Genomic DNA, 57143 nt, shown 5'->3' on the forward strand with positions numbered 1-57143 from the left:
CAGGCCTGCGTCACGCGCTGGCCGTTCGGGAACGTCCACGCCAAGTCCCAACCGCTCACGGCCGAACCGAGGTTCGTGATCGCCACGTTCGCGGTGAACCCGCCGGGCCACTCGGACGAGACCGTGTACTCGACCTCGCAGCCTTCGTCCGCGTAGGCGATCGAGGGCACGAGTATCCCGAGTCCCGCCGCCAAGACGGCGACCCCCATCACCGCGATGGCGACCCATCTCCTGGTACGACGCTTGACGCCTAGCATGGCACTCCCTAAGTCCGCGTTGCTGCCGGAGGCATTCCTGCCCGGGACTGCGTTGTCGAAAGACACGGAGCCGCGAAGGCTCATCGACAGTCCTCGATGCCACCTTAAGTTGGGTGACCCAACTTTGTCAATCGCTCCCAACCTGGATCTTCGCAGAGGGAGGGAGTGGGAACACCGATCAAGTTGCGCCCCAGGCATTCAGACCTCCGAAGAACGCAAAATGAGGGCGAAACTCACTCGAGCCGCGTCTCACGCGCAACGGACGGCGGCCGGTTCTGGTAGGGCGCTGTCGCGGTCGGCGTGGAGCGGATGCGCGGTCCGCACGAGGGTGGCGGCGAGGCGATCGAGTGCGCTCGTCCGGTTCGCTCCAGGCGCTCTACGACGGGAACGGCCCTTGGCGTTTGGCGGCTCGGCGGCGATGGGCTTTTTCGAGCAGGAGCATCACGGCGACCGCGATCCACAGCGGTGCCACGAGGACGTACACCGGGAACAGGATTTCGAGGTCGTCGGGAACCAGGATGTCTTGCAGGGGCTCGATGAGCACGAAGGTCAGCGACCAGGCGCCGCCGCAGAGCAGGGCGATGTAGGCGTGCCTCGGCGGGTAGTGATCCCGGTAGCGCCGCTGCACTTCGGCGCGGAACTGGGGATCGGAGCGCCAGGCCTCCCAGACGCGGTGTCGGCGGCTCTCGCCTTGGGCGGCGGCGAGGGCGCGGACCTCGTTCGCGGTGGTTTGCTCTCGCAGTGTCGATGCCGCGCGGGGAGGCTCGTCGGGCGAGTCGGCGAGGAGTCCGCGGCGTTCGGCGACCTTGAATTTCAGCTCGTCGAGCGTCACGCCCGGGAGGATGAAGCCGCGGTACATCACCCCGAGGACTCCGGCGAGCCACGCCAGGATGCCGAGGACGATGATCGCGATCTCGATGAAGCCGATGGCGGTCGCGTTCATCCCTGGTCCCGTCGTGAGCGTGCGATGCGCTGCCAAGGTAGCAGGGAGGGCCGCCGGGAACGTGTCCCGGCGGCCCCTCATCGCGTCATCGGATCGGGTTCCAGCCGTCGTTGCCCGCGAGGTAGTCCTGCGGCTCGAAGTTCGCCGCCTCGGAGGAGGACATCTGCGGCCGGTCGCCGTTCGCGCCGGAGCCGGGCCCGGTGTTCTGGTACTCGCTCAGGCGCGCGTCGCGCCAGCTCAGGCCGGACATGTCCGTCCAGGGATCGGCGCGGAAGTGCGCGCCGAGCACGCTCTCGCGGATGAGCACCTGCCCGCGGGCCGTGGTGGAGCCGCCGGCGGGCCAGGGCCTGCCGAGGTACACCGAGCCGTTCGGGGCGTTACTGGTCATCTCGCACTGGTAGATCAGGATCCCGTACGGGTTGGTGATCTCGGTGCTCGCCGCCGTCACGTAGCCGTTGTTCGAACTCGAACCGCGGTTGAGCGAGTGGATGCGGCAGTCGTCGAACACGGCGGTGCCGCGCCCGAAGATGAAGTCCACGTCGCCCTCGACGTAGCAGTCGTGGAAGTACTGCCGCGACACCGTCGCGGCGTTGGGCGTGTCGGTGAGCAGGGTGTCCTGGTTGCCGAGGAAGCGCACGTTGTCGAAGACCATCCGGTCGCCGACCACCTTCACCGCCACGGCCTGGCTGGCGCCGTGCGCCGCCTCGTCGTAGGTGTTCGCGAAGGTGAGGTCCTCGGCGGTGAAGTCGTTGCCCTGCAACAGGACGCTCGCGCTGCCGCTGGTGCCCCAGGTACCGCCGGAGCCGTTGTCGCAGCCGGCGCAGCGGTCGTCGTGGATCACCACGTCGGCCGCGTTGCCGGTGGCCCCGATGAAGGTGAGCCCGGTCTTGTTCGAGGGCACCTGCACGTTGCCCTTGTAGTTCCCGGCCTTGATGAGGATGGTCGCGCCCGGCGCGGCGGCGTTCACGGCCGCCTGCACGGTGGTGTGGTCGCCCGAGCCGTCGGCGGCGACCACGATGTCGGCCTGCACGTCGCCGCCTGCGGGGACGAGCCGCCACTGCTGGTTGGCGCCGCCGGTCGGCGTGTACTGGGAGATCCTGCCGCCCTTGGCGGTCGACCACTCCCAGACGTCGAGGGCCTTGCCCGAGGCGCGGTTGACGAAGGTGGCGTAGCCGCCGCTCTCGGTGATCTGCCACTGCTGGTTGGCGCTGCCGCCGTCGCCCCATTGCTGGACCTTCGCGCCGTCGGCGCCGCTGGCGCCCTCGACGTCGAGGACCATGCCGGAGTGGCGCGCCTCGATCTTGTAGTAGCCGCCGCCGGCGTCGACGAAGCGGAACTGCTGGTCGTACGAGCCGTTGCGGTCCCATTGGACGAGCTCGGCGCCGCTCGCGGTCGAGGCCGCGCGGATGCCGAGCACGAGCCCGGAATGGCGCGACTCGATGTTGAACCAGACGCCGGTCTCGACCGCGTTCGCGCTGGTGGTGGCGATGAGCGAAACGGTCCCGGCGAGGACCGCGCCCAGGATGAGGGACAGGGTCGCCGCGAGGCGACGTCCGAGTCGCGGGCGCCCTGAAGTACTCGATGTCATATCGACTCCATGGTGAAGCACCCGGTCGCTGAGACATGCCGGGAAATTCTCCTCAGCAATCCAGGCATTTACAGTTATCGATAACAATTGTTATCGTTGACACTGTAGCGCAAACCTTCCCGGCAGCCAATCCCCCGAGGCGAGATCGTCCACTGTCCGCTCGCGTTCAAGCGGACCGGACGGCATGATCACCGGGTGCTCCTGACGGTGCCGACCACCGCCCGGCCCGCGACCGATCTGGGCCCAAACCGAACCTGGACCGGCTGTGACGGCGGCGCGAGTACGCCCTCGGTCTCGAAGCGCTGCAACTGGTCACGACGAACGCTCCACTGTGGCGCTTGCACCGGTTCGTGTTCGCGGTCCTGGCGCTGGAGGCCGAACCGGTGGACCCGAGGCTGCGGCGGCGGACGGGGCGGCCCCTTCGGGCCGCCCCGTCCTCGCCGAAGCACCGCGGAGGGTTCAGCCGCGGAGGGTCGCGACCACGATCACGATGGCCAGCAAGGCGTCCAGGACGAAGCAGAACTCGGCGAGCGAGCGGGAGACGACCCGCTCGACCCGGTGGTGGTACACGTCCCAGCCGGCGTGGGCGAGCAGGGCCGCCGCTACCGTGTAGGCGGCGAGGTCGCCGCCCGCGAAGTACGACGCCACCGCGGCGACGCCGCCGATCGCGGCCATCGCCAGCGCCTGGAGCGGCAGGCCCGCGGCCGGGCGGACGGCCCCGCGCACGAGGCCGTAGACGGCGAGCAGGGCGGCGAGGCCGAGCAGGGACCAGTCGGCCGAGAACTCGAAGGGCGCGAACCTGGCGGCGCCGATGATCACGAACGTCAGGAGGAACAGCGGCCATGCCGCGCCGCGGCGGCCGAGTGCGGCGGCGCCGAGGTAGATGAACCCGGCGGCGGTGAGGATGGGCGAGAGGTCGCTTCCGGACGCCAGTCCGTAGGCGAGGAACGCGGCGGCGGCGATGCCGGCGACGGTGGGCCAGCGCCGCAGCGCGGCGCGCGCCGGGTTCTCGGTCCGGTGGGCGTGTTCGGGGGCGGTGGTCGTCATGGCGGTGCTCCTCGTATACCTAGAGGGGGTATCTGACCTCTTCACCTTCCCCTCCCCCGTCGCGGCGGTCAAGCTGCGCGGGCGGTGAGGTCCGAAATCTTGGCTTCATCGTCTTTCGGACCTACGATGGAGGGCATGGACACGCCTCGGGTGCTCGTCGTGGGCTACGACGACGCCGAACTGCTCGACATCGCCTGCGTCACGACCACGCTCGACGCGGTGCGCCACATCGACCCGAGGCTGGGGTACGACCTGACGCTCGCGACGCCCGGCGGGCGAACGATCACGTGCTCGACGGGGCTGGTGCTCAACGCGCAGGCGACGCTGGAGCGGGTGCGCGGTCCGATCGGGACGCTGGTGGTCTCGGGCGGGCTGGGGCATCTGAGCGCGGCGAAGGACGAGCGGCTGGTGGGGCATGTGCGGCGGCTGGCGCGCGAGAGCGAGCGGGTCGCGTCGCTGTGCACGGGCGCGAGCGTGCTCGCGGCGGCGGGCCTGCTCGACGGGCGGCGCGCGACCACGCACTGGCGTTTCGCGCAGGAGCTGGCCGAGGCGTATCCGCGGGTGGAGGTGGATTCGCGGCCGATCTGGGTGCAGGACGGGAACGTGTACACGGCGGCGGGGGTCACGAGCGCTCTGGATCTGGCGCTGTCGTTCATCGAGGCCGATTTCGGGGCGGACATGGCCCGGTGGGTGTCGCGGGCGATGGTGACCTATCTGCACCGGCCGGGGAATCAGGCGCAGATGAGCATGTTCACCGCCGCTCCGGCGGCCGACAACGGGCTGGTGCGGAAGGTCGCCGACCATGTGGCGGAGCGGTTGGACGCGGACTTGTCGACGGCGGCGCTGGCGGCGTTCGCGCGGGTCAGTCCGCGGCATCTGACGCGGTTGTTCCAGGCGGATCTGAAGCAGACGCCGGGCCGGTTCGTGCGGCGGGCGCGGGTGACGGCGGCGGCGCAGTTGCTGACGACCACGGATCTGCCGGTGGCGCGGGTGGCGCCGAAGTGCGGTTTCGCTTCGGCGGAGGCGCTGCGGCAGGCGTTCACGCGCGAGTACGGGATGGCCCCGTCGCGGTACCGGGCGGTGGCGTCCACGGCGGCTTGAGTCGTGTAGTTCGAACTACACGATATTCGTGTAGTCTCGACTACACGAAGGTGTCGCATCGGGTGGCGCCGGTCAGGGGGTGCCCGTGCGCAAGCCTGCTTCGATCGTCGGCCGGGATCTCGAATGGCGGGTCCTCGAACGGTTCTTGAAGGCCGGTGACGACGACTCGCTCAAGATCGGGATCGTCTCCGGCCGCCGCCGCGCGGGCAAGACGCATCTGCTGGCCGCGGCCGCGGAGACGGTCGGCGGGCTCTACCACGTCTGCGTCCAGGAGGAGGGCGACCTCTCGGCGAGGGCGCGTTTCGCGGCGGCGATCGGCGCGCACGGCGGCGTCACCGGCGTGGCGACCGCCGATTGGGAGTCGCTGCTGACCAGCGCACTCGAGGTGGCGGCACGGACGGCCCCGGCGGATCGGGCGCCGCTGCTGGTCATCGACGAGTTCCCGTACGCGATGGCCAAGGCGCCGCAGTTGCCGGGGCTCCTCCAGCTCCTCTACGACCGGGCGCGGCGCGGGGAGGGTCCGGGCGGGCGCGTCATCCTCTGCGGGTCGTCGTTGAGCGTCATGCGCGAGCTGCTGGCGGGGACCAAGCCGCTGCGCGGGCGGGCCGTGGTCGATCTGAAGATCGGGCCGCTGGACTACCGGCAGAGCGCCGAGCTGTGGGGCATCGGCGACGCGGAGACGAATCTGAAGGTCCACGCGTGCGTCGGCGGCTATCCGGGGTACCGGCCCCTCATCGACGCGGCGCCGCAGAGCCCGGACGAGTTCGAGCGGTGGGTGCCCGACACGCTTCTGAGCAAGGGCCTCGGGGTGTTCACGACGGCCGAGGTGGACTACCTGCTGCGCGAGGACCCGCGCATCAGCGACCGCTCGGCCTATTACGACGTGCTGGGCGCGATCGCGCGGGGCTCGACGACGCTGGCGAAGATCGGGACCGAGACCGGGCGCAGCAAGGACGCGGTGCGGCCGCTGCTGGCCACGCTCGAGTCGAGCGGGTACGTCGCGCGCCGCACCGATCTGGTGCGGGGGCGCAGTTCGATCGGCGTGTGCGATCCGATCATCCGCTTCGACCGGCTGATCACCGCGCCGCGGCTCGGGCAGCTCGGGCTGGGTCGGGCCGAGCAGGTCTGGAAGGCCATGCGGGACACGTTCCGCTCGCAGATCCTCGGGCCGCATTTCGAGGAGCTGGCCCGGGAGTGGGTGCACCGGTTCGCGCCCGAGGAGCTCGACCGCCCGGACGGTTTCGGCGAGGTGGGCACCGCGAACGTCCACGACCAGGCGGGGCGGGCCAAGTACGAGGTCGACGTCCTGGGGTTGCAGGGCAAGTCGGTCGCGTTCATCGGGGAGGCGAAGGCGAACGGGCAGCGCCAGGGCGTGGGCGCCCTTTCGCGGCTCCAGGTGATCAGGACGGCGCTCGGCGACCTCGGCTACCGGACCGGTGAGACGGTCCTGGGGGTGTTCTCGCTCAACGGGTTCACGCCGGAGCTGCGGGCGGCCGCGCGCGAGGGCGAGGCGGTCCTGCTGGACCTGGACCGCTTGTACGGCAAGGGTTGAGGACCCGCGGGGCTTCTGGGGCGTTGTCGAGGGCGATCACGGGGCTTGCGAAAGCTCGGGAATCGAGGGTCAGCCCAGGGATTTCCGGAGGGCGAGGACGAGGCGTTCGGCCCGGGTGTCCTCGGCGATCATGCTGCCGTTGACGTAGCCGAAGCCGAGCCGCGCCTCCGCGTCGGCGAACGCGAGCTGGCCGGAGGCGCCGTCATGGCCGAAGGAGGCGTCCGACAGCAGGATCCGGCCGCCGGGGTGGTTGATCTTGAACCCGGTCGAGAAGCGCGAACCGGGGGTGCCGTCCCAGTACCGGCCCTCGGAGCGCACCGTGAGAGCGTCGCGGACCGAGTCCTCGCCGATGAGGCGCACGCCGTCCACAGTGGTGACGGTGGCGGCGAGGATGCGGGCCAGCGCGGAGGCGGTGGCCACCGCGCCGCCGCCGGGGACCTCGATGGCGAGGGCCTCGGGGTCGTTGACGCCGCCGGGTTCGCCGAAGAGGCCGCCGGGGAAGAGCTTCCCGAACCGGATGGCGCGCTCGGCGAAGCGGTCGTCGGGCGAGGCGGGGTCGGGCCCGATCGGGCCGGGCGGCGGTTCGACGCGGGCGAGTCGGTCGCGGTGCTCGGGCGGGAGCCCGATCCAGGCGTCGGCTTCGAGGGGGCCGGCGATCTCGGCGGCGATGAACCGGCCGGGGGTCAGTCCGGTGGCGCGGCGGAGCGGTTCGCCGGCGAGCCAGCCGAAGGTGAGCGGGTGGTAGAGGAAGGCGGTGTCCGGTTCCCACAGGGGCCGCTGGTCCTCGATCGCGCGGATGAACGGGTGCCAGGCGGCGGCGTCGGCGGGGGTGAGGACGGTGTCGAGGAGGGGGAGCCCGGCCCGGTGGGCGAGGATCTGGCGGAGGGTGATCGTGTCCTTGCCGTGCCTGGCGAATTCGGGCCAGTCGCCTGCGACGGGGGCGTCGAAGTCGAGCAGGCCGCGTTCGGCGGCCATGTAGAGGCTGATCGACACGAGCGCTTTGGAGACCGAGAAGACGGTCGGGGCGGAGTCGGATCGCCAGGGGCGGCCGTGTCCGGCGGTGCCGCCCCAGAGGTCGACGACGAGGCGGCCGTCCCGGTGGACCGCGCAGGCGGCGCCGGTCTCGCCGGCTTCGGTGAAGTTGCGGGCGAAGGCGTCGGCGAGCGGGCCGTAGCCCTCGTCGGCGTGGCCGTGGATCGCTGGCGGCATCGGCGCTCTCCGGTCGGTGGTGCGGGCGGCAATGGTATCCCGGTCAGGGCGCGGATCTGACCTTCCGCGCGAGAGGCCGTCGAGGGGTGTGGCGGCGAGGGCGAGGCCGCCGAAGGGCCAGGGGGTCGGCGGCAGGCGGTGGGGTCGGGGAGGGGCGGGGAGCGGGTCGGCGATGGCGGCGGCGAGGGTGCCGGTGCCGACCCCCGACTCCGATGCCGGGAGATTTATCAAACACCTGTTTGAGGTTGCGCTCGTGCCGTGGTTCGGTATGTTGATCTTGAAACATATGTTCGACACGGTACGGGGGTTCTGGTGGCGACGAATGTCGCGGCCGCGTTGGCCGCTGAGCTCGGTCTGCGCACCGCCGCGGACCTGCGTCCCGCCGTCGAACCGCGTCCCGAGGCCGGGCGGCTCGAGACCGTGGAGCAGCCTTTCGCGCGGCCCGCGACGATCGCGCCCGCGAAGGCCATTCTGCCCGTCACCCCCGACATTTCCGCGCTCCTCCCCCACGGCGGACTCGCGACGGTGACCGCGATCACCGCTTCGCGCCATGGGGCCACCTCGCTGCTGTGGCGGCTCCTCGCCGGTCCGACCAGGGCGGGCGCCTGGTGCGCCCTGGTCGGGATGCCGCGGATCTACCCGCTGGCGGCCACGGCGGCCGGGGTCGACCTCGACCGGGTGGCGCTGGTCGATCCCGGGACGCTCGTCGCCGAGGCGGCGGGCACACTCGCCGAGGGCATCGCCGCGCTGGTGCTCCCGAGCGAGGGCCTGGCCCCGACACAGATGCGGCGGCTGACGGCACGGGCCCGCAGGAGTGGCACCGCGATCGTGTGGTGGGAGACCCGGATCGTGGCCGGCGCCGACGCCCGCCTTGATGTGTCCCGGGCTCGTTGGAAGGGCCTGCGCGCGAACACCGGACGCCGCTGGGGCGCCGGACGGCTCGACGCCTGCGAGCTGGAGGTGGCCTCCCGCTGGCGCAGCGGCGGCACCCGCCGGGCCCGGATCTGGCCCTACGGCGGCGACCTCGACGATGCCGGCGGCAACGTCGTGGACCTGCGGTCCCGTCCGGCAGGCGAACGCGAGGTACGGCGCGGCGACCGCACGGGAGCCATGGTCGAGCCCGTGTCGCTCGCGGAGCTGCGGGAGGCGACCGCGAGGCGAGGTGATCCGAGGTGAACACGGATCGTGCAGGCGACCTCGGGCGAAGCCGAGCTGAGACCGTACGCCTCGCAGCGCACCCGGCCGGACGGGGAATGAGCACCCGAGTACGGGACCGGCACGCCTCCGCGTCCCCCGGCCGCGGGTGGTCCGAGATGAGCGCCGACCGCACCGGCAGCCCCGGGCGAAACCGGGGCGAGACCGCCCTCCTCACGGTGCACCCCGCCGGACAGGCGATGAACGCCCCCATGCGAAACCGGGACCGACACGCCTCCGCGTCCCCCGGCCGCGGGTGGTCCGACATGAACGCCGACCGCACCGGCAACCCCGGGCAAAACCGAGCCGCGTCCGCCCTCCTCACGGCGCACCCGGCCGGACAGGCGATGAACGCCCGAGTACGGGACCAGAACCGACACGCCTCCGCCTCCCCGGCCGAGATGAGCACCGATCGTGCAGGCGACCTCGGGCGAAACCGAACCGGGTCCGCCCTCCTCACGGCGCACCCGGCTGGACAGGCGATGAACGCCCGAGTGCGAGACCGGGACCGGCACACCTCCGCGTCCCCCGGCCGCGGGTGGTCCGACATGAACGCCGACCGCACCGGCGACCCCGGGCGAAGCCGAACCGGGTCCAGACGCCTCACGGCGGACCCGGCTAGACAGGCGATGAACGTCCGAGTACGGGACATGGCCCGACGCACCTCGGCGTCCCCGGTCGAGATGAACGCTGACCGCACCGGCGGCCCCAGGCGAAACCGGGCCGAGCCCGCCCGCCTCACAGTGCACCCCGCCGGACAGGCGATGAGCGCCTCAATGCGAGACCAGGACCGGCACGCCTCCGCGTCCCCCGGCCGCAAGTGGTCCGACATGAGCGGCGACCGCACCAGCAGCCCCGGGCGAAGCCGAACCGGGTCCGCACGCTTCACAGCACTCCCGGCCGGACGGGGAATGAGCGCCCGAGTACGGGACACGGCCCGACACGCCTCCGCGTCCTCGTCCGAGGTAAACGCCGACCGCACCGGCAGCCCCGGACGAAACCGGGGCGAGACCGCCCTCCTCACATCGCACCCCGCCGTACAGGCGATGAACGCCCCAATGCGGGACCGGCACCCACACGCCTCCTCCTCCCCGGGCGGGCCGACATGAGTGCCCGGGTGCGGCGCGCTCCGAGCCGCATCCTGGTGATGCGCCTCGTGGACTGGGACACCGAGGACGCGATCGCGTTCGAACCCGTGCTGGAGGCCCTCGACCTCCTCACCCCGTACGTCGAAGTGCTCGAACCGGGCTGCGCGGCCGTGCCGCTGCGCGCCGGGGCCGGCGACGAGGCGACATTCTGCGAGCGGCTCATCGACACCGTCTCAGGGCTCGTGGGCCAGGACTGCCTCACCGGCGTCGCCGACGGCCTCTTCGCCGCGGTCCTCGCCGCCCGCGACGGCCGGATCGTCCCCACCGGGCACGACGCGGCCTTCCTCGGCGAACGCGACATCACCGACCTCCAGGCCACCGGACTGGTCGAATCCGAGACCTGCGAAACCCTGCGGCACTTGGGAATCACCACGCTCGGGGCCTTCCGGGCCCTGCCCGCGCAGGCGGTCGCCGAACGGTTCGGACCGGCCGCCCGCCGCGCCCAGCTCCTCGCCGCCGGGCACCTCACCCGCCCGCTCGCGCCCCGGCAGGTCGCACCGGAACTGGCGGTGACCGAGACCCCCGAGACCCCTTACGCCAACGTCGAACAGGCCGTCTTCGCCGCCAGGCCCCTGGCCGAACGGCTGCTGACGCTGCTCGACGAGCGCAACCTCACCTGCACCCGCGTCACCGTCACCGCCCGCACCGCCGGCGGCCTGGAGCGGCGCCGCACCTGGCAGGTCGACCCCGCCACCGATCACCTCCACGGCTCGGCGAGCTTCGCCGAGAGGGCCGCCGGACTGGCCCGGCGGGTGCGCTGGCAGTTCGAGGGCTGGCTCAGCACGGCCCCCGCGGCCGACGCCGGGACCGACGCCACCGCCGTCACCGAGATCGAGCTCGCCCCGGGCGGACTGGTCGGCCTCGTCGAGGCCGGGCGCGGGCTGTGGGACACCAAGGACACCGCCGTCGTCAAGGCCGAGGCCGCCCTGCGGCACGCGCAGAGCCTGTTCGGCCCCGACGCCGTGCGCATCGCCACCGCCACCGACGGCCGCGGTCTGGACGAGCGGTTCGGCAGCAGCGCATGGGAAGTCGAGGCCGCACCGCCGCCGCCTTCGGGACCGTGGCCGGGCCGCCTGCCCGACCCGCTCCCGACCCTCATCGGCACCGGCGAGACCGTCGCGGTCCTGGACCCTGCCGGAGCGCCGGTCACCGTCGCGGCCCGCGGCGACCTCTCGGCCCCGCCAGCCCTGGTGTCCTTGGGCGGCAGGCGACTCCGGATCACCGCGTGGGCCGGCCCGTGGCCGGTGGTCGAACGGTGGTGGAGCGAGGAGGCCAGGCGCTACGCCCGCCTGCAAGTCGAACTCGCCGACGGCCGCGCCGCACTACTGCACTGCGAGGGAGGCCGGTGGAAGGCGGTGGGCTGGTATGACTGACCGGGGAACGGGTGCGGGCGGGAGCGGATCTGGCGTGCGTCGGCGGCCGCGACTCGTACAGGCGCGCAAGCGAAAACGGGCCTCGGCGCGCGCACGCCGGCTTCCGCACCGTCCAAGGCGCGCGACCGGAGGCGGTCGATCCTCATGACCGCTTACGCCGAGCTGCACTGCCACTCCTACTACTCCTTCGCCGACGGGGCCGACTCCCCCGCCGACCTCGTCGCCGAAGCGGCCGAACTGGGACTGACCGGCCTCGCCATCACCGACCACGACGGGTTCTACGGCATTCCCCAGTTCGCCGCGGCCGCGGCCGACGCCGGCCTGCTGACGGTCTTCGGGGCCGAACTCGACCTCGGCATGAGCCGCGCCCGCAGGGGCCAGCCCGACCCGGCCGGGGAGCACCTGGTCGTCCTCGCCCGCGACCCCGCCGGATACCGGCGCCTCTCGCGCGCCATCACCGAGGCCAAACTCGCCACCGGAGAGAAGGACCTGCCCCAGTACGACCTGCGGCGGCTCGCCGAGCACGCCGGCGGGCGCTGGCAGATCCTCACCGGCTGCCGCAAAGGGCCCCTGAACGCCGCCATCGACAACGCGCCGTCCAAACGCGACGGACTCCGGGCGGCGGAGCGGCGCCTGCGCGAACTCCTCGACTGGTTCGGGCCGGGGAACGTCGCGGTCGAACTCACCTGCCACGACCTGCCCGGAGACATCGAGCGGATCGAGGCGCTCGCGAGCGTCGCCTACCGCTGCGGCGCACCCGTGGTCGCCACCAACAACGTTCACTACGCCGCGCCCCGCCGCCACCGCGTCGCCGCCGCGCTCGCGGCGATCCGCTCCCGGCGCACCCTCGACACGATCGACCCGTACCTCCCGGCCGCCGCGGCCGCCCACCTGCGCAGCGGCGCCGAGATGGCCCGGCGGTTCGCCGACTTCCCGGACGCCGTCGCGAACGCCGCGGCCATCGCCGCCGAATGCGAGTTCAACCTGCGCCTGCTCGCCCCGCAGCTCCCGCGCTTCCCGGTCCAAAGGGGCTACGACGACTTCTCGTACCTGGCCCGGAGAGTCCGGGAAGGAGCGCTGCAACGCTACGGACCCTTCGACGACGAGCGGGTCCCCGGCGCCTGGAAACAACTCGAAAAGGAGCTGGGCGTCATCAAGGCGCTCGGGTTCGAGGGGTACTTCCTCATCGTCTTCGACATCGTGAACTTCTGCCGCGAGCACGACATCTTCTGCCAGGGAAGGGGATCGGCCGCCAACAGCGCGGTCTGCTACGCCCTCGGCATCACCAATGTGGACCCGGTGGGGTTCGGCCTGCTGTTCGAGCGGTTCCTCTCGGCCGACCGGGACGGACCGCCCGACATCGACATCGACATCGAGTCGGGCCGCCGCGAAGAGGTCATCCAGTACGTCTACGCCAAGTACGGCCGCGACCGGGCGGCCCTGGTCGCCAACGTCGTCAGCTACCGCCCCCGCTCGGCCGTCCGCGATGCGGCCAAAGCCCTCGGCCACTCCCACGACCAGGCCGTCGCCTGGTCGAAGCGGCTGCACCACTGGAGCGGCCTGGACCCCGACGAGGCCGAGGGCGTCCCCGTCGACGTCCAGGCCCTCGCCGCCGAGCTCGCCCGAATGCCCCAGCACCTGGGCATCCACCCCGGAGGCATGGTGCTCACCGAGCAGCCGGTCTCGGAGATCGTGCCGGTCGAACCGGCCCGGATGAAGGACCGCACCGTCCTGCAATGGGACAAGGAGGACTGCGCCGACGCCAGCCTCGTCAAATTCGACCTGCTGGGGCTGGGAATGCTGGAGGCCCTGCACCGCATGGTCGACCTCGTGCGGGGCTTCCACGGAGAGCAGGTCGACCTCGCGGCGCTCCCGCCCGACGACCCCGAGGTCTACGCCATGCTCCGCCGAGCCGACACCGTGGGCGTCTTCCAGGTCGAGTCCCGGGCGCAGATGGCGACCCTGCCGCGGCTGCGGCCTGAGGTCTTCCGCGACCTCGTCGCCGAGGTCGCGCTCATCCGCCCCGGCCCCATCCAAGGCGGCGCGGTCCACCCCTACCTTCGCCGCCGCCAAGGAGAACCGTGGCGCGACAAGGTCCCCGAAGTCCTCCACAAGACGCTCGCCAAGACGTACGGGGTGCCGCTGTTCCAAGAGCAGCTCATGCAGATCGCCATCGACGCCGCGGGCTTCGACGGCGGCGAGGCCGACCGGCTGCGCCGCGCCATGGGCGCCAAGCGGTCGGCCGAGCGCATGGAAGAGCTCAAGGCGCGGCTGTACACGGGCATGGCCGAGCGCGGCATCGTCGGCGACCAGGCCGACCAGATCTACGAGCAGCTCAAATCCTTCGCCGACTTCGGCTTCCCCGAATCACATGCCGCCAGCTTCGCGCACCTGGTGTACTCCTCGTCCTGGCTCAAGTGCCACTACCCGGCCGCGTTCTACGCCGGGCTCCTCGCGAGCCAGCCGATGGGCTTCTACTCCCCCGCCTCGCTGATCGCCGACGCGCAGCGCCACGGCCTCGCCGTCCTGGCCCCGGACGTCAACGCCAGCAAGGAGAACGCGGCCCTCATCGACACCGAGACCCCGGCGGTCCCACCCGTCCACGGCGCCGCGGACCTGCGCCTCGGACTCGACAACGTCAAAGGCCTCGGCGACCCGGCGGCCCAGCGGATCGTCGCCGCCCGTGAGACGGACGGCCCCTTCACGAGCCTCGCCGACCTCGCCCGCCGGGCCGGCCTCGACCGGCAGCGGCTGGAGAAGCTCGCCGTCGCCGGGGCCCTGGAGAGCCTCGAACCCGACCGGCGCCAGGCGCTCTGGGCCGCGGGAACGGTCGACGAGCGGCCCGGCACCATCCCCGGCACCGGCCCGGCCGCGCCGCCGCCGACCCTGCCGGGCATGAGCGCGGCCGAACTCGCGCGGGCCGACTACACCGGGCTGGGGCTGTCGGTCGAGACCCACCCGATGGAGCTCGTCCGGGCCGAACTCGACGCCGACGGGGTGCTGCCGGCGAGGCGACTGCCGCACATGAAGGACGGCAAGCGCGTCGAGATCGCGGGGATCGTGACCCACCGCCAGCGCCCCTCGACGGCGAAGGGCGTGACGTTCCTGAGCTTGGAGGACGAGACGGGGATCGCCAACGTGGTGTGCTCGCAGGGGCTCTGGAAGCGCTGGCAGAGCGTGGCCTCGGTCGCCAAGGCGCTGCGGATCAAGGGAACGGTCGAGAAGGCGGCGGACGCGCACGCGAGCGCGATGCCGATGATCGTGGCCTACAAGCTCGTCGAGCTGGACTTGAACAGCCCGGCGGCGCCGTCCCGGGACTTCCGTTGAGGACGGCTTCCGAGGTCTAGGGCGTGGCCTTGGTGAAGGTCATGTCGAAGTCGTGGGTCCAGGTGCGGCCCTGGTCGCGGGAGAGGTCCAAGCGCACGTCGATGCGGGTGCCGTCGGGGGTGAAGGTGCCGGAGAAGTGCTGGAAGAAGTCCGGGCCGCGCCGCTCCAGGGACCAGGAGTCGTCGCTGAGGTGCATCGTGAAGTCGCGGGTGGCGCCGCGGGAGTCGTAGTAGCGGTAGGCGTAGCCGTCGTCGCCGGGGCCGATGACGGCCAGCCATTCGGGGAAGTCGGGGTGCTCGATGGTGAGGCTCTGGACGAGGAAGGCGCCGCCGAGGGCCCATTCGAAGTTGCTGGAGCCGGAGATGGGGGCGCGGGAGACGGCGGGGTCGGGGTGCCGGACCTCGACGGCCCAGGTCCCTGCCAGTGTGCGGAGCCGTTCCAGGCGCGGGTCGTTCGTCACCATGTCTGCCTCCGTGCGTCGGTGCGGGGTACCGCGAGCCTAGGCGATGCGCGGGCGTCGCCGGAGCACGGCGGCCGCGTGTTCGGAGCGCGCGAGGGCCCGGCCGTGCGGCCGGGCCCTCGCGGTTCGTCAGTGGGCGGCGATGACCTCGCCGTTCTCGTCGTCGGGCTTCTTGACCAGGAGCGAGGCGGCGACGGCGACGAGGGCCATGCAGGTGCCCCAGACGAAGGCCTGGTGGATGCCTGCGGCCTCGGCGGCGACCTTGGTGGCGCCGGCCTCCATGCTCGCGGCGGCGCCGGTGGTCATGAGGGTGATGAACACGGCGGTGCCCGCGGCGCCGGCGACCTGCTGGAGGGTGCTGACGATGGCGCTGCCGTGCGAGTAGAGCTCCACCTTCAGCGATCCGAGCGAGGAGGTCATGAGCGGGGTCATGAGCATGCTCAGGCCGATGCTCATGAGCACGTGGATGACCACGACGAACCGGCTCGAGCTGGACTGGTCGAGGAGGGTCATGAGCGCGAGCGAGCCGGCGACGGCGACGGACCCGGGGATGACCAGGGGCCGGGGGCCGAAGCGGTCGAACAGGCGCCCGACGATGGGGCCGGACAGGCCCATCGCGAGGCCGCCGGGCAGGACCACGAGGCCGGTCTCCAGGGTGGTGAGGTCGAGGACCTGCTGGAGGTAGATCGGCAGGAGGATGAGCGAGCCGAACAGGGTGGCCATCGAGATCAGCAGCATGATGACGCCGACGGTGAAGGGGCGGCTGAGGAACGGCCGCAGGTCCATCAGGGCGTTGCCGGTGCGCTGGAGGCGCAGTTGGCGGAAGACGAACAGCGCCAGCGAGGCGAAGCCGGCGCCGATCGCGACGGCGGGCGGGACCGGGGTGTGGCCCCCGCCGGCGGATTCGCCGATGCTGCTGAGGCCGTAGATGAGGCCGCCGAAGGCGATCGCGGAGAGCACGGCCGAGAGCAGGTCGAACTTGACGGCGCGCGGTTCGGTGAGGTTCTTGATGAGGGCCCCGCCGAGGACGAGCGCGAGGACGGCGATGGGCAGGACCGACAGGAACATCAGGCGCCAGCTGCCCTGGGAGAGGATGAACCCGGAGAAGGCCGGTCCGATCGCGGGCGCGACGGCGATGACGATGGTGATGAACCCGATGGTGCGTCCGCGGCGGTCGGCCGGGACGAAGGTCATGACGGTGGTCATGAGCAGCGGCAGCATGACGGCGGTGCCGCTGGCCTGGATGACGCGGCCGGCGACGAGGACCGAGAAGTACGGGGCCGAGGCGGCCAGCGCCGTGCCGGCGGTGAACAGCGCCATGGCGGAGATGAAGACCGCGCGGGTGGTGAAGCGCTGGAGGATGAGGCCGGTCATGGGGATGACGACGGCCATGGTGAGCATGAACCCGGTCGTCAGCCACTGGACGGTGGCGGCGCTGAGGCTGAACTCCTCCATGAGGCGGGTGAGCGCTACACCCATCACCGTCTCGTTGAGGATCATGACGAACGTCGCCACGAGGAGCACGCCGAGCACGAGTTTGATCTGACGCGGGATGCCGGTCTCCGGGGTGTCGTCGGCCGTCTCGGGTGCGTCGGCCGGTCGCTGGTCAACGGTCATGGGGGAAGGTTCCTTCGGTGGTGTTCCTGGCCGGTGCCCACGGCCCGCCGGGCCCTCGGGGATGGCGGGGGCGGGGCGGGCGCACCGGAAGCGTCAGTGACTGTCAAACATTACAGTTGCTACCATCCGATTCATGTCCGCCGGTGGGAGTCTGCGAGAGGTATCACGTCGGGCCGTGCAGTCTCGGATCGCACGGACCGCCGAGTCCCTGTTCGCCGAGAAGGGGTTCGAGGAGACGACGGTCGACGAGATCGCCGAGGCGGTGGGGATGTCCCAGCGCAGCTTCTTCCGGTACTTCGCCTCGAAGGACGAGGTCGTGTTCGACAGCTTGGAGCGCTTGAGCGAGGAGCTCGCGCAGCGGCTCGCGGCGCGGCCGCTGGAGGAGCCCGCGTGGGACTCGCTGCGCCGCTCGTTCGATCCGGTGGCCGAGCGCTTCGCCGATCCCGAGCATCGCGACCACGACGCGGCGATCCAGCGGATCATCGACCGCAGTCCGAGGCTGCTGTCGGCGTACCTGGGCCGGCTCGAACGCCTTCAACGGGCGTTGACGGACGCGCTGGTGGCGCGGTCGGTCCGCCGCGCGGAGCGCGGGCAGGACGTGGTGGTGCTGCGCGCGATGGTGGGCGGCGCGTGCGCGTGCCTGCACGCGGCGACGGTCCACGCGGGGGCCGACCCGGAGGTGTTCGGCCCCAGTCTGGACCGGGCGATGGAGGCCTTGCGGCCCGCGGAGGTCTGAGCCGGGCTCGGGTCTCGTCGGGCTCAGTGGTGGTGCTGGTGGACGACGGCGTGGCCTTTGCCTCGGCCGATGAGCCAGCGGTTGACCGGGACGGTGATCACGAACGCCAGCGCGAGCGCCGCGGCCAGGGAGATCCAGAACCGGGGGTCGGCGAGTCCGGCGTCCATGGCGCCGGGGATGGCGAGCATGAAGGCGTTGTCGACGATCTCCATGACGGCGATGGAGAGGGTGTCGGCCGCGAGGGCGACTTTCAGGGCTTGGCGGAAGGTCAGTCCGACGCGCATGACGCCGCGCATGGTGAGGGCGTAGCCGAAGACGAAGGCGAGCGCGATGGCGAGGACGATCGTGGCCGCGCCGTGCCAGCCGAGGGCGGTGCCGATGACCATGCCGAGGACTTCGCCGATGGCGCAGCCGGTGAGGCAGTGGAGGGTGGCCGAGACGGCCATGCTCCAGGTGGCGGGCGGGTGGTCGGAGTGGGGGTCGGGGTGGTTTGAGCGGGAGGGCTCGCGGTCTTCACGGGGGTCGGGGTCGTGGGATTCGGGGTCGTGGGCTTCGTGGCGGTTGGATTCGGAGCCGTGGGGTTCATTGCCTTGCGGCTCATGGCTTTGGGGTTCGGCGTCTTGCGGCTCGTGGTCGGCGTGGTCCACAGTGCGGTTCCTCTCGTGGGCGGCCGGTCTCGGCGCGGCGGACGGGCGGGGGCCGGTGACGGTCCGTCCGGTTCCGGTGGCGAACCGCGGGATCCCCCGCCGGGCTCGTTCGGACTCCGGCGACCCGATCAGTATCCGCCGCAACCGGCTCCAGGTCACGCGCAATCGCCGCACGGGCCGCCGAATCCCGGTCGACGCCGGCCTGGTTCGGGCGGACCGGGGCGGCCGGCCACGAGGGGTCGGGCACGGCCGCGGCCTCGACGGCCCTGGACGAGATTCACGCGGCGGCGATCGGCGACCACATCGCCGCTTCGGTCTGATCCCGTCGTGAGCGTCGGGGCGACCCGCCCCTCACGGGCGCGGGTTGTTCGTTATCGCCGTCGGCTGGGCCGTCATCTCCAGCACCCGCCCCTCATCGGCGCGGGTTGTTCAGCGCGCTTGCGGGGCGGGCCGTTCGGATGATCCTCACACTCGCGTCGAATGCGTTTGTCGAACCGTCGCGACCGGTGCAAGCTGGTCCGGGGCGCGCTGCGGCGGCCCCTGCCGCCACTGCCCGATTGGACCGCCGTGACCGATTCCGCCCTGCGCGACCGCACCGACCCCGCCCTGGCGAACTGGCGCAACGCCGTGTTCGCCGTGTTCGCGCTCTCGGGTTTCGTCTTCGCCAACTGGGCCGCGCGCGTGCCCAACATCCGCGACATCCTCGAAGCCTCGACCCAGGAGATGGGCATCCTCATCCTGGGGATCGCGATCGGCGCGATCATCGGGCTCGTGGCCTCCAGCCACGTCATCACGTACATGGGCGCGACCAAGGCGATCAGGTGGTTCCTCGCCACCGCGGCCGCCGGGCTGCTCGCGCTGGGCGTGATCGCGCAGTTCGCGCCGAGCTACTGGGTGCTGTTCGCGGCCCTCATGGTCCTGGGCGCGGGCAACGCGATCCTCGACGTGGCGATGAACCTCTCCGGTGCGGCCAACGAGCGGCGCATCGGCAAGACGCTCATGCCGATGTTCCACGCCGGGTTCAGCGTCGGCACCATGCTCGGGGCCGGGCTCGGGGCCCTCACCGAGCAGCTCGGCGTGCCCGTCGGCGCCCACCTGGGCGTCACCGGCGCCGCGGTGGTCGTCGCCGCCCTCTACGTGGTCCGGCACCTCCAGCCGGCCGAGGAGCCGGTCGCGCCCGGTTCGGCCACCGGCTGGCGGACCCGCCTGACCTCGTGGACCGACCCGCGCATCCTCGTCATCGGCCTGATCATCCTCGGCATGGGCTTCGCCGAGGGCACCGCGAACGACTGGCTGGGCCTGGCGATGGTCGACGGCTACGGGCTGACCAACCCCGGCGGTGCGGCCGTGTTCGCCGTGTTCGTCACCGCCATGACCGCCGGGCGGTTCTGCGGCGGGATGTTCCTCGACCGGTTCGGGCGCGTCCCGGTCCTCGCCGGGTCGGCGTTCCTCGCGTTCGCCGGCCTGCTGCTGGTCATCTACGGGCCGAGCACGCCGTTCGCGGTCGTCGGCGTCGTCCTGTGGGGCATCGGCGCGTCGCTCGGGTTCCCGGTCGGCATGTCGGCGGCCGCAGACGACCCGAAGCGGGCCACCGCGAACGTCGCGGCCGTCGCCACCATCGGGTACACGGCGTTCCTCATCGGGCCGCCGCTCATCGGCCTCCTCGGCGACCAGGTGGGGCTGCGCAGCGCGTTCCTCGTGGTGCTCGTGCTCGTGGCGATCGCGCTCGTCGCGACCCCGGCAGCGCGCAAGCCGAAGCACCTCTGAGCGGGCCGGTCAGGACCGGCGGTCCTTGGGGGGCTTTCGGCGCTGCCGGCGCGTTCGCTCGCGCAGGTAGCGGCGCCGGAGGGATCGCAGGCCGTAGCGGGAGGCGTTGCGGTCGCGTGCGATGTTCTTGTCGAGGATCCGCTGCTGCTCCCAGATCGGCTTGAGGTTGAACCAGCGCTGATAGCCCAGGCCTCCGATGAGCCCGGCGATGAGCGCGAGGGCGAGGGCCGTGAGCAGGGCCCGCATCGCGAACTCCCACGCGGAGCCGCCTTCGGGCTCGCGCAGGTGCGCGGCCGCCGAGCCCGCGCTCGCGAGCGGGAGCACGATCGCGAAGGTGATCGCGAAGGCGGGCAGGGAGTGGTGGCTGGAGTCGAGCGAGTTCCTCCCCCGGTTGGCGTCGGCGGCGGCGATCTCGGCGTCGAGCCGCTTCGACTCGGCGAGGGACGCTTCGGTCTCGGGGTTGACGCGCCGGGCGATCGCGAGGGAGGCGAGTGCGGCGGCCCAGAGGATCAGGGCCGAGCCGAGCGGGGCGGCGAGGCCGATGAGCAGGGCTTCCAAAGGCGGTCTCATCGGCGGCTCCGCTTGCGGCCGCGCAGGGCGACGAGGGTGGTGAGGAGGACGGCTACCGCGCCGAGGGCCGCTGCGATCGTCCACATCGCGAAGGCCACGCCCCAGCCGGGGACGGTCCACAGCTCGCCCATGGCGGTCCTCTCGTCGCGGAGCCTGATGCGCACATACTAGGTCGGCGCCGCGCGTAGGACGCTTGTGCGTTGCGGGGCAGGAAGAACGGTCGGCGTGCGGGTTGACAGGCGGTGCCGCCGAGGCGACACTGTGTCCTCATGTCGAAGCCTGCAACGCACTTGCGCCGACCGGTCGCGCGCCTCGCGATCGCCGCCGTGGCCGCGGTGGCGGCCCTCATCGTCGCCGAAGGGGACGCCTTGTCACATCAGACGCCGGATCCGACCGACCCCGGCCCGCTCTACTCGCTCGTGGACGACCCGCTCGGGCGCACCTACCTGCGGGTGCTGGGCCGGCCCGACGGCGCGGACATGGTCTACCGGATCTCCGGGGCCGTGTACGCGGACGTGCCGGGGGACGCCCTGGCCTCGGGGCCGCGCCACGGCGCGAAGCTGTTCGGCTTCGAGGGGTACAACATCCGCCGCCTCTACCGCGATCCGGGGACGGATCAACTGCGGCTGCTCACCCGCGAGCTGGTCTTCTACACCGACCCGGCCGATCCGACGCGGATCCTCACCGAGTGGGCCAACCCGGCCGACGAGCGCACCTACCCGGTGGTGCCGGTCAACAACGACGAGGTCAACCAGGGGCCGTTCCCGATCGACGCCGGGTTCACCGGGCCGCCGGCGCAGACGGTGCTCGACCGGACGGTGTGGACGCTCGACATCCCGCCGCGCACCGACCTGGGCGCGACGCTCGGGGAGGACTTCGGGCTGCCGGGCGGGATCTACACGACCTGGGAGCTGTTCGACTTCACCGTGGACTCCAAGGAGATCCGGCGCAACGCGGGGCACCGGGTCCCGACCGGGGCGATGCCGGTGGTCGGCACGTGGAGCCGGGTCGGGCCGTGGCCGCCGTTCATGTGCCTCTCGGAGGCCGACACCGGCGGGGCCGGGGTGGTCTACCACGCCCGCAGTTGGACGCTCGACGGCTACGAGGACCTCGAGCCGTGGATCAGGGAGGCGGTCGAGGCGGACTATCCGCTCTACACGGCCGCGCCCGAGGCGCCGAGGCAGAGCCAGACCTCGTGGAGCTCGTTCTGGGCCAAGGAGCTCGGTGAAGGCGCGATGAGCTGGGCCGAGTGGTGCGAGGCGAACGGGAGCTGAGGCTCAGCCGAACTCGGTGAAGGCCGGGGCGTACGTGAAGGGGCCCTTGCGGTCGGGACGCCAGGCCGCGAGGGTGCGGATCTGGAAGGCCGAGGACCAGGCGGGGTCCTGCGGGGTGACGCCGTGGGCCTCGGCCGGTTCGAATCCGAAGCGGCCGTAGTAGGCCGGGTTGCCGAGCAGGAGGATCGCGGGCTCGTCGCGGGCGTCGGCGGCGGCGATGGCGGCGTGCATGAGGGCCGAGCCGAGGCCCTTGCCGTGGAGGGCGGGGGCGACGCCGATGGGGCCGAGGCCGAGGACCGGTTCGCCGGCGAGGCGGCCGTACGAGCAGACGACGTGGCCGGCGACCGCGCCGTCGACCTCGGCGACGAGGGAGAACTGCGGGAGCCAGTCCTCGGTGCCGCGCAGGGCGTCGACCAGGTCGGCCTCGTGTCCGGAGGCGTGCGGGGCGGTGGCGAAGGCGGCCTCGTGCACGGCGTGGACGGCCTCGCGGTCGGCGGCGGTCTCGCGTCGGATGAGCGTCATCGACCGAGTATCGCGGCCCGGTCGGGGCGGGGCAAACGAATTGCGGGGCGCGGCCGGGTGTTCCACCGGGCGGGACCGGGCTCCCCGGGAGCGGACGTACGGGACTATATTCATAATTGTCAATCTTTAGTTCCAATTTCCCCGCCGCATCCGCAAGGGTGCGCGCCAAGTTGAATGGGAGCGCTCTCATGGAGCAGTCGAGAATCCGGAGCCGCCGCAGGCGGTTCGGGGCCGTGGCCGTGGCCGCCGGGGCGATGGTCGCCTCCGCGGTCGCCGTGGTGGCGGCGAACCCGGCGCACGCCGCCGCCTGCGAGTCGGTGGACTACACCGTCGTCAGCGACTGGGGCGCGGGGCATCAGGCCACGGTGTCCCTCACCGCCGGGACGGAGGGGGTCGACGGCTGGACCGTGGGCTTCGACCTGCCCGCCGGGGCGACGGTCGGGTCCGCCTGGAACGTCGAGTGGACGCAGACCGGCACCGCCTTCACCGGCTCGGACGTCGGCTGGAACGCCGCCGTCGCCGCGGGCCAGACCCAGGAGCTGTTCGGGCTCATCGTGAACGGCGGCTCGGGGCCGGGCGAGATCACCGTCAACGGCGTCGCCTGCGGCGGCGAGCCGTCCCAGACGAGCGAGGAGCCGAGCACGCCCGACACCTCGCCGTCGCCGGAGGACCCGACCGACGATCCGACCGAGGAACCGACGGAGGAGCCCACCGAGGATCCGACCGACGAGCCGACCGATCCGCCGGAGCCGGGCGAGTGCCCGGCGGGCGCGGTCTGCGACGGCTTCGAGGACCAGACCGGCACCGTGCCGGGCGGGGCCTGGACCGTCGGGGCGAACGACTGCACCGGGACCGGGACCGCCACCGTCGACACGGCGGTCTTCAACAGCGGGTCGCGCTCGGTCCGCATCGACGGCGGGGAGACCTACTGCAACCACGTGTTCATCGGGCGCGAGCTGCCTGCGGACACCGAGTGGTTCCGCGTCTACATGCGCCACAGCACGCCCCAGCCGCAGAGCCACACCACCATGATCGCCATGGAGGACGTGAACGACAACGGTTCCGACCTGCGCCTGGGCGGCCAGAACAGCGCCTTGCAGTGGAACCGCGAGTCCGATGACGCGACCTTGCCCGAGCAGAGCCCGGCCGGGGTGGCGCTGAGCGAGCCGCTGCCGGTGGACGTGTGGACCTGCGTGGAATTCCAGATCGCCGGCGGGAACCTGAGCACCTGGGTCGACGGCGCGCTCATCGAGGGCCTGGTGGTCGACGGCGTGCCGACGCACGACGTGGACTCGCAGTGGCTGTCGAGGGCCGGGTGGAACCCGACCTTGGTGGACCTGCGCCTGGGCTGGGAGAGCTATGGCAACGACGCGGACACCCTGTGGTACGACGACGTGGCCTTCGGCACCGAGCGGATCGGCTGCTGAGCGGCCGGTGAAGGACTCGGCGGCTGAGCAGCGTGCCGTGGAACGGCCGGGATGCACGGCCGGCCGGTGAACGGCACCGCCGCCGAGCGGTAGGGCCCGGACCAAAAGGTCCGGGCCCTACCGTGCGAGGAAGGCGGGATGCCGCTCGAAATCGGGCTGTTCGGGGCTGCGGCAGGCCGAAGGCGCGGTGCGGCGGCCGCACTTCTCGGGAATCGGCGGTCCCGCGATGCTCGGCCGGTGAAACCCCGTGCGGCGATTTCGCCGCGAGGATTCCGCCATGGGCGTAACCGGTGGAAACCGCCGGGCGTGTCGGCATACCGTGAAGCATGGCTGAGACCTTCCAACCCCTGAACCCCGTCGCCGACGCGGCCCAGGACGGACCGCCCGCGACCCGAGAACCGCTGTGGCGCGACGCGCTCGGCGAACGGTTGCGCGCCACCCGCCACGAACGCGGCGAGACGCTCTCCGAGACCGCCGACCGCGCCGGGATCTCCCCGCAGTACCTCTCCGAGATCGAACGGGGCCTCAAAGAGCCGTCGAGCGAGATGATCGCGGCGGTCGCGGGGGCGCTCGAGACCACGCTGGGCGATCTGGCGAGGTCGATAGCAGAGCAGTTGCTGTTCCAAGGCGCCCTGCGCAGGCGGGCCGGTCGAGAGAGGGCCGGGCGCACCGAACCGGAGCGGACCGCCGTCGAGGAGCCTGCGCCGAACGATGCCGCGGAGCTGGACGAGGCGGTCTTCGAAGGCGCTGCGGTCGACGGAGCAGTCCTCGAAGGTGCTGCTTCGCTCGACAAGGCCTCGGTGGAACGCGCCGAGGCACAATCGGGACCGACCTGCCAGGTCGCCTACGCCCTGGCGGCGTAAGCGACCCGGTCAGCGTTAGACCGGAACGCGCCAAGCTTGGCCGCTAAATCGCGGCCGGGCTTGGTCGATCCCGCTTTCACTATCGCTCTTCTAGGACGTGGTCGATCAGGCCGTAGCGTTTTGCTGCGTCTGAGGTGAAGACCCGGTCCCTGTCGGTGTCGGTTCGCAGTGTTTCGGCTCGCTGGCCCGTGTGCTTGGCCAGGATCTGCTCGATGCTGTCGCGCACCCGCACCACCTCGTCGGCCTGGAGGATCAGGTCCGGGATCGTGCCGCGGCCCTGGGCCGCGGGCTGGTCGAGCACGATCCTCGCGTGCGGCAGCGCCGCCCGCTTGCCTTCGGCCCCTGCCGCCAGCAGCACCGCCCCGACCGCGACCGCCTGGCCCACGCACGTGGTCGCCACGTCCGGCTTGATGTACCGCAGCGTGTCGTAGATGCCGAGCATCGCGCTCGGGTCCCCGCCCTCGCAGTTGATGTACAGGCGGATGTCCCGGTCCGGGTTCGCGGCCTCCAAGTGAAGCAGTTGCGCGACGAGGGCGTTCGCGACGCCCGCGTCGATCGCGGTGCCCAGGTAGATGATCCGCTCGCTGAGCAGATGCGAGTAGACGTCCATGACCCGCTCGCCGCGGGCGTGGTCGACGATGACGTTGGGAATCATGTAGCTGCTCATCGGGCGCCCTCCTCGGCGGGAATGCGCAGGCCGATGCTCTGGCGGACCTGCGGTGCGATCTGGTCGAACGAGGTGACGATCTCGTCCACGAAGCCGTACTCGACCGCTTCTCGCGCGGTGTACCAGCGGTCGCGCAGCGAGTCCTCGAAGACGCGCTCGGGCGGCTGCCCGGTGTCCGAGGCGATGAGGCCCAGGACCGTGTCACGGGTATGGCGCAGGTCGTTGGCCTGCAATTCGATGTCGACGGCGGCGCCGCCGATCCCGGCCGAGCCCTGGTGCATGAGGACCCTGGCGTGCGGCATGACGCGGCGCTTGCCCTTGGTGCCCGCCGAGAGCAGGAACTGGCCGGCGCTGCACGCGATGCCGAGCGCCAGTGTGGACACGTCGCACGGGATGAGCCGCATGGTGTCGCGGATGGCGAGCATCGAGGGCACCGAGCCGCCCGGGGAGTGGATCCACAGCGAGACGTCGGCGGCCGGGTCGTCGATCGCCAGCGACAGGAGTTGCGTCGCCAGGAGCGTCCCGTTGTCGTCGTCGAGCACGCCGTCGAGGACGAGCACGCGCTGCTGGTACAGCTCGCGCCGCGCCCGTTCGCTGAACTGCTGCGGTTTCTGGTCTTCGCTCATGGATCCACAGTGCGCGGGCGCGGGGCGGGGGCGCAAGCGGATCCGCCGTGAGCGGATCCGCTGTGGGCAGCGCGGCCCGGTGGATGCGAGAAGAAGGTGCTTCACCTTCCCGCCCGGCGCGGTGAATCGAGCACCGCTGCCCCTCGGTCAGGAGGCGGCCTCCCATGTGAAGCCGTCGGGGTCGGTGGCGGGCCCTGCGACGCCGCCGATGGTGATCCGGTGCGAGCCGCCGCCCTCGATCGGGATGCCGAGGTCCTTGGCGAAGGCCTTGCGGGGGTACAGGGCCAGGTTGACGGGGCTGCCCGCCGCTTCGAACTCGGTGTACTTGCGGCCGTAGCTCTTCGCGACGGTCAGGCCGTGATCGGTGTAGAACTGCTTGGTGGCGTTCATGTCGGTCGTGCCGAGCAGGACCGTGAAGGAGTCGAACTTCTTCTCCACGGGCGCCGAGTCTTTCTTCGAGGAGCAGGCGAGCTTCCAGATCGCGCCGTCCGGGGCCTGCGTGATCGCGCCGTACCCCCACAGGGACTTCGCGGCGGGCTTGAGAACGGTCGCGCCGTGGGCGACGGCGGCTTCGAGAAGGGCGTCCACGTTCCCCGGCTGGCTCGCCACGAGCGACAGCGAGTAGCCGCGGAACCCGGTCGAGGGCGCCTCGGCGGGCTTCAGGCGCACGAGCGGCTCCAGTTCGAAGGCCTTGGAATAGAGGGCCTCGGAGGCGGCGACATCGTCGGCTTCGAGCGTGATGTATTCGATGGAAGTCATGGTCACAACCGTAAGCGCGGGGACGGGTCCCCTGCTTCTCGAATCCTGATCATCTCGGGCCCCTGCCCCGCAATGAGCGGGCTCCGGCTTCTACGCCGTCTCCGGCGGGCCGCTCCCCCGCCGGGCGCGGGCTCCGGGGCTCGGGTCCGGTGGGTCGCCGGGCGGCGTGGCCGGGGCTCGTGGCCGCCGTGGTGCGCTCCTGTCGAACGCGACCGGCCGCTCGGCTTCAGCGGGCCTCGCGCGGGGCGCGGTGCTCGACCGCAGGACCAGCCTCGGGAGCTCGGAGGAGAACAGTCGCTCGCCGGTTCCATCGACCGCTTGCAGCAGCAGGTGGAAGCCGCGACTGCCGAGGCCCGCGAAATCCTGGTCCACAGTGGTCAACGGCGGGGACCACAGCTCAGCCAGGGGGTGGTCGTCGAAACCCGCCACCGAGACGTCCTCGGGCACGCGCAGGCCCGATTCGACCAGGCCCCGCATGACGCCCATGGCGATCTCGTCGTTGCCGCAGAACACGGCCGTGACCTGCGGATCGGCCGCCAGGTCGCGGCCGATCGCGACCCCGCTCCTGGGATCCCAGGTCGCGTCCCGCACCGGCGGCACCGGCGCGCCCGCGGCGGTCAGGGCCCTGCGCCAGCCCGAGGTCCGCCCGTCCACGCGCCGCGACGGCGGCACCCGCACATGGTGGACCGTCGCGTGGCCCAGGCCCAGCAGGTACGCCGTCAACTCCTCGGCGGCGGCGGCCTCGTCGAGCACCGCCTGCCGGATCCCGGTCTCGCGCGTGCCCGAGAGGGCGACGACGGGCAGGTTCGCGGGGATCTTCTTGAGCGCCGCGACCCCGGCCGGATCGAACTTGAGGACCACGACCCCGGCCAGCGCCTGCGTCAGCGTCGCCGCGATCGCCCGGTCCACCTCGTCCTCGTCGGCGCTCTCGACCACGGTGATCATGACCGTGTACCCCTCGGCGCGGGCGGCGATCTCGACCCCGCGGATCGCCTCGGCGTAGCCGTAGCGGGAGGTGTTCCCGGCGATGACGGCGATCGTCTGCGACTTGCGGGAGACGAGCACGCGCGCGGCGGCGCTGGGCCGGAAGTCGAGTTCGGCGATGGCCGCCTCGACCAGCTCGCGCTTGGCGGGGCTGACCTTCGCGGCGCCGGTGAGCACCCGGGAGACGGTCGGGACCGAGACCCCGGCGCGCTCGGCGACGTCCGAGATCGTCGGGTTCTTGAACCGTCCGGCCATGTCCGCCGCCCTCCTGGTCGTCACTTCACCGCTCCGCTGGTGATGCCGGAGATGATCCTGCGCTGGGCGACCATGAACGTGATCAGCAGCGGCAGGCTCATGAGGATGATATAGGCGAAGATCAGGTGCCAGTTCTGGAGATACAGGCCGGCGCTGGCGACCTGGTAGAGGTTGAGCGGCAGGGTGTCGATGCGCCCGCCGATGACGAACAGCGCGTAGAACACGTCGTTCCAGATGTACAGGCAGATGAGGATCGTCGCGGTCGCGAGGACCGGGCGCAGCAGCGGCAGGATGATCCGGGCGAACACGCGGACGGGGCCGGCCCCGTCGACGCGGGCGGCCTCTTCGAGTTCGTGCGGGATGGTGCGCACGAAGCCGGTGACGAAGAAGATCACCGTGGACAGGTACATGCCCATGTAGACGCCGATCATGCCGAGCGCGGTCCCGGCCAGGCCGAGTTGGCGCAGCAGGAGCACGATGGTGACCACGGCCGGGGGCAGGACGATCCCGGAGATGGCGAGCGCGTAGATCGCGGCGCTCAGGCGTCCGCCGCGGCGTCCGAGGATCCACGCGGCCATGGAGCCGAGGACGAGCACGCCGACCACGGCCGGGACCATGACGAGCAGGCTCCCGAGGAAGCCGGTCGTCATGCGTCCGTCGGCGAACACGGTCGCGAAGTTGTCGAGCAGGCGCCATTCGCTGGGCGGGGCGAGGTTCGGGTCGAGCGCTTCGGCCCGGTCCTTCGCGGCGGTGGCGATGACGAGCCAGAACGGGACGCCGAGCACGAGGACGGCGACGAGGATCGCCGCGACCGGCTGGAGCGGGAAGCGGCGGCGCGGGGCGCGCCCGGGCCGCGAGGCGGACGCGGGCGGGCGCGAGGGCGCGGTGGAGGCGGCGGTGGTCACAGGACGTCCTCTCGCTTGCGCAGGAACCGGATCACGGGGAAGGCCAGGACGGTCACCGTCAGGAACAGGACCAGGCTCATGGTGGTGGCCTGGGCGAACAGGCCCTGCCCGAAGGTGCGGAAGATGAAGATGTTCAGCAGTTCGGTGGTGCCGCCGGGCCCGCCCTCGGTGGTCGCCTGGACGATGTCGAAGCCGTTCATGGAGCCGAGCAGCGCGGTCGCGACGTTGAAGGTGACCGCGGGCGCGAGCAGCGGGAACTTGATGGAGCGGAACATGGTCCAGCGGCCGGCGCCGTCGAGGCGCCCGGCCTCCAGCACGTCGTCGCCGATGGTCTTGAGCCCGGCGAGGTAGATGAGCATCGACAGGCCCATCCACTTCCAGGCGTGCACGATAGCGACCACCACGATCGTCCAGGTCGTGTTCCCCAGCCACGGGATCGACACGTCCGATCCGGTGAGGAGGCCGATGATGCCGTTCAGGGCGCCGTCGGGTTTGAGGAGCGCCTGGAAGATGTAGCCGACCGCCAGCGCCGACATGATGACCGGGACGAAGAAGGCGACGCGCACCGCGCGGTTGACGCGGGTGTCGCGCTCCAGCAGCAGCGCCAGGCCGAGCCCGAAGAGGTTCTGGAAGATCGCGACGAGGACCGCGTAGACCAGGGTGACCTTGAGGGCGTTGAGGAGCGTGCCGTTGCCGAACAGCGACGCGAAGTTGTCGAACCCGGCGAAGTTGATCTCGCTCTTGAAGCTCGACCAGTCGGTGAACGCGTACACGAAGTTGAACAGCGTCGGGACGAAGAAGAACACGACCAGGACCGCCAGCGCCGGGATGAGGAACCACAGGGGGTGGTCCTTCCGGTGGGGGCGCGCCGCCCCTGTGGCGGGCGTGAGGTTCGTTGACACGGTGCGGGCCAAGCCTTTCTAGTGCGGGCCTTGCTGGTGCGTCCGGGGCGGGGGCGCGGACGCGCCCCCGCCGCCTGTACTAGAAGCCCTCGGCGCCTTGGGCCTTGGCCAGTTCGTTGAACTGGCTCTGGGTCGCCTCGGCGACCTCGGCCGGGGTCTTGGTGCCCTGGATCATGTCGGCCAGGTAGATGTACAGGTCCGGGTTGGCGATGGCCGAGGCCTGCATGGAGCCGACCGAGCCGCCGAGCGACTCGCTCACGGACAGGAGCGCGTCGGGGACGTCCGCGGGCGTGTCCACACCGGACTGGAGGGAGACGGTGGACTGGGCGTCCACGAAGCCCTGGTAGCCCTCGCCCATCCAGTACGACAGGAGCTGGCGGGCCGCCGACTCCTGGTCGGCGTCGCCGGTCCGGAACGCCACCAGCGCGTTCGACTGGTCGGGGATGAACGTGCCGACGTTGCCCGAGGGGGCGATCGGGAAGAACCCGATCTTCTCGTTCAGCTCATCGGTGTCCGCGAGGGACTGGAGCTGGCCGAAGAACGAGTTCACCTGGACGACCATGGCCGCGTCCCCGGCGAGCAGGGCCGCGCCCTGGTCCTCGAACGTGGCCGTCTTGATGTCCTCGTTGAACAGGCCCTCTTCGATCAGGTCGTTGTAGGTGTCGATCGCGCCCTGGATCGCCGGGTCGGTGAACTCCTCCTCAGCGGCGTTCACGCGGTCCCACAGGCCGTCGGCCGCGGCGTCGGCCAGCTGCACCTGGACCCACCACTGGGTGCCCCAGCGGTCGGCGCCCATCTCGTGGAACGGGGTGACCCCGTCGGCCTTCAGGTCGCGGGCCAGCTCCACGAAGGCGCCCCAGTCGGCCGGGGCCTCGGTGATCCCGTTGGCCGCGAACACCTCCTTGTTGTAGTACACGCCCTGGACCGCGGGGGTCGTGATGAGCGTGGCGTAGCGGGTGCCGTCCAGGATGCCGGTGATGTCGCGCAGCTCCGGCTCGTACGCGTCCAGCCAGGGGGCGTCGTCGAGCGGCTGGAGGTTCTGCGAGGCGTTGAGCGCCGTCAACTGCGACGCGGTCGGCTGCCAGAACGCCAGGTCGGGCTTGTCGCCCGTGGCGACCTTCGTCTGCACGCCCTGCTCGTAGGGGTCGGGAACGGTGACGACCTCGACCTCGGCGCCCGTCAGCTCCTCGAAGCCCGCGATCACGCTGTCGGGCACGGTGTTCGAGTTCTGCGCGGCCCAGATCGTGAGCGTGGTGCCGGAGAGGTCGGCGTCCTGCGCGGGCCAGTCGACCGGGCCGCCGGAGCCGGAGTCGGCGCCGGGATCGGCGCACGCGGTCAGGGCCATGGCGCCGGCGGCGGCGAGCGCCAGCGTGTAGCGGAACGGCTTCTTCATTGAATTGCTCCTAATTTCCGTATCGGGGAATCGATGGCGAGGCGCAGGGTGCGGGCGGCGAGATCGGCGCCGTCGGCCTGCACGGTGAGGGTGCCGGCGGCCGCGTCCCACTCGGTCTTCCACTCGGGAAGGCCGCTGGGGAACACGGTCGCGGCGGTGACGGCGCTGCCGGCCAGGTGCGGGAAGCACAGTTCGACGGTGGACGGCCCGCCCCGGCGCCAGACCGACACGTGCGCCTCCCCGTCGCCTTCGAGGGCGAGGGAGGTCCACGGGTCGTCCCAGCCGGGCAGGCCGGTGGGCCAGTGCGGGCGGCCGCTCGCGACGGCGGCGCGGAGGGTCTTCGCGACGCGCACCGCCTCGGCGACCATGGCGCGCTGGCCCTCGCTCATCCGGTTCAGGTGACCGGAGACGTAGAAGCGGCCGAGCAGGCCCGTGACGAGGCAGAACGCGACCTCTTCAGCGGTCATCCCCGGCTGGGGGTAGGCCCAGTTGGCGGCCTGCTCGGGCAGGAGCGCGACCGGCGCGGCGGCCGCGATCGGCGGGAACTTCGTGAAGTCCTGCTGGTCGGAGGTCGACTGCATCGCCAGGCGCGAGAGCATCGCGAAGTCCATGCGCATCGCGCCCGAGGAGCAGTTCTCGACCACGAGGTCGGGATGGCGGTCCAGGAGGCGGTCGATCCAGGCCAGGTGGGCCCGGTTGTGGCCCAGGAGGCCGTCGCCGACGCTGTCGGCGTCGCGGTCGGTGCCGGGCCCGGGGTTGACGTTGTAGTCGAACTTGAAGAAGCCCACGCCGAACTCGGCCACGAGCCGGTCCACGACGCCGTCGAGGTGCGAGACGGCCGCCGGGTGGCGGAGGTCGAGGTGGTAGCGGTGGTGCTCGACCACGCGCTGGCCGTGGCGCAGCAGGAAGGCCTCGTCGGGGAGCGCGTCGGCGACGGGGCTGTGCACGCCGATGACCTCGGGTTCGAGCCAGAGGCCGGGGACCATGCCGGCGGTGCGGATCGCGTCGATGACCTCGCCGAGGCCGCCGGGGAAGCGGGTGGTGGAGGGGCGCCACTCCCCCACGGTGGGCCACCAGTCGCCGCTGTCGTCGTACCAGCCGGCGTCGATGCAGAAGACCTCCGCGCCGGATTCGGCGGCGGCGGCGATGAGCGGCAGGAGCTTCTCGGTGGTGGGGTCGCCGTCGAGGGTGTTCATGTAGTCGTTGAAGACCACGGGCATGGCGGCGTTGTCGGGGTGGGGGCGGCGGGCGGCGCGGCGGAAGTCGGTGAGGGCCGCGAGGGCGCCTTCGAAGTCGGCGCCGGCGGCGACGGTGGCCGGGACGGTGGTGAACGTGTCGCCGGGGCACAGGACACGGGTCCAGGCGGCGTCGGCGTCGGTGGGGCCGGAGAGGCTGAGGTAGCCGCCGGCGATGTCCTCGCCGAGTTCCCAGCGCCAGGGGCCGTTGTGCTCGATCTGCCAGGCCAGGGCGAGGTCGGTCGACACGACCGCGCCGACGGGCAGGTGGCGGCCGGTGGACCAGGTGCCGTCGGAGGTGCGCGACCAGGAGCCGCGCGGGTTCTGGGAGGTCAGGTGGGAGGCGAGGCGGGGGAAATCGGGGCCGCGGAGGGGTTCGCGGGTCCAGCGGCCCTCGCCGAGCCAGTCGCCGGTGCCCCAGACGCGGTCCCAGCCGGCGAAGTGGTCGGCCGTCTCGGGACCGGCGGCGCTGGAGCGGGTGAAGCCCATGGTCAGGGAGGGGACGGCGCGGAGCACGAGGGGCCGGGGGCCGGTCGCGCGGACCTCGATCGCGGAGCGGATCGCCGCGGGGGCACTGTCGAGGATCTCGAGGGTGACGGTGGCTTCGACGCCGTCGGCGCCTTGGCGGAGGGTGAGGGTGCGGCGGCCGCCGAGGTCGTGTACCTCGTGTTCGAGATATCGCAGTTTGGAGCCGAGTTCGGTGTGGGCGAGGCGGTCGGAGGAGGGCAGGTGGCCGTGATCCGCGGTCAGGATCTCCACGAGCGGCACGGCGTGGACCGCGAGGTCCGCGCCGGCGCGGGAGAGGCGCGCGACCCGGACCGGCGCGTCGGCGCCCCATGCGAATCCGAGCTCGAATCCGGCACTGCCCCAAGACAACTGATCGACCACGACACCCCTTTGTATGTGCTGCTGAACGTGAATTGCGAGGCCGCTGCCAGGCGGTTCGCCTGGTAGCGATTTCAGGGGCCACCGTAGCGCATTTCTGAAATCGATTTCAAGTCTAGTCTTGAAATCGTTATCAACCTTCGGTAGCGTCAACTCGCGATCGGGGGCGAAACCGCCCCAATCTCGATGAGGAGAGGACCGATCGATGAGGAGAACCATGGCCATGGCCGCTGCGGCGGCGGTCGCCGCCACCGCTTTGACCGGCTCGGCGGCGAACGCGGCCGAGACAGCAGTGCTCGCCGTCGACTTCGGCGAGCGCACCGGCGACTTCCGGGGCGGGGCCACCGGCACGCTCTACGGCTTCGGCGACGAAGGCGCCCCCACGCAGGCGCTCGTCAACGGCGCCCACATCACCAACACCTCCCAGAAGGCCCCGTACGGCACCCAGCACCCCTCGGGCGACGCGATCAAGATCGAGGACGGCTTCTTCGCCAAGCACGGCCAGGACATGTACGTCTACGTGCAGGACTACTACCCCGACTGGTCGTACAACGGCGGCGTGCGCCCCGGCGACGACCGCACCTACGACCTCGCCGACGGCACCTATACCGAGGAGCCCAACGGCGTCTGGGACTACCTGGAGGTCGTCGAGTTCGTGGCCGAGGCCGTCGCCGCGGATTCGAGCCGGCCCCAGGACTACGTCTTCATCCCGTTCAACGAGCCCGACGGCGGGAACTGGTACCCCGACTGGGCGGGCCAGAAGGACCAGTTCCTGGGCGACTGGCAGGCGAGCTACGAGAAGATCCAGGAGGTCTGGGCGCGCCACGGCCTCGGGCACGCCCGGATCGGCGGACCCGGCGACACCCGGTGGCAGCCCGAGCGCAGCGCCGACTTCCTCGCCTTCGCCGACGGGCACGGCTCGCTGCCGGACGTCTTCATCTGGCACGAGCTGGGCATCGACAACCTCGCGGGGTACCGGCAGAACTTCGCCGACTACCGCGAGCTCGAGGCGTCCCTGGGGATCGACCCGCTCCCGGTGAACATCACCGAGTACGGGATGCTGCGCGACATGGGCGTGCCCGGCCAGCTCGTCCAGTGGCTCGCGATGTTCGAGGACACCAAGGTGGACGCGCAGACCGCGTACTGGAACTACGCGGGCAACCTCTCCGACAACACCGCGCGGCCGAACGGCGCGAACGCCGGCTGGTGGATGTTCAAGTGGTACGGCGACCTCGCCGGGAGCGAGACCGTCGCGGTGACCCCGCCGAGTCCGGACACCGTGGACACCTTGCAGGGCATCGGCGCGATCGACGAGGCGAACCGGAGGGCCACGGTCCTGTGGGGCGGCACCGACGAGGACGTGCGGCTGGACCTCAGCGGCCTGGACGCCGCGTTGTTCGGCGGCAGGGTCGACGTCGAGATCCGCGAGGTCGCGCTCACCGGCGCCGAGGGCTTGGCGGACACCCCGCGCGTGGTGGCCGCGTACGACGGGCTCGACGTGGCGGGAGGTGGCCTCCAGCTTGAGGTGCCTACGTACGACCGGTACGCGGCGTACCAGGCCGTCATCACCCCCGAGCGGGACCGCTCGGATGCGGCGCAGACGTGGACGGCCGCCATCGAGGCCGAGGACATGGCGCTCACCGACGCGACCGTGTACACCCACGACCCGAAGGGCAACGGCGGCTGGCAGTTCCTCGCCTCCGGCGGCCGGGACGTGGGCTCGTTCAACCAGGCGACGTCCAAGGCCGAGTGGACCGTGGAGGTGCCCGCCGACGGGACCTACCGGCTCCAGGTCATCGGCGGCGCGCCGGGCGTGCCCGGTCGTCACGCGCTCTTCGTGGACGGCGAGGCCGCCGGCACGATCCAGTACGCGGCGAACCTCGGGCTGAACGACACGAGCAAATGGCAGTACCGCGGCAGCGCGGAGGTGCTCGTCGAACTGGAGGCGGGCAGCCGCACGCTGTCGATCCGCGCCAGCGACGACGGCGCGACCGTCCTGCCGAACGCGGACATCACGCTCGACAAGGTGTCGCTGACCTCGGTGTCCGAGGGCGAGCCGACCGTGTACCCCGCCTCGACGTTCCGCCTGGAGTCGGCGGCGCTGGACTGGGACGCGCCGCTGCGCGGCGGGGCCCGACTCGAAGGCGAGGGCAGGGCCGACCTGTACGCCACGGCGATGGAGACCGGCTACTACGACCTGGTCGTGGACTGGGCGTCCATTGGGGAGTCGTCGGTCGAGTTGAGCGTCAACGGGACTCCGACGGCGACGCTCGACGCCGACGATGAGGGCACGTGGCGGTCCACGGCTCGGGTGCACCTGGTGGAGGGGATCAACGAGGTCGAGATCCGTTCGCCCGAGGGCGCGGTGGTCGCCTCGCTGACGACGGTGCGGGCCCGGGAGGCCGATGGAGCGGCCGTCGCGATCGAGGCCGAGGACGCCGTGCTCCACGGCGCGGCCGCGGTCACGACGCTCGACGCGAGCACCGGCACGAACGCCTCGGGCAGTGCCTATGTGGGCTGGATCGGCGACGGCGGCGCGAACGCGATCGAGATCCCGCGCGAGGGCTTCGCCGCCGCCGGGGACTACGACCTCACGGTGTACTACGCGAACGCCGAGCTGTCGGGCGACCACGACTACAACCCGCAGGTGGTCGACCGGCGACTGGAGGTCCAGGAGGGGTCGGAGCAGGTCGGGCACGCGTACTTCAGGTACACGTACTCGTGGGACAGCTTCCTCCAGCGGAGCCTCGCGGTCACGTTGTCCACTGCGGACGAGCCGCTGCGGCTGGGCAGCGCCGAGTCGTGGGCGCCGAACATCGACCGCGTGGTCGTCTCGCCGAGGCTGCTCGGCGAGCCGACGACCGAACCGCTGGCACTGTAAGGAAAAGGCCCCGTGCGCGGCTCGGGCCGCGCACGGGGCCTTTCAGGCGTTCGCTCGCGTGAAGGTCAGGTGGGTGACCCCGCTCGGCGCGGAGACGGTCTCGACCCGGTAGTCGCGCTCCAGGCCTTCGAGCCCGTCCCAGAGGCGCACGCCCCGGCCGAGCAGGATCGGGACCACCGCGACGTGCAGGTGGTCGATGAGCCCGGCGGCGAGGAACTCGCGGAGCGTCGTGGCGCCGCCGCCGACGCGGACGTCCTCGCCGCCGGCGGCCTCCCGGGCGGTCGCCAGCGCCTCGGCGGGCGAGGCGTCGATGAAGTGGAAGGTGGTGCCGCCCTCCATCTCGATCGGAGGGCGCGTGTGGCGGGTGAGGACGAAGACCGGGGTGTGGAACGGCGGGTTGGGGCCCCAGGCGCCTTTCCAGTCGGGGTCCTCGTGCCATCCGGGGTGGCCGAACTTCCCGGCGCCCATGATCTCGGCGCCGATCCCCCTGTCGTATTGGCGGACGAACGCGTCGTCGACGCCGCCGCTGCCGCCGGGTTCCCACCAGCGGGTGGCGAACATCCACTGGTGCAGGCGGTCTCCTGCGTGTCCGAAGTGGTCGGCGGCGTTCTGGCCTTCGCCGGTGCCGAAGCCGTCGAGCGAGACGGCGAAGTTGTGGACGCGGGTGAGTGACATGGTGCTCCCTCGATCGTGGACCGGTGCTCGTCTCGACATCATGCTGGCCGCCGCCGACACTGTCCAGGATTCGGGGAGGGCGATCCGGGCGTTAGAGTGCGTCCATGTCCGAGGTCTCACCGGTCGCGCGTTTCTACGACCAGCTCACTCCCGACTATCACCTGGTCTACGCGGACTGGGAGCAGAGCATGGAGCGGCAGGGGAAGGTGCTCGACGCGATGATCCGGGCCGGTCTCGGGATGGAGCGCGCCGCGGTCCTGGACTGCTCGTGCGGCATCGGGACGCAGGCGATCGCGCTCGGGCGGCGGGGCCACCGCGTGACCGGGACGGACATCAGCGTGGCGGCGCTCGCCCGCGCGGCTCGGGAGGCGCTGGGCCGCGGGGTCCCGTTGGCGTTGGCGGCGGCGGACATGCGGGCGCTGCCGTTCGCCGACGGGGCGTTCGACGCGGTGGTCAGCGCCGACAACTCGCTGCCGCATCTGCTCACCGAGGAGGACGTGCGCGCGGCGCTGTCGCAGATGCGGCGGGTCCTGCGCGTGGGCGGGCTCCTGGTCGTCAGCGTCCGGGACTACGACGCGATCCTGCGGTCGAGGCCCGCTTCGACGCCGCCGCAGACGTCGGCTTTGGAGCGCGGGAGGGCCGTGACGTTCCAGTTGTGGGACTGGCACTCCGACGGTGAGCGGTACGACCTCGAGCATTTTCAGCTCGTGCCCGACGGGTCTGATTGGACCGTGGAGGTGCGGCGGACTTCGTATTGGGCGCTGACGCGGCGGCGGTTGACGGGCTTCGTTCTCGAAGCGGGGTTCGCCGAGCCGCAGTGGCGGGCCGCTGCGCGCAATGGGTTCTTCCAGCCCGTGCTCACGGCGCGGGCGGTTTGAACGGACCGTCCTCGGGTTCGAGGAGGGCGGCGTAGAGGGTCAGGCCGGGGCCGAAGGCCAGTGCCACGACCGGGCCGGCCGGGAGGCCTTGGGACAGCAGGGATCGCAGGACGAGCAGCACCGTGGGCGAGGAGCAGTTGCCGTGTTCGGCGAGTGCGGTCCGCGACGGTTCCAGGGCCTGCGGCGGGAGGTCGAGGCCGTCTTGGACGGCGTCGAGGATGCGCGGGCCGCCCGGGTGGACGGCCCAGGCCGCCACGTCGGACCGCTCGCGCCCGTTGCGGGTCAACAGGTCCTTCACGAGGGGTCCGACCTGGGATTCGAGGGCGTCGGGGACTTCGGGCGAGAGGCCCATGCGGAAGCCGAGATCGGTGACGTCCCAGGTCATGTGGTCGCTTCGGTTGGTGTCGGCGCGGGTGGCGATGTCGACCACGCGTAGGCCCGGGGCGTCGTCGGGGCGCAGGACGAGCGCCGCGGCCGCGTCCGCGAAGAGGGCGTGGGTGACCATCTGGTCGACGTCGTGGGAGGCGGGCTGGAAGTGCAGCGAGGTGAGTTCGAGGCAGAGCATCGCGGCGGGCCGCCGGTGGGAGGCGACGTAGTCGGCGATCGTGGCGAGGGTCGGGAGCGCGGCGTGGCAGCCGGTGTGCCCGATGAAGAGGCGGCGGGCGTCGGCGCGCAGCGGCAGGGCCCGCGCGAGGTCGATGTCGAGTCCCGGTGTGCCGTAACCGGTGCAGGAGGCGACGACGAGGAGGCCGAGTTCCTCGGGCGCGGTGTCGGCGGCGGCGAGGGCGTCGCGGACCGCTTCGATCGCGAGGGGCGGGGCGGCTTCGGCGTAGCGGCGCATCCGCTGCTCGGTGGAGTGCTCGGCGACGGCGAGGAGTTCGTCCGGCGGGGTCGCGGAGTGGCGGCTGCGCACTTCGGAGGCGGTGAAGATCCGCTCGGCGACGCGGCTGCGGGAGAAGTGGCGGCGGAAGACCTCGTCCCAGAGGTCGCCTTGGCGGTAGGCGGGCGGCAGCGCCGCGCCGATGCCGGCGATCCGGGCGGTCACCACCGCGGGACCTCGGCGTCGTGGTCGGGGTCGTCGCCGAGGGCGGCGGTGCCGAGCCAGTCGGCGCACACGTCGGAGGTGGCCGGTTGCAGTGCGCCGCAGCGCGCGTCGCGGTAGAGGCGTTCGAGCGGATGGCCGCGGCGGGTCGCCGAGGCCCCGGCGGCTTCGAGCAGCGAGGTCGCGACCTGGGCGGCGGTGTCGCCGGCGGTGAGCTTGGCGCGCCAGACCCAGCGGTTGGTCTCGGGGGCGCCGGGGTCGCGGTCGATGCGGGCGGCGGCTTCGGCGACGACGAGTTCGAGGGCGGCAACGGCCGCTTCGGCGCGGCCGAGGCGGGCCCGGGCGGGGGCGAGGCAGCCGAGGCCGCGGGAGCGGAGGTGGTCGGCGGCGGCGTCGACCGCGGCGCGGGCGACTCCGGCGTAGACGGCCGAGTAGGAGGCGACCAGCCATTGGGGCATGGCCTCGGCGATCATGAGCGTGAGGCCCTCGACGCCGCCGAGGAGGGCGCCTGCGTCGACTTCGACGTCGAAGTGGACGTCGTGGCTTCCGGTGGCGCGCATCCCGAGCGAGTCCCAGGTCTCCTCGACGCGGATGCCCGCGCCGGCGGGGACGAGGAAGTAGGAGACCTGCGGGTCGCCGGTCTCGGGGTCGGCGCTGCCGTTGCGGGCGGTCACGAGGTAGGCGTCGGCGTGGCCGGCGCCGGAGACGAAGGCCTTCGCGCCGGTGATCCGGTAGCCGCCTTCGGTGCGGCGGTACTCGGCGGCGGTGCGCGACAGGCGCGAACCGGCGCCGCGCTCGCTCATGGCGACGCCGTAGAGCGATCCGGAGGCGGCCGCGGCGAGGGCGGCGTCGCGGTCGGCGAGGTAGCGCTTGGGCGCGCCGAGGAGGCGGACGAGTTCGGCGGGGGTGTGCGCGAGGGCGCCGGTGACGGAGGCGTGCATGTTGAACACGAGGGCGGTCGAGCCCGCGCCGCGGCCGAGTTCGGCCGCGACCTTGACGTACTCGGAGAAGGAGGCGCCGAAGCCGCCGAGCTCGGCGGGGACCATGAGGCCGTAGAGGCCCGCTTCGCGCAGGTCGGCGAAGTCGGCTTGAGGGAAGCGACCGTGCCGGTCGTGGTCGGCGGCGCGTTCGGCGAAGCGGGGCCGCAGCTCCCGGGCGAGGTCGAGCGCGCGGGCGCCGTCGCGCCGGGGCTTGGTGGAAGTGGGTGCTTCGGCCACGCGGTCACTCCTCGGTTCGGGATGCCGTCGCGGAGGCGAAGGCGGCCTTCCGGACGGTGGTTGCCCGCCATGCGTTCCCGCACAGTGCGCTCCGAAACCGTCTCCTCGCCAACAGTGTCCCCGCATTCGCGCCGCCGAACAAGGCCGCGAGCGGGGAGCGGCTGGTGGCGATCGAGGACGGATACCCGACAAAACGGTGCCTCCATGCCGTAAATCGGTTCGCGGCGTGAGTGTCCGGAGCCGGGCCGTTCGGGTCAGGTCGCTGCCGCGCCTGATTGGAGCAGCAGCGCCACGTCCAGCAGGGCTACGAGCATGACGGCTCGGAACGCCGCCCGGGAGCGGGGTCGGCGGCCCAGCGCGAGTCCTGTCACCAGCACCGCCAGCGCGACCGGGACTGCGGCCAGCGCGAGCATCGGCGGCGGGCCGGGCGGGCCGAAGACGAGCAGGACCGACGCCGTCAGCACCAGCGCCGCCGCGATGATCCGGGTCGGCCACGGCCCCAGGCGGTGCGGGAGGCCGCGGACGCCGGTGGCGTGGTCGTCGGCGAAGTCGGGGAGGACGTTCGCGAAGTGGGCCGCCGAGCCGAGCGACGCGGCGGCGGCCATGAGCCACAAGGGAGGAACCGGCGCTCCCGGCTGGCCCATGTACAGGAACGCCGGGAGCAGGCCGAAGGAGAACGCGAAGGGCGCGACCGACCACGCCGTGGCCTTGAGACCGAGGTCGTAGGCCCAGGCCGAGGCGAGGGCGAGAATGTGGGCCGCGGCGGCGATCGGGCCCGAGGCGAAGGACAGGGCGAGGGCGGCCGCGGCCGAGACGGCGAAGGCGACGCGGACGGGTCCGGCGGCGAGTTCGCCTGTGGCGACGGGCTTGTCGGTGCGACCCACGAGGGCGTCGCGCCGGGCGTCGACGAGGTCGTTGAGCCAGCCGACCGAGAGCTGGCCGGCGAACACCGCGGCGGTCGCGAGAAGCGCCGAGGCCATCGTGCGGTCGGTGCCGAAGGCGAGGCCTGTGGCGACCGCCGTGACGGCCAGCGCGGGCAGCGGGTGGGAGGCCCGCGCCATCGCCCCGGTCGCTCGCATCGCTCTCATGTCCGCCAGTGTGCCATTGTGGGGTCATGCGCGGAGGTGACTCCCGGTCGCGGGAACGGTTGGAGCGCAATGACCCCGCGCTCTACGACAGGTTGGCGCACGAGTGGTGGCGTCCGAGGGGCGTGTTCGCGATGCTGCATTGGCTGGCGGAGGCGCGCGGGGCGCTGGTTCCGGCAGCGCGGCGCGAGGGCGCGGTGCTGGTGGATCTCGGGTGCGGGGCCGGGTTGCTGGCGCCGCATCTGGAGGGCAAGGGCTACCGGCATGTCGGGGTGGACCTGTCGGCGGCGGCGTTGCGGCAGGCGGCGGCGCACGGGGTGGCGGCGGTGCGCGGGGACGTGCTGGCCGTGCCGCTGGCGGACGCCTGCGCGGACGTGGTCGTGGCGGGCGAGATCTTCGAGCATGTGCCGGATCTGCCTCGGGCGGTGGGCGAGGCGTGCCGGCTGCTGCGTCCGGGCGGGCTGCTGGTGATCGACACGTTGGCGGCGACGGCGCTGTGCCGGTGGCTCGCGATCGGGGTCGCGGAGCGGATTCCGAAGGTGGCGACGCGGGGCGTGCACGATCCGGCGCTGCTGGTGGACCGGTCGGCGCTGGTGGAGGTGTGCGCGGCGCACGGGGTGGCGTTGACGCTGCGGGGGATTCGGCCTTCGGTGGCGGACGGCGTGCTGTGGGCGCTGGGGCGCAGGTCGTCGGTGCGGATGCTGCCGGTGCGGAGCACGGCGGTCCTGTTCCAGGCCTGGGGTCGGCGCGGGAGGGGACAAGACCGTTGACATCGATACATTCCTATGTATATAGTGTCTCGGGCTTAACCGATTCAGTCCGTCGGCGTCCGGCATCGCGGCCAGCCGCGGGGACGTCGCTCCAAAGGAGACCCACGTGTCCTTCCCCTCCGCACGCGCGCCGAGGCGCGCGGTCATCGCCATGGGCGCCGCCGCCATCGCGGCCACCGGCGTCCCGCTTCCCGCGGCCGCGAAACCGGGGCGGCCGACGCCCGTCCGGATCGTCGACGACAAGGCCACCCCCGAGACCCGCGCCCTGTTCAAGTACATGCTCGACCTCCAGGGCCAGGGCATCCTGTTCGGCCACGAGCACTCGTTGTCCGACGGCTTCACCTTCGACGCCATGGACGGCTACGCCTCCGACGTCGAGGCCACCACCGGCGACTACCCGGCCGTGTTCGGCTGGGACACCTTGATCCTCAACGGCTTCCAGAAACCGGGCGTGTACGGCGGGACCGACGAGGAGAACGTGGAGGCCCTGAGCTGGGCCTTCGAGCAGTCGGACGCGCGCGGCGGGATCAACGTCCTCAGCGCCCACCTCTACAACTTCGTCACCGGCGGGGACTTCTGGGACACCGGCGGACGCGTGGTGAGCCAGATCCTCCCCGGCGGGGCGAAGCACGCGGACTTCAACGAGTTCCTCGACCGCATCGCCGCGGGCGTCAAGGGCGCCAAGCGGCCCGACGGGACGCTCATCCCGATCGTGTTCCGGCCCTTCCACGAGAACAACGGCGGCTGGTTCTGGTGGGGCGCGGGGCACACCACCTCGGCGGAGTTCATCGAGATCTTCCGCTACACCGTGGAGTACCTGCGCGACGCCAAGAAGGTGCGCAACCTGCTCTACTCCTACTCCCCCAACTCGAGCTTCGGCGGGGACCCGACCGGCTACCTCAGGACCTACCCGGGCGACGAGTTCGTGGACGTCCTCGGCTACGACGCCTACGACGGGTCGGCCGGCTCGCCCGAATGGCTCGCCGCCACCGTCCAGGACCTCGCGATGGTCGCCGACCTCGCCGCCGAGCGCGGGAAGGTCCCGGCCTTCACCGAGTTCGGCGAGTCCGGCGAGGAGGGGCGCAACCCCGCCTGGTTCACCGACCTGCTCGGGGCCCTCAAGGCCGACCCCGGCGCGAGCCGCACCACGCACATGCTCACCTGGGCGAACTTCGGCGGGGACAACCGGGCCTACGTGCCGCCTCCCGGGCACGTCATGGCCCCGGACTTCGTCGAGTTCCACGCCGACCCGTACTCGCTGTTCGCCTCCGACGTCGAGGGCGTGTTCGACGCGAAGACCTCCGCGGTGAAGAACGACCCGTTCCTGCACCTGGTCACCCCCACCGACCGGCAGCGGGTGACGACCACCGCGAGCACGATCCGGGTGCGCCTCACCGGCGGGCACTGCGACAAGGTCACCTACGCGGTGGAAGGCGGGCGGCCTCGGCCGCTGCGACTGGACGGGGACGGGTTCCACTCGGCCGAGTGGCGCATCGACCCGTCCTGGCTGGACAACCGCTCGGTCGAGATCACCGTGAGCGCCAAGGTGAAGGGCAAGGCCCTCACCGACTCGGCACTGGTGCTCCTGGGCGAGGTCGAGCCGCTCCCGGCCGGATGGGTCGACGACTTCGAAGGCTACGCCGGCGACGACGTCTCCTTGAGCGAGGCCTACAGCCACGTCAACGCCAACACGACGGCGCACTCGACCGAGCACAAGGCCTCGGGGAACTACGGCCTGGCGTACTCCTACGACTTCACCAGCGCCGGGTACACCGGCATCGGGAAGTCGGTCGGCCAGGACTGGACCGACTTCACCGCCCTGAAGCTGTGGGTCGAGGGCGACGGGTCCACGAACGGCGCGACCCTCCAGGTCGTGGCCCTCGGGGCGTACTTCGAGTACAACTTCGGGCTCTCGGAGACCGTCGGGCGGGAGATCACCGCGCCCTTCGAGGAGTTCACGCCCGCGCCGTGGGACACCGACCACGCCGACGAGCTGCTGGACGCGGCGCACCTCGCCGCCGTCTCGGAGTTCAACCTGTACCTCGGCCACGGCGGCGAGACGACCACCGGCACGGTCTACGTGGACGACATCCGAGCGGAATGACGAGCTGGGGGCGGGTCCGCCGGCGGACCCGCCCCCGTTCGTCACTCGCCGTGCGGGTCGGTGGCGTTCAGGGTCGCGACCACCTGGTCGTAGTCGCCACGGGCCTCGCCGTAGCGCAGGAACTTCACGCGCTCGACCTGGACCTCGGTCGCGTCCGGGCGCGATTCGAGGAGGCCCATGACCTCGGTGACGAACTCCTCCAAGGGCATCGCGTGCTCGTTGTCCTCGTGGCCGGGCATGAGCGCGGTCCGCACCGCCGGCGGCTCCAGTTCCACCACCGACACCGAGGTGCCGGCCAGTTGGAGGCGGATCGACTCGCTGAGCATGTGGATCGCGGCCTTCGAGGCGTTGTAGCTCGGCGTGGCCTTCAAAGGGGCGAACGCGAGCCCGGAGGAGACGGTCATGATCGTCGCCTCAGGCCGGGCCCGCAGGTGCTCGATGAAGGCGGCGACGAGCCGGATCGGGCCGAACACGTTCGTGGTGATCGTGGCCGTGGCCGTCTCCAGGAATCCCTCGGGTTCGCGCCAGTCCTCGGCGCGCATGATCCCGGCCATGGGGATCAGGACGTTCAGGTCCGGGTGGCGCGACAGGACCTCCTTCGCGGCGGCCTCGATGCTCGCCGGATCGGCCGTGTCGATGCGGACGGTGTCGAGCCCGGGATGGTCGGCGCCGATCCGCTCCAGCAGGTCGGCGCGGCGCCCGCCGACGATGACGGTGTTGCCCGCGGCCTGGAGGGCGAGGGCCAGCGCGAGGCCGATGCCGCTGGTCGAGCCCGGGATGAAGACGGTGTTCCCTGAAATCTGCATGACTCGATCCTGCGCCGATGCGGGGCCGCTGTGCAGAGAGCGCTCATCGGGGGATCGGCGGTCCCTGGTTCGCGCTCGCCGCGCCGCCCCCGGGGGCCGATACTGGAGGCATGGACCGCGAAGCACTGGCCGAGTTCCTGCGCCGCCGCCGAGAGGGGCTCCAGCCCGCGGACGTGGGGCTGCCGCCGGGCGCGCGGCGGCGGGCCCCGGGCCTGCGCCGCGAGGAGGTCGCGGCCCTGGCCTCGATGTCCACCGACTACTACACGCGCTTGGAGCAGCGGCGCGGGCCGCAGCCGAGCGTCCAGATGCTCAACGCGCTGGCGCGCGCGTTGCGGATGAGCGGGCACGAGCGCGACTACCTGTTCCAAACGGCCGGGCACGGGGTCCCGGCGACCGTCTCGGCCGCCGAGCACGTCGCCCCCGCGCTGCTGCGGGTCCTCGACCGCCTGGAGGACACGCCCGCGATCATCCTGTCGAACCTCGGCGAGCCGCTCGTGCAGAACCGCATGGCCAAGGCGCTCCTCGGCGACCGGTCGGTCTACACGGGTCTGGAGCGCTACGACGTGTACCGGTGGTTCACCAGGCCCGCCGAGCGGCTGGTGTACACCGCCGAGCACCGCGAGCGGCAGGGCCGGGCCCTGGTCTCGGGGCTGCGGGTGGCCTTCGCCTCGATGGGTCCGGGGTCGAAGGCCGGGGAGCTGGTCCGGGCGCTGCTCAAGGAGTCCGACGAGTTCGGCGGCCTGTGGGACCGCCACGAGGTCGTCAAGCGCTTCGCCGACCACAAGACGATCGTGCACCCCGACCTCGGCGAGATCGAGCTCGACTGCCAGGCCCTGTTCACCGAGGACCAGTCGCAGTGCCTGCTGGTGTTCACCGCGCCGCCGCGCACCGAGGACGCCGAGAAGCTCGAGCTGCTCGCGGTGCTGGGGGCCAGGGCCTGAACCGCTGCGGGGCGAGGGTAGTCGCGATGAGGCGCGCAACTTGCGAAATGGCACGCGTTGGAGGTCCCGGAGCGTGGCGTTCGGTGGCATAATATTGAGACACTTGACTATATTAATGCTTTCTCCATCGAATTGGGAGCGCTCCCTCACTTGATCCTCCGAGGCGGTGCCGACCCATCCCGGGGCCGTGGCGGCCCACAGAGCAAAGGACAACGGTGCACATGCAGACCAGAAGAAACCGGCCGAGGCTCGCGGTCACCGCGGCGGCCGCCGCGGCGCTCGGCGCCGGAGCCCTGACGATCGCCTCGGCGGCCCCGGTGCACGCCGAGGCCGGATGCCAGGTCGACTACACGATCGCCAGCGAGTGGGGCGGCGGCTTCCAGGCCAACGTCGCCATCACCGCAGGCGAGGCCATCGACGGGTGGGAGATCGCCTGGGAGTTCCCGGCGGGCACCGCCGTCTCCAGCGCGTGGAACGTCGACTGGAGCCAGACGGGCACCGCGTTCACCGGCTCGGACGTGGGCTGGAACGCCGCCGTCGAGTCCGGGCAGACCCGCGAGGTCTTCGGGTTCATCGGCTCCGGCACCGGCGCCGAGCCCGCGTCGATCACCGTCAACGGGGACCTGTGCGACGGCCAGGCCGAACCGACCGAGGAGCCGACGGACGAACCCACGGAAGAGCCGACCGATCCTCCCGCGGGACCGGTGGCGATCATGCCGCTGGGCGACTCGATCACCGGCAGCCCCGGCTGCTGGCGCGGCAACCTGTGGGAGCTGCTCGACGGCGCCGGCTACGAGGTCGACTTCGTCGGATCGCTGTCCCAGGCGTGCAACCCCGCCGGGTCCGACCCCGACCACGAGGGCCACGGCGGCTACCTGGTCACGCAGTCGGTCGCGAACGGCGACGTGCACTCGTGGCTGACGCAGAACACCCCCGACGTGCTGCTGCTGCACTTCGCGACCAACGACGTGTGGTCCTCGCTGCCGCCCTCGCAGATCCTCGCGGCGTTCACGCAGATCGTGGAGGACCTGCGCGACCTCAACCCGGACGCGATCGTGCTCGTCGCCCAGATCATCCCGCTGGAGCCGGAGAACTGCGGCGACTGCCCGCAGCGGGCGATCGACTTCAACGCCGCGATCCCCGCGTGGGCCGCGGGGATCACCACCGCGCAGTCCCCGGTCGTCGTGGTCGACCAGTGGACCGGCTTCGACCCGGCGGTGGACACCTACGACGGGGTCCACCCCGACGAGGACGGCTACGTCAAGATCGCGGCGAACTGGTTCGCGGCCCTCGAAGACGTCCTGTAGCGGACGCGAGTGCTCCGGGCGCAACAGCGCCCGGAGTTCAGCCGCGGCGCCTCGGCGTGAGGTGCACCGGCGGGATCGGCGGGGCCGGGATGCGTTCGGCGCCGTGGCCGGGGACCGGCCCGAACCGCGCGTCGCGGCGCTCCCAGTCGTCGCGGGCGCGGACGATGTCCTCGTGGCTGCGCCCCACGAAGTTCCACCACATCACCAGGTCGTCGGGGAACGGCTCGCCGCCGAGCAGGAAGGCCCTCGCCCCGGTGGCCGAGGCGAGCGGCAGCTCCTCGCGCCCGGGTCCGAAGTAGAGCAATGGGCCGGCGTCGAGTGGTGTTCCCGCGATGTCAAGGGCCCCTTCGAGGACGAGCACGGCGTGCTCGAAACCGGGTCGCAGCGGCAGTGTCGCGGCCGTGCCGGCGTCGAGTTCGAGTTCGACGCCGAGCAGCGGCGTGAACACCGTGGCCGGGGAGGTCTCGCCGTGCAACTCCCCCACGGCGACCACGCCGCGCAGGCCGCCGCGTTCGAACCGCGGCAGGTCGGTGTGCTGTTCGAAGGCCGGGGCGATCGGGTCCGCGGTGCTGGGCAGGGCGATCCACAGTTGGAGGCCGTGCAGCAGCGGGGACTCGCCGATCGAGAACTCCGAGTGCGCGATGCCCCGGCCGCTGGTCATGAGGTTCAGCTGACCGGGCTTGACGAGCACGTCGCTGCCGAGGCAGTCGCGGTGGCGGATCGTGCCCTCGATCGGCCAGGTGACGGTCTGGAGGCCGGTGTGCGGGTGCGGCAGGACCGCCATGTCGGTGCGCTCGGGCCCGAACCGGTCGAGGAAGCACCACGCGCCCACGGTCGGCACGGTCCGCTGCGGCAGCGTGCGGCTGACGTACATGGCCCGCATCCCGCCCAGGGGCACGTCGCGCGCTTCGAGGAGTCGCACGACCGGACCGTCCGCATCGGTTGCGCGGCAGGCGGTCTCGTCCGGGCGCGGGTCGAGGTTGCTCATGAGGCGGATCCTTTGCGGGACGGCGCGGTCATTCCCGGCCCGGATCGTCGTCCACGAGGTCGGCGTACGCGGGGTGCCCGCCGATCCAGCGGGCGTAGAACTTGCAGTCCGGACGCACCCGAAGGCCGGCCTCGCGGGCGGCGTCGAGCGAGAAGCGGGCGAGGGCCGAGGCCGTGCCCGAGCCCTTGTGGGCGTCGTCGACTTCGGTGTGGGTGAAGGTGATCAGCTCGGCTTCGCGGACGTACTCGGCGAACCCGGCGAGTTCGCCGTCGATCCGCGCCTCGTAGCGGTTGCGGTCGGGTGCGTCGGTGACTTCGACGGTCATGAGTGCTCCCTGGAGAAAGGGCGGCCCGGTGCGGGCCGCGGCCATGGGGCAACGCTATCGACTCGGCCGGGCGCGTGCCGGGGAATCGGGAGCGGACGCGGGTCCCCTTCGGCGCCGCGGAGTACTACCATGTGGGATCCGTCGAGTCAGGGAGCGCGCGATGACCGGCTTTGCCGAGACCCACACCGTTGCCAATCAGCCGCCGCCGCTGGTGGACCGGAACCTGTACGACACGAACGCGCCGCTGCGTGAGGCCGCGGAGAGGTCGGGCGCGGGGTGGATCGGCGAACGGGCCTCAACGCTCGGCGCGGTCCTCGCGGGCGCCGATGCGGCGCGGTGGGCCGAGGAGGCCAACCGGTATCCGCCGGTGCTGCGCACCCACGACCGGTTCGGCAACCGGATCGACGAGGTCGAGTTCCACCCGTCGTGGCACCGGTTCATGCGCCTCGCGGTCGAACACGGCGCGCACGCGATGCCTTGGGCCGAAACGGGACCGGGCGTCCACGCGGCGAGGGCGGTGCTCATGTCGATGCTCGCCCAGATCGAGCCGGGGCACTGCTGCCCGGTCTCGATGACGTACGCGGCCGTGCCCGCGCTGCGCAGGGAACCGGCGCTCGCCGCGGAGTGGGAGCCGCGCATCACCGCCGGCGTCTACGACCCGGGGCTGCGGGCGCCGCAGGACAAGGCGGGCGTGCTCATCGGCATGGCCATGACCGAGAAGCAGGGCGGCTCGGACGTGCGCGCCAACACCACGGCCGCGACGCCCGCGGGCGAGGACATGTACGCGCTGCGCGGGCACAAGTGGTTCTGCTCGGCGCCGATGAACGACGCGTTCCTGGTGCTCGCGCAGGCGCCGGGCGGGCTCACGTGTTTCCTGCTGCCGCGGGTCCTGCCGGACGGGGCGCGCAACGCGATCCGGTTGCAGCGCTTGAAGGACAAGCTCGGGAACCGGTCGAACGCCTCGGCCGAGATCGAACTGCACGACGCCCTCGCCCACCGCGTGGGCGAGGAGGGGCGCGGCGTGGCGACCATCATCGAGATGGTCAACCACACGCGCCTGGACTGCGTCATCGCCACCGCAGGCGGGATGCGCCAGAGCGCGGTCGAGGCGGCCTGGCACTCCTCGCACCGCTCGGCGTTCGGCAAGCGCCTGGTGGACCAGCCGCTCATGACGCAGGTGCTCGCGGACCTGTGCGTGGAGTCGGAGGCGGCCACGGCCACGATGATGCGGCTGGCCACGGCCTACGACGAGCCCGGCGACGCGCCGTTCCGGCGCCTCGCGACGGCGGTGGCGAAGTACTGGGTGTGCAAGCGCGGGCCGGGCCACGCAGCCGAGGCGCTGGAGTGCCTGGGCGGCAACGGGTACATCGAGGAGGCGCCGCTGGCGAGGCGCTACCGCGAGCAGCCGCTCTTGTCCATTTGGGAGGGTTCGGGGAACGTGATCTGCCTCGACGTGCTCCGCGCGCTGCAAGCCGCGCCGGAATCGGCCGAGGCGTTCTTGGCAGAGATCGCACCGGCCGCCGCCGCGGACACCAGGTTGGCAGCGCACGTCGAGCGGGTGAAGCGGACCCTCGCGGGCGGCGTCGAGCAGGCCGGGGCGCGGCGCCTCACCGAGGACCTGGGACTGGCGTTGCAGGCGGCACTGCTCGTCCGGCACGCCCCGTCCGAAGTGGCCGACGCGTTCTGCGACTCGCGGCTGGGCGCGGACCGGGGCCTCGGCTACGGTGCGGTGCCGGTGCAGTCGGCCGCGGCCATCGTCGCCCGGCACCTGCCGGACGGCGACTGACACTCAGCCGCGCAGGCCTTCGGCGAAGAAGTCGAGGGAGCGGTCGACCTCGGCGAGCTTCGGCGAGTGGTTCAGGTGGCCGTGGGTCATGCCCCGGGCCAGATAGGACGCGACGGGCACGCCGACCTCCCTCAGTTGGCGCTCCAGCAGCTCGGCGGAGGCGCGCAGGTCGTCGTACTCGGCGACGACGATCCGCGTGGCGGGCAGGCCGTCGAGGCGGGCCGCGCCCGGCAGCGCGTCGGGCGGCACGTCGCCGATCCGGCCGACGTAGTTGCGCACCATGCCTTCGATGTCCTCGGGGGCGAAGCGGTGCGGCACGGCCGCCATCGCCTCGCTCTGCTCAGGAGTCAGCGCCGGGTTCGGGTAGTGCGCGAACGGATAGGCGAGCAGGAGCGCGTCGGGCGCGCGGGTCCCGGCGTCCCGGCTGCGCAGCGCGCTGGCCAGCGCGAGGGCGGCCCCGGCGCTGGCGCCGCCGAGGGCGATCGGGGCGCCTTCGGGCAGCGGTTGGGCGGTCCACCAGTTCCAGGCGGCGTGGACGTCGTCGATCGGAACGGGGTAGCGGACGCCTTCGACGGCGAGGCGGTAGTCCACTGAGGCGACGGCTGCTCCGGCGCGGCGGGCCAGTTCGACGGCGACGGCGTGGGCCTCGTACATGTCGAGGTCGCCGGCGAGGAATCCGCCGCCGTGCGCCCAGAGGATCGCGCCGGTGGTCTCGGCTTCGGGGCGGTAGACGCGGACGGGGATCGGGCCGTGGGGGCCGGCGACCGCGGCGACCTCGATGGCCACGCCGGTCGCGTCCCACTGCTTCGGGTCGCCTTGGTGGGCTTGGAGGAACGCCTGGGTGCGCTCCTGGATCTCGGCTTCGGTCCCGCCGGCGGCCGCGGCGGCCTCGGTGGCGCGGAAGATCGCGGTGAAGTACTCGTCGACCGGCACGGGGGTCTCCTTCGGTGGGTGGTGCTCGGGGTCCATTCCATCGGACGGCGGCGCGGGGTGCGCGGGCGCCTTCCGTTCGGTGCGGGTCAGGGGCGCGGGCGGTGGAGCTGGATCACGGCGTGGGTGCCGCTGGTGCGCCAGTCGGGCTCGTCGGCCTCGAGTTCGGCGAGGCGGGCGGGGTCGATGCCGACGGCGAGGTCGGACTTGGCGGTGCGCAGTGCCGCGACCGGTCCGGGGAAGTAGTCGACGACCTGGTCGAAGGGGGTGGCCGGGTCCCATTCGCGGTCGCCGACGAGACGGCGGTAGTTGAGGTCGCCTTTGAGGATCACGAGGCGGGCGGCGGCGAAGTCGGCGCGGAGGTCTGCGGGGAGTCCGCGGTAGGTGGTGGGCAGGACGTAGAAGCCGTGGGCGGTCATGCGCAGGCGGCCGGTGCGCAGGGCGTCTCGGAGGCGCTCGGCGAGGGCGCGGACCTGCGGTCTCCGGTGCGATTCGAGGGCGTCGAGGGTCGCGAGCACGTCTTGCCCGGTGGCGTCGGAGACGAAGTAGGGGTGGGGTTTGAGGTGGAGTTCGACCGGTCCGGTCTCCAGGAGGGCGTCGATGAGGGCGAGGTCGGCGGTGAGTTCGCGTCCGGCGTTGTCGGCCACGACGATCACCGGGCGGTCGCCGGGGCGGTCGAGGAGGTCCCAGACGGCGTCGGTGTCGTCGGCGACGACCTCGCCGGTGGGGGCGTTGCGGCTCGCGGCGTCGTTGTTGGTGCGAAAGCCGAGGTCGGCCTGGTTGCCCCAGAGGCTCGCGTGGAGCAGGGCGCGGCGGCGGCCCTCGCCTTCGAGGCCGGTGTAGGCGTCGAGGTCGTCGCGGATCTCGGGGCCGTCGAGCTGGGCGCGCTTCTGCGGCGCGAACGGGTCGACGCCGCCCCAGGCGGAGACGGGGTCGAAGTGCTCGACGGCGTCGAGCAGGCGGCGGTAGAAGTACGACTCGGCCCACAGGAACGGCAGGGCCGACCAGGGCGAGCCGGCGCGCTCGGCGATCTGGGCGGTCCAGAACGCGGTGTTCGGGCCGGTCGGGACCTCGGGCGGCACGGCGGCGTCGAGGGACTCGGCGAGGAGGGCTTCGAGGCGCGAGCGCAGGCGCGGCGGGTAGGGGTGGTCGTCGACGAGGTTCGCGATGAGCGTCGGGTGGCGCTCGTGGAAGACGGCCCTGCTGAAGGACCCGGGCCGGTCGATCCCGATCCTCGGGGGTGTTGCGGTTCGGTCTCGATCGCTCACTGCCGTCACTCCGTTCGCTCGGGGCACCCCTGCATGATCGCATCGCCGCGCGCCGCGGGGGCCTGCGGGAACGCACGGGTTCGCGTCGGGTGGGGGCCGGTGAGGCGGGTGTGGGAGCGGGCGGCGGGCCCGCGGGCGGCTCCCTAGCGGCGGAGATAATTCCCGACCCCCTCTTTTCAACCCTTTATCTATTGGTTAGATTTAACACTGTCTTAACTCAGCGCCGACCCCTTCGGCGGCGCGTTACCGCAAGGAGGCGGAAGACATGGTGGACAAGTCCCGGTGGCGCGGCCGCGCCGGACTCGCCGTTACGGCGATGCTCGGCGTGGCGGCCCTGACCGCATGCGGCTCAGGCGGATCCGATGACGGCACCCTCAAGATGGTGGTCTGGGGCAGCGACGTCGACAAGGCCACGTACCAGGCCCGCATCGACCTGTTCGAGGCCCAGAACCCCGACGTCAAGATCAACCTCCAGCTGATCCCCGGCGACCAGTACGAGCAGAAGGTCCAGACGATGATCGCCGGCGGCGACGGCCCCGACATCATGCAGGTGGCCGAGGGCGTCAACTCCTACTCGTCCAAGAGCCAGCTCGTCCCCCTCGACGAGTTCATTGACTCTTCCGGACTCGACATGGAGCAGCGCTTCGGCCCCGTCGGCGAGCTCTACACCTACGAGGGCGAGACCTACGCGATCCCCGACCGCTCGGGCGCGATGATCGTCTACTACAACAAGGACCTGTTCGACGCCGCGGGCGTGGAGTACCCGACCGCCGAGTGGACGCAGGAGGACGCCCAGGCGGCCATGGAGGAGCTGACGATCCCCGGCGAGCAGTGGGGCTACGGCGGCGCCGGCTGGTGGGCGCAGTGGTGGAGCTTCGCCTACCAGAACGGCGGGCAGATCATCGACGACGGCGGCCGGGCCGCGGTCGACTCCCCCGAGGTCGTCGAGGCGCTCCAGTGGGCCAACGACCTCGCGCACGTCCACGGCGTCGTGCCCACGGCCGAGGAGTACGCCGACATGGGCCCGGACATGGGCGGCGACCCCGCCTTCGCCGCGGGCAGGCTCGGCATGAACACCACCGGGTTCTGGGCCATCGGCAGCCTCATCGAGTCCGATGTCAACTGGGACATCGCCCCGATGTGGCAGGGCGAGGAGCAGGCGGTGTCGGCGTTCGGCTCCGGCCTGGCGATCTCGCGCGACAGCGAGAACCCCGAGGAGGCCTTCGCGGCCATCGAGTTCCTCACCGACGCCGAGGCGCAGCAGATCATCATCGAGAACGCCCAGGACGTGCCGGCGAACCTCGAAGTCCAGCAGTCCGAGGCGTTCCTGTCGCCCGAGTGGGCCCCCGAGGGCCTGAACATGGCCGCCTTCGGCGAGTCCTCGGCGTTCATCTTCCAGGCGCCGCTCATCCCCGAGTGGAACGAGATGCAGGCGGCCTTCGACGACAACCTGGGCACCTTCTGGAACGAGGGCGGCGACGCGAGGACCGAACTCGACAAGGTCCAGGCGCAACTCGAGTCGATCCTCCAGTAGGCGCAGCGATGTCGAATCTCGTCGACGAGGCCCCCGGCGCGGAGCGCGTCGCGCTCCGCGCCGGGGGGCGCCGCACCGTCCGCCACCGGATGTCCCGGCGGGGGAAGAAGGAGGCCTTCTACTTCTGGCTCTTCATCTCCCCGTGGCTCATCGGGTTCGTCGGGTTCCTGCTCGGCCCCATGATCGCGTCGGTCTACATCTCGCTGACCGAATGGGACTCGTTCACCCCGCCCGAATGGGTCGGGCTGGCGAACTACCGCAAGGCGCTCACCCAGGACCCGGTGTTCTGGAAGGCGCTCGGGAACACCTTCTACTACGCGCTCATCTCCGTCCCGCTGGGCCTGGTCATCGGCGTGTGGCTGGCGAACCTGCTCAACAAGCGGGTGCGCGGACGCAAGCTGTTCCGCACCTTCATCTACCTGCCCACGCTCGTCCCGCTCGTGGCCACCGCGATGGTCTTCAAGATGGTCCTGGCGCCCTCGGGCCCGCTCAACGACCTGCTCGGGTGGTTCGGCATCGACGGGCCCGCGTGGCTCCTGGACGCCACGTGGGTCAAGCCCGCGCTGATCGTCCTGTCCGCGTGGGGCGCGGGCGCGGCCACCGTGCTGCTGCTGTCGGCCATGAACGGCATCCCCAAGGAGCTCTACGAGGCCGCCGAGATCGACGGCGCCTCGGCGTGGCGCCAGTTCTGGTCGGTGACGTTCCCGCAGATCACCCCGGTCATCTTCTTCAACCTGATCATGGGGCTCATCGGGTCGTTCCAGATCTTCTCGCAGGTGTACATCCTCACCTCGGGAGGCCCGGACAACGCGAGCCAGATGATGGTGCCGCTGCTGTTCCGCGAGGCGTTCTCCTTCTACCACTTCGGCTACGCCTCGGCGATCGCGTGGCTGCTGTTCGTCGTGATCATGGTGTTCACCCTGATCGCGTTCCGCACCGCCCGCAAATGGGTCTTCTACGAGACGGAGGTGCGCTGATGCAGCTCTCCACCCCGACCCCGGCGGCCGTCGGGCGCAAGGACCGCCGGCCCGAGGCCGAGACGGCCAAGCGGACGCTCTCGGCGTTCAAGGCCTCCCCGGCCACCTACGCGGTGCTCCTGGTGGTCTCCGCGCTGTTCTTCGTGCCGTTCGTGCTCATGGTCTCGATCTCCCTGGCGAGCGACCAGACCAGCGCGCAGAACGCGTTCACCGTGATCCCCACAGAGTTCGAGTGGTCGAACTTCACCTCGGTGTTCACCGCGACCGGACTGCCGGTCGGGCGCTTCGTGCTCAACTCGGTCCTCATCGCCACGCTCTCGGCGGTGGGCCAGGTGATCTCGTCCTCGCTCGTCGGCTACGCGTTCGCGCGGCTGCGGGCGCCGGGCAAGGGCGTCATGTTCATGATCGTGCTCGCCACGATGATGATCCCCGCGCAGATCACGATGATCCCGCAGTTCCTGCTGTTCAAGGAACTCGGCTGGGTGAACACGTACCTGCCGCTCATCGTCCCGAACTTCTTCACCAACGCGTTCAACGTGTTCCTGGTGCGGCAGTTCGTCTCCCGCATCCCGGGCGAACTCGACGAGGCGGCGCAGGTCGACGGGCTCGGGTACTTCGGGGTCTACCGGCGCATCATCCTGCCGATGATGTGGCCGATCCTCACCGCGATCGCGATCTTCACGCTCACGGCCGCGTGGGGCGACTTCATGGGCCCGCTCATCTACCTCAACTCCGAGGAGTCCATGCCGCTCGCGCTGGGCCTCCAGTACATGACCTCCACGAGCAACGCGATGCAGCTGCCCCCGTGGAACCTCGTCATGGTCGGCTCGATCCTGCTGACCGTGCCGATGATCGCGATCTACTACCTCGGCCAGAAGTACCTCTACGAAATGAACCTCCAAGGCGGAAGTGCGGGAGTGAAGTAAGTGACTGATCTGTCCAACGCGGCTGTGGTGAACCGGACCGTCGGGCTCGGGGCCTCCGGGTTCGTGCTCGACGGCCGGGAGGAGGCGCTGCTGTGCGCGTCGCTGTTCTACTTCCGGCTCCCCCGGGAGGTCTGGGAGGCGCGGCTCGCGCAGGTCCGCGCCACCGGTTACCGCGCGATCGACGTCTACCTGCCGTGGAACTTCCACGAGACGTCGCCGGGCGTGTGGGACTTCGAGGGCCGCCGCGACGTCGGCGCGTTCCTCGACCTCGCGCGCGAAGCCGGGTTGGCGGTGATCGCGCGGCCGGGCCCCTACATCTGCTCCGAATGGGACGGCGGGGCCCTGCCCGCGTGGCTCGGACTCGAAGCGGGGCTTCGGCTGCGCCAGGCCGAGCCCCGGTTCCTCGCGCAGGTCGGGCGCTGGTTCGACCGCGCCATGCCGATCCTTGCCGAGCGGCAGTGGGACCGCGGCGGCTCGGTCGTGGCCGTGCAGTTGGAGAACGAGCTCGACTTCTTCGACACGCACGACCGGCACGCGTACGTGAGCGCGCTGCGCGACATGGCGGTCGGGCACGGCGTCGAGGTGCCGCTCATCGCGTGCGCCGGCCAGGGCGACCTGGTCGGCGCCACCGGCGGCGTCGAAGGCGTGGTCCCGGCGTTCAACTTCTACCCCGACGACCGGTCCCCGTTCGTCGAGGCCGAGGTGCGCCGGTACGCGGACCTCGTCGCCGAGAGGGGCCTGCCGCTGCTGGTGACCGAGACGAACCGGCGCCACACGACCCTGCGGCGCCTGCTCGCGAGCGGGGCGACCCTGCTCGCGCCGTACCTCCAGGCCTCCGGAGTGGACCTGGGGTACACGCCCTCGGTCGGGAACTGGGGCGACCCGGGCGGGTTCATGACCCACGACTACGACTTCGGCGGCTACCTCTCCCCCGTGGGCGAGGCCCGGCCCGAGACCGACGAGGCCCGGGTCCTGGCGGCGTTCGCTAGGACGCTCGGCCCGGCACTGGCACGGGCGACGACGCGAGCGGCCGAGGGCATCGCGGAGGTCGCGGCGGCGACCAGCGACTCGCCGTCGCAGCTCGTGCTCGAAGGCGGCGGCACGGTGACCGGGGTGCCGAACCTCGGCGAGGAACCCGGCGCTGCGGCCGTGACCGTGGCGGGCCTGGGCGAGGTGCGGTTCGCCCTGGCGCCGTTCTCATGCGCCCTGGTGCTGCGCGACCTGCCGCTGGCGGGCTTCGGCCTGCCGGGGACGCTGCGGTTCAGCTCCGCGGACCTCGTCGGCGCCGGCGAAGGCGGGCTCGAATTCGCCTCGCGCACCGCGAGCGTGGTCGCGCTCGGCGGCGACGGCGCCGCCGCCGCGGTCGAACTCGAAGCGCCCGAACCCGGTGCGCCCGTGCGGGCCACGGTGCGATCGGGCGCGGACGCATGGGACCTCGTGGTCCGCCACCCCGCGGACGTGGACGCGCCG

General features: G+C 71.8%; 49 protein-coding genes and 1 pseudogene (2 of these 50 cut by a window edge). 22 read left to right on the plus strand and 28 right to left on the minus strand.

Annotated elements, in window-relative coordinates; all coding sequences use genetic code 11:
* The 3 genes from IF12_RS0114495 to IF12_RS25040 all read right to left on the minus strand — a co-directional run.
* On the minus strand, positions 1 to 257 hold the start of the coding sequence (locus tag IF12_RS0114495) for a cellulase family glycosylhydrolase (protein WP_081913609.1). The gene continues 1810 nt to the left of window position 1, outside the view; the window shows 257 of its 2067 coding nt (coding positions 1-257); its start codon is at positions 255 to 257; the stop codon falls past the left edge of the window.
* A gap of 376 nt (positions 258 to 633) precedes the next feature.
* Positions 634 to 1200: a hypothetical protein gene (locus tag IF12_RS0114500; RefSeq protein WP_030159500.1), complete on the minus strand. Its 567-nt coding sequence runs from the start codon at positions 1198 to 1200 to the stop codon at positions 634 to 636.
* Between the two features lie 85 nt (positions 1201 to 1285).
* Positions 1286 to 2788 carry a pectinesterase family protein gene (locus tag IF12_RS25040; protein ID WP_081913610.1) on the minus strand — a complete coding sequence of 501 codons (1503 nt, stop codon included), beginning with the start codon at positions 2786 to 2788 and terminating at the stop codon, positions 1286 to 1288.
* 275 nt (positions 2789 to 3063) lie between these two features.
* Between IF12_RS25040 and IF12_RS27265 the strand changes: the two are divergent.
* Positions 3064 to 3186: pseudogene (locus tag IF12_RS27265) on the plus strand (hypothetical protein); the annotation flags it as partial.
* Positions 3187 to 3247: 61 nt separating this feature from the next.
* Here IF12_RS27265 and IF12_RS26665 read toward each other — a convergent pair.
* Positions 3248 to 3835 (minus strand): hypothetical protein, encoded by a 588-nt coding sequence (locus tag IF12_RS26665; protein ID WP_051704409.1) that lies wholly within the window; start codon positions 3833 to 3835, stop codon positions 3248 to 3250.
* Between the two features lie 135 nt (positions 3836 to 3970).
* Here IF12_RS26665 and IF12_RS0114515 point away from each other — a divergent pair, with 135 nt between their 5' ends.
* Together IF12_RS0114515 and IF12_RS0114520 are read left to right on the plus strand one after the other, a co-directional pair.
* Entirely contained in the window at positions 3971 to 4936 is a 966-nt protein-coding gene (locus IF12_RS0114515) for a GlxA family transcriptional regulator (protein WP_030159505.1), read from the plus strand.
* 85 nt (positions 4937 to 5021) lie between these two features.
* Entirely contained in the window at positions 5022 to 6488 is a 1467-nt protein-coding gene (locus IF12_RS0114520) for an ATP-binding protein (protein WP_030159507.1), read from the plus strand.
* Positions 6489 to 6557: 69 nt separating this feature from the next.
* On the opposite strand, the gene IF12_RS0114525 is transcribed toward IF12_RS0114520, so the two are convergent.
* Complete coding sequence (locus tag IF12_RS0114525; RefSeq protein WP_030159509.1) at positions 6558 to 7697, minus strand: serine hydrolase domain-containing protein; 1140 nt, start codon at positions 7695 to 7697, stop codon at positions 6558 to 6560.
* A gap of 312 nt (positions 7698 to 8009) precedes the next feature.
* Here IF12_RS0114525 and IF12_RS24225 point away from each other — a divergent pair, with 312 nt between their 5' ends.
* The 3 genes from IF12_RS24225 to IF12_RS0114540 all read left to right on the plus strand — a co-directional run bounded on the left by IF12_RS24225 (position 8010) and on the right by IF12_RS0114540 (position 14739).
* Positions 8010 to 8873: a hypothetical protein gene (locus tag IF12_RS24225; RefSeq protein ID WP_051704411.1), complete on the plus strand. Its 864-nt coding sequence runs from the start codon at positions 8010 to 8012 to the stop codon at positions 8871 to 8873.
* 1123 nt (positions 8874 to 9996) lie between these two features.
* Positions 9997 to 11412, plus strand: coding sequence for a DNA polymerase Y family protein (locus tag IF12_RS0114535; protein WP_133884304.1), 1416 nt, complete (start codon positions 9997 to 9999; stop codon positions 11410 to 11412).
* Between the two features lie 144 nt (positions 11413 to 11556).
* Positions 11557 to 14739, plus strand: coding sequence for an error-prone DNA polymerase (locus IF12_RS0114540; protein WP_051704413.1), 3183 nt, complete (start codon positions 11557 to 11559; stop codon positions 14737 to 14739).
* Positions 14740 to 14755: 16 nt separating this feature from the next.
* Here the strand turns inward: IF12_RS0114540 and IF12_RS0114545 are convergent, their stop codons facing one another.
* Together IF12_RS0114545 and IF12_RS0114550 are read right to left on the minus strand one after the other, a co-directional pair.
* The gene (locus IF12_RS0114545) at positions 14756 to 15202 is read right to left on the minus strand and encodes a hypothetical protein (protein WP_051704414.1); all 447 of its coding nucleotides are present in this window, start codon (positions 15200 to 15202) and stop codon (positions 14756 to 14758) included.
* A 126-nt stretch (positions 15203 to 15328) separates the two neighbouring features.
* Positions 15329 to 16816: an MDR family MFS transporter gene (locus IF12_RS0114550; protein WP_035749164.1), complete on the minus strand. Its 1488-nt coding sequence runs from the start codon at positions 16814 to 16816 to the stop codon at positions 15329 to 15331.
* 175 nt (positions 16817 to 16991) lie between these two features.
* Between IF12_RS0114550 and IF12_RS24230 the strand changes: the two genes are divergently transcribed.
* Positions 16992 to 17552, plus strand: coding sequence for a TetR/AcrR family transcriptional regulator (locus IF12_RS24230; RefSeq protein ID WP_051704415.1), 561 nt, complete (start codon positions 16992 to 16994; stop codon positions 17550 to 17552).
* Positions 17553 to 17575: 23 nt separating this feature from the next.
* Here IF12_RS24230 and IF12_RS0114560 read toward each other — a convergent pair whose 3' ends face one another.
* Complete coding sequence (locus IF12_RS0114560) at positions 17576 to 18199, minus strand: DUF4396 domain-containing protein (RefSeq protein WP_231492610.1); 624 nt, start codon at positions 18197 to 18199, stop codon at positions 17576 to 17578.
* 567 nt (positions 18200 to 18766) lie between these two features.
* Here IF12_RS0114560 and IF12_RS0114565 point away from each other — a divergent pair.
* Positions 18767 to 19966: an MFS transporter gene (locus IF12_RS0114565; protein WP_035749247.1), complete on the plus strand. Its 1200-nt coding sequence runs from the start codon at positions 18767 to 18769 to the stop codon at positions 19964 to 19966.
* A gap of 9 nt (positions 19967 to 19975) precedes the next feature.
* On the opposite strand, the gene IF12_RS0114570 is transcribed toward IF12_RS0114565, so the two are convergent.
* The gene (locus IF12_RS0114570; RefSeq protein ID WP_133884305.1) at positions 19976 to 20536 is read right to left on the minus strand and encodes a hypothetical protein; all 561 of its coding nucleotides are present in this window, start codon (positions 20534 to 20536) and stop codon (positions 19976 to 19978) included.
* The gene (locus IF12_RS25695) at positions 20533 to 20700 is read right to left on the minus strand and encodes a hypothetical protein (protein WP_156036840.1); all 168 of its coding nucleotides are present in this window, start codon (positions 20698 to 20700) and stop codon (positions 20533 to 20535) included. Before IF12_RS25695 ends, IF12_RS0114570 begins: the two co-directional genes overlap by 4 nt.
* 105 nt (positions 20701 to 20805) lie before the next feature.
* On the opposite strand from IF12_RS25695, the gene IF12_RS24235 reads away from it, so the two are divergent.
* Entirely contained in the window at positions 20806 to 21810 is a 1005-nt protein-coding gene (locus IF12_RS24235) for a DUF1838 family protein (RefSeq protein WP_081913613.1), read from the plus strand.
* Positions 21811 to 21813: 3 nt separating this feature from the next.
* Here the strand turns inward: IF12_RS24235 and IF12_RS0114585 are convergent, their stop codons facing one another.
* Positions 21814 to 22332, minus strand: a complete 519-nt coding sequence (locus IF12_RS0114585; RefSeq protein WP_030159536.1) for a GNAT family N-acetyltransferase — start codon at positions 22330 to 22332, stop codon at positions 21814 to 21816.
* A 188-nt stretch (positions 22333 to 22520) separates the two neighbouring features.
* Here IF12_RS0114585 and IF12_RS0114590 point away from each other — a divergent pair, with 188 nt between their 5' ends.
* Both IF12_RS0114590 and IF12_RS26235 read left to right on the plus strand, forming a co-directional pair.
* Positions 22521 to 23759, plus strand: a complete 1239-nt coding sequence (locus IF12_RS0114590; protein WP_133884306.1) for a cellulose binding domain-containing protein — start codon at positions 22521 to 22523, stop codon at positions 23757 to 23759.
* Between the two features lie 326 nt (positions 23760 to 24085).
* On the plus strand, positions 24086 to 24622 hold the full coding sequence (locus IF12_RS26235) for a helix-turn-helix domain-containing protein (protein WP_081913614.1): 537 nt from the start codon (positions 24086 to 24088) through the stop codon (positions 24620 to 24622).
* 79 nt (positions 24623 to 24701) lie between these two features.
* Here the strand turns inward: IF12_RS26235 and IF12_RS0114600 are convergent, their stop codons facing one another.
* The 8 genes from IF12_RS0114600 to IF12_RS0114635 form a co-directional block, all read right to left on the minus strand.
* Positions 24702 to 25289, minus strand: a complete 588-nt coding sequence (locus tag IF12_RS0114600) for a ClpP family protease (RefSeq protein ID WP_030159539.1) — start codon at positions 25287 to 25289, stop codon at positions 24702 to 24704.
* Positions 25286 to 25915, minus strand: a complete 630-nt coding sequence (locus IF12_RS0114605; protein ID WP_030159541.1) for a ClpP family protease — start codon at positions 25913 to 25915, stop codon at positions 25286 to 25288. The genes IF12_RS0114600 and IF12_RS0114605 overlap by 4 nt, the downstream gene beginning before the upstream one ends.
* 147 nt (positions 25916 to 26062) lie before the next feature.
* Positions 26063 to 26674, minus strand: a complete 612-nt coding sequence (locus IF12_RS0114610) for a glyoxalase (protein ID WP_030159543.1) — start codon at positions 26672 to 26674, stop codon at positions 26063 to 26065.
* Between the two features lie 90 nt (positions 26675 to 26764).
* A complete protein-coding gene (locus IF12_RS0114615; protein ID WP_081913615.1) occupies positions 26765 to 27913 on the minus strand; it encodes a LacI family DNA-binding transcriptional regulator in 1149 nt (382 codons plus the stop codon).
* Positions 27914 to 27933: 20 nt separating this feature from the next.
* The gene (locus tag IF12_RS0114620; RefSeq protein ID WP_030159553.1) at positions 27934 to 28716 is read right to left on the minus strand and encodes a carbohydrate ABC transporter permease; all 783 of its coding nucleotides are present in this window, start codon (positions 28714 to 28716) and stop codon (positions 27934 to 27936) included.
* A 98-nt stretch (positions 28717 to 28814) separates the two neighbouring features.
* Positions 28815 to 29720, minus strand: coding sequence for a carbohydrate ABC transporter permease (locus tag IF12_RS0114625; RefSeq protein WP_030159555.1), 906 nt, complete (start codon positions 29718 to 29720; stop codon positions 28815 to 28817).
* A 79-nt stretch (positions 29721 to 29799) separates the two neighbouring features.
* On the minus strand, positions 29800 to 31113 hold the full coding sequence (locus tag IF12_RS0114630) for an ABC transporter substrate-binding protein (RefSeq protein ID WP_030159557.1): 1314 nt from the start codon (positions 31111 to 31113) through the stop codon (positions 29800 to 29802).
* A complete protein-coding gene (locus tag IF12_RS0114635; protein ID WP_051704417.1) occupies positions 31110 to 33236 on the minus strand; it encodes a glycoside hydrolase family 36 protein in 2127 nt (708 codons plus the stop codon). Before IF12_RS0114635 ends, IF12_RS0114630 begins: the two co-directional genes overlap by 4 nt.
* 202 nt (positions 33237 to 33438) lie before the next feature.
* Here IF12_RS0114635 and IF12_RS0114640 point away from each other — a divergent pair, with 202 nt between their 5' ends.
* Positions 33439 to 36114, plus strand: a complete 2676-nt coding sequence (locus IF12_RS0114640) for a hypothetical protein (RefSeq protein ID WP_030159561.1) — start codon at positions 33439 to 33441, stop codon at positions 36112 to 36114.
* A 42-nt stretch (positions 36115 to 36156) separates the two neighbouring features.
* On the opposite strand, the gene IF12_RS0114645 is transcribed toward IF12_RS0114640, so the two are convergent.
* Complete coding sequence (locus tag IF12_RS0114645; protein WP_030159563.1) at positions 36157 to 36789, minus strand: dihydrofolate reductase family protein; 633 nt, start codon at positions 36787 to 36789, stop codon at positions 36157 to 36159.
* A gap of 104 nt (positions 36790 to 36893) precedes the next feature.
* Between IF12_RS0114645 and IF12_RS0114650 the strand changes: the two genes are divergently transcribed.
* Positions 36894 to 37667 carry a class I SAM-dependent methyltransferase gene (locus IF12_RS0114650; protein WP_030159565.1) on the plus strand — a complete coding sequence of 258 codons (774 nt, stop codon included), beginning with the start codon at positions 36894 to 36896 and terminating at the stop codon, positions 37665 to 37667.
* Here the strand turns inward: IF12_RS0114650 and IF12_RS0114655 are convergent.
* The 3 genes from IF12_RS0114655 to IF12_RS0114665 form a co-directional block, all read right to left on the minus strand.
* A complete protein-coding gene (locus tag IF12_RS0114655) occupies positions 37648 to 38715 on the minus strand; it encodes a 3-oxoacyl-[acyl-carrier-protein] synthase III C-terminal domain-containing protein (RefSeq protein WP_030159567.1) in 1068 nt (355 codons plus the stop codon). The genes IF12_RS0114650 and IF12_RS0114655 overlap by 20 nt on opposite strands.
* On the minus strand, positions 38709 to 39926 hold the full coding sequence (locus tag IF12_RS0114660) for an acyl-CoA dehydrogenase family protein (protein ID WP_051704418.1): 1218 nt from the start codon (positions 39924 to 39926) through the stop codon (positions 38709 to 38711). The genes IF12_RS0114655 and IF12_RS0114660 overlap by 7 nt, the downstream gene beginning before the upstream one ends.
* A 254-nt stretch (positions 39927 to 40180) precedes the next feature.
* Entirely contained in the window at positions 40181 to 41014 is an 834-nt protein-coding gene (locus IF12_RS0114665) for a UbiA family prenyltransferase (RefSeq protein ID WP_030159571.1), read from the minus strand.
* Between the two features lie 26 nt (positions 41015 to 41040).
* Here IF12_RS0114665 and IF12_RS0114670 point away from each other — a divergent pair, with 26 nt between their 5' ends.
* Entirely contained in the window at positions 41041 to 41781 is a 741-nt protein-coding gene (locus IF12_RS0114670; RefSeq protein WP_030159572.1) for a methyltransferase domain-containing protein, read from the plus strand.
* 106 nt (positions 41782 to 41887) lie between these two features.
* Positions 41888 to 43885 carry a glycosyl hydrolase gene (locus tag IF12_RS0114675; protein WP_030159574.1) on the plus strand — a complete coding sequence of 666 codons (1998 nt, stop codon included), beginning with the start codon at positions 41888 to 41890 and terminating at the stop codon, positions 43883 to 43885.
* A 41-nt stretch (positions 43886 to 43926) separates the two neighbouring features.
* Here IF12_RS0114675 and IF12_RS0114680 read toward each other — a convergent pair whose 3' ends face one another.
* Entirely contained in the window at positions 43927 to 44691 is a 765-nt protein-coding gene (locus IF12_RS0114680; RefSeq protein WP_030159576.1) for an SDR family oxidoreductase, read from the minus strand.
* 110 nt (positions 44692 to 44801) lie between these two features.
* Between IF12_RS0114680 and IF12_RS0114685 the strand changes: the two genes are divergently transcribed.
* Positions 44802 to 45632 carry a helix-turn-helix transcriptional regulator gene (locus IF12_RS0114685; protein WP_030159578.1) on the plus strand — a complete coding sequence of 277 codons (831 nt, stop codon included), beginning with the start codon at positions 44802 to 44804 and terminating at the stop codon, positions 45630 to 45632.
* Positions 45633 to 45853: 221 nt separating this feature from the next.
* On the plus strand, positions 45854 to 46939 hold the full coding sequence (locus IF12_RS0114690) for a cellulose binding domain-containing protein (protein ID WP_030159580.1): 1086 nt from the start codon (positions 45854 to 45856) through the stop codon (positions 46937 to 46939).
* A gap of 37 nt (positions 46940 to 46976) precedes the next feature.
* On the opposite strand, the gene IF12_RS0114695 is transcribed toward IF12_RS0114690, so the two are convergent.
* Both IF12_RS0114695 and IF12_RS0114700 read right to left on the minus strand, forming a co-directional pair.
* On the minus strand, positions 46977 to 47927 hold the full coding sequence (locus tag IF12_RS0114695; RefSeq protein ID WP_030159582.1) for a pirin family protein: 951 nt from the start codon (positions 47925 to 47927) through the stop codon (positions 46977 to 46979).
* A gap of 28 nt (positions 47928 to 47955) precedes the next feature.
* Positions 47956 to 48252 carry a GNAT family N-acetyltransferase gene (locus IF12_RS0114700; RefSeq protein WP_030159584.1) on the minus strand — a complete coding sequence of 99 codons (297 nt, stop codon included), beginning with the start codon at positions 48250 to 48252 and terminating at the stop codon, positions 47956 to 47958.
* A gap of 160 nt (positions 48253 to 48412) precedes the next feature.
* On the opposite strand from IF12_RS0114700, the gene IF12_RS0114705 reads away from it, so the two are divergent.
* Positions 48413 to 50038: an acyl-CoA dehydrogenase family protein gene (locus IF12_RS0114705; RefSeq protein WP_030159586.1), complete on the plus strand. Its 1626-nt coding sequence runs from the start codon at positions 48413 to 48415 to the stop codon at positions 50036 to 50038.
* A gap of 3 nt (positions 50039 to 50041) precedes the next feature.
* On the opposite strand, the gene IF12_RS0114710 is transcribed toward IF12_RS0114705, so the two are convergent.
* Both IF12_RS0114710 and IF12_RS0114715 read right to left on the minus strand, forming a co-directional pair.
* The gene (locus IF12_RS0114710; RefSeq protein WP_197034733.1) at positions 50042 to 50971 is read right to left on the minus strand and encodes an alpha/beta hydrolase fold domain-containing protein; all 930 of its coding nucleotides are present in this window, start codon (positions 50969 to 50971) and stop codon (positions 50042 to 50044) included.
* An 86-nt stretch (positions 50972 to 51057) separates the two neighbouring features.
* Positions 51058 to 52236 carry a damage-control phosphatase ARMT1 family protein gene (locus tag IF12_RS0114715; RefSeq protein ID WP_035749168.1) on the minus strand — a complete coding sequence of 393 codons (1179 nt, stop codon included), beginning with the start codon at positions 52234 to 52236 and terminating at the stop codon, positions 51058 to 51060.
* Positions 52237 to 52501: 265 nt separating this feature from the next.
* Between IF12_RS0114715 and IF12_RS0114720 the strand changes: the two genes are divergently transcribed.
* The 4 genes from IF12_RS0114720 to IF12_RS0114735 all read left to right on the plus strand — a co-directional run.
* The gene (locus IF12_RS0114720) at positions 52502 to 53770 is read left to right on the plus strand and encodes a sugar ABC transporter substrate-binding protein (protein ID WP_030159592.1); all 1269 of its coding nucleotides are present in this window, start codon (positions 52502 to 52504) and stop codon (positions 53768 to 53770) included.
* 89 nt (positions 53771 to 53859) lie between these two features.
* Positions 53860 to 54747, plus strand: coding sequence for a carbohydrate ABC transporter permease (locus IF12_RS0114725; protein ID WP_030159595.1), 888 nt, complete (start codon positions 53860 to 53862; stop codon positions 54745 to 54747).
* A complete protein-coding gene (locus IF12_RS0114730; RefSeq protein ID WP_030159597.1) occupies positions 54747 to 55673 on the plus strand; it encodes a carbohydrate ABC transporter permease in 927 nt (308 codons plus the stop codon). Before IF12_RS0114725 ends, IF12_RS0114730 begins: the two co-directional genes overlap by 1 nt.
* Positions 55674 to 57143 carry the 5' portion of a beta-galactosidase gene (locus IF12_RS0114735; protein WP_197034734.1) on the plus strand. Its footprint extends 1116 nt past the window's final position, so only the first 1470 of its 2586 coding nucleotides appear in the window; its start codon is at positions 55674 to 55676; its stop codon lies beyond the right edge, outside the window.

The sequence above is a fragment of the Glycomyces sp. NRRL B-16210 genome, assembly GCF_000719515.1.
Lineage (GTDB): Bacteria > Actinomycetota > Actinomycetes > Mycobacteriales > Micromonosporaceae > Glycomyces.

Coding starts and splice junctions, on each gene's coding strand:
- IF12_RS0114630 (WP_030159557.1), bottom strand. CDS start 31,113: ATGAAGAAGCCGTTCCGCTACACGCTGGCGCTCGCCGCCGCCGGCGCC.
- IF12_RS0114695 (WP_030159582.1), bottom strand. CDS start 47,927: ATGAGCAACCTCGACCCGCGCCCGGACGAGACCGCCTGCCGCGCAACC.
- IF12_RS0114690 (WP_030159580.1), top strand. CDS start 45,854: ATGCAGACCAGAAGAAACCGGCCGAGGCTCGCGGTCACCGCGGCGGCC.
- IF12_RS0114730 (WP_030159597.1), top strand. CDS start 54,747: ATGCAGCTCTCCACCCCGACCCCGGCGGCCGTCGGGCGCAAGGACCGC.
- IF12_RS0114500 (WP_030159500.1), bottom strand. CDS start 1,200: ATGAACGCGACCGCCATCGGCTTCATCGAGATCGCGATCATCGTCCTC.
- IF12_RS0114600 (WP_030159539.1), bottom strand. CDS start 25,289: ATGAGCAGCTACATGATTCCCAACGTCATCGTCGACCACGCCCGCGGC.
- IF12_RS0114545 (WP_051704414.1), bottom strand. CDS start 15,202: ATGGTGACGAACGACCCGCGCCTGGAACGGCTCCGCACACTGGCAGGG.
- IF12_RS24235 (WP_081913613.1), top strand. CDS start 20,806: ATGTCGAAGCCTGCAACGCACTTGCGCCGACCGGTCGCGCGCCTCGCG.
- IF12_RS0114550 (WP_035749164.1), bottom strand. CDS start 16,816: ATGACCGTTGACCAGCGACCGGCCGACGCACCCGAGACGGCCGACGAC.
- IF12_RS0114670 (WP_030159572.1), top strand. CDS start 41,041: ATGCGCGGAGGTGACTCCCGGTCGCGGGAACGGTTGGAGCGCAATGAC.
- IF12_RS0114515 (WP_030159505.1), top strand. CDS start 3,971: ATGGACACGCCTCGGGTGCTCGTCGTGGGCTACGACGACGCCGAACTG.
- IF12_RS0114725 (WP_030159595.1), top strand. CDS start 53,860: ATGTCCCGGCGGGGGAAGAAGGAGGCCTTCTACTTCTGGCTCTTCATC.
- IF12_RS0114605 (WP_030159541.1), bottom strand. CDS start 25,915: ATGAGCGAAGACCAGAAACCGCAGCAGTTCAGCGAACGGGCGCGGCGC.
- IF12_RS25040 (WP_081913610.1), bottom strand. CDS start 2,788: ATGACATCGAGTACTTCAGGGCGCCCGCGACTCGGACGTCGCCTCGCG.
- IF12_RS0114665 (WP_030159571.1), bottom strand. CDS start 41,014: ATGAGAGCGATGCGAGCGACCGGGGCGATGGCGCGGGCCTCCCACCCG.
- IF12_RS0114540 (WP_051704413.1), top strand. CDS start 11,557: ATGACCGCTTACGCCGAGCTGCACTGCCACTCCTACTACTCCTTCGCC.
- IF12_RS0114700 (WP_030159584.1), bottom strand. CDS start 48,252: ATGACCGTCGAAGTCACCGACGCACCCGACCGCAACCGCTACGAGGCG.
- IF12_RS0114650 (WP_030159565.1), top strand. CDS start 36,894: ATGTCCGAGGTCTCACCGGTCGCGCGTTTCTACGACCAGCTCACTCCC.
- IF12_RS0114720 (WP_030159592.1), top strand. CDS start 52,502: ATGGTGGACAAGTCCCGGTGGCGCGGCCGCGCCGGACTCGCCGTTACG.
- IF12_RS0114525 (WP_030159509.1), bottom strand. CDS start 7,697: ATGCCGCCAGCGATCCACGGCCACGCCGACGAGGGCTACGGCCCGCTC.
- IF12_RS26665 (WP_051704409.1), bottom strand. CDS start 3,835: ATGACGACCACCGCCCCCGAACACGCCCACCGGACCGAGAACCCGGCG.
- IF12_RS0114535 (WP_133884304.1), top strand. CDS start 9,997: ATGAGTGCCCGGGTGCGGCGCGCTCCGAGCCGCATCCTGGTGATGCGC.
- IF12_RS0114685 (WP_030159578.1), top strand. CDS start 44,802: ATGGACCGCGAAGCACTGGCCGAGTTCCTGCGCCGCCGCCGAGAGGGG.
- IF12_RS0114570 (WP_133884305.1), bottom strand. CDS start 20,536: ATGAGACCGCCTTTGGAAGCCCTGCTCATCGGCCTCGCCGCCCCGCTC.
- IF12_RS0114585 (WP_030159536.1), bottom strand. CDS start 22,332: ATGACGCTCATCCGACGCGAGACCGCCGCCGACCGCGAGGCCGTCCAC.
- IF12_RS0114615 (WP_081913615.1), bottom strand. CDS start 27,913: ATGGCCGGACGGTTCAAGAACCCGACGATCTCGGACGTCGCCGAGCGC.
- IF12_RS0114705 (WP_030159586.1), top strand. CDS start 48,413: ATGACCGGCTTTGCCGAGACCCACACCGTTGCCAATCAGCCGCCGCCG.
- IF12_RS0114610 (WP_030159543.1), bottom strand. CDS start 26,674: ATGACTTCCATCGAATACATCACGCTCGAAGCCGACGATGTCGCCGCC.
- IF12_RS0114640 (WP_030159561.1), top strand. CDS start 33,439: ATGAGGAGAACCATGGCCATGGCCGCTGCGGCGGCGGTCGCCGCCACC.
- IF12_RS26235 (WP_081913614.1), top strand. CDS start 24,086: ATGGCTGAGACCTTCCAACCCCTGAACCCCGTCGCCGACGCGGCCCAG.
- IF12_RS0114645 (WP_030159563.1), bottom strand. CDS start 36,789: ATGTCACTCACCCGCGTCCACAACTTCGCCGTCTCGCTCGACGGCTTC.
- IF12_RS0114590 (WP_133884306.1), top strand. CDS start 22,521: ATGGAGCAGTCGAGAATCCGGAGCCGCCGCAGGCGGTTCGGGGCCGTG.
- IF12_RS0114680 (WP_030159576.1), bottom strand. CDS start 44,691: ATGCAGATTTCAGGGAACACCGTCTTCATCCCGGGCTCGACCAGCGGC.